Origin of the sequence: Streptomyces sp. GESEQ-35, assembly GCF_017948485.1 — a bacterium.
Classification (GTDB): domain Bacteria; phylum Actinomycetota; class Actinomycetes; order Streptomycetales; family Streptomycetaceae; genus Streptomyces.
In genome coordinates this window covers 340849-396487 of the sequence record NZ_JAFFSX010000001.1, presented here as the reverse complement: position 1 = coordinate 396487, position 55639 = coordinate 340849, and the positions used below count along the sequence as shown (strand labels likewise).

The 55639-nt window shown below is 70.3% G+C and carries 54 protein-coding genes and 2 pseudogenes (2 of these 56 running past the window's edge); 16 read left to right on the top strand and 40 right to left on the bottom strand.

Annotated features, from left to right (window positions below; all coding sequences use genetic code 11):
- Positions 1–845: pseudogene (locus tag KCH87_RS01865) on the top strand (ABC transporter substrate-binding protein) (it extends 143 nt beyond the left edge of the window).
- 46 nt (positions 846–891) lie between these two features.
- Complete coding sequence (locus KCH87_RS01860) at positions 892–1890, top strand: LLM class flavin-dependent oxidoreductase (RefSeq protein WP_210583496.1); 999 nt, start codon at positions 892–894, stop codon at positions 1888–1890.
- Between the two features lie 735 nt (positions 1891–2625).
- Here the strand turns inward: KCH87_RS01860 and KCH87_RS01855 are convergent.
- From KCH87_RS01855 to KCH87_RS01845, 3 genes are all read right to left on the bottom strand, one after another.
- Positions 2626–3345 carry a GDSL-type esterase/lipase family protein gene (locus tag KCH87_RS01855; RefSeq protein WP_210583495.1) on the bottom strand — a complete coding sequence of 240 codons (720 nt, stop codon included), beginning with the start codon at positions 3343–3345 and terminating at the stop codon, positions 2626–2628.
- Complete coding sequence (locus KCH87_RS01850) at positions 3342–3812, bottom strand: cupin domain-containing protein (RefSeq protein WP_210583494.1); 471 nt, start codon at positions 3810–3812, stop codon at positions 3342–3344. The genes KCH87_RS01855 and KCH87_RS01850 overlap by 4 nt, the downstream gene beginning before the upstream one ends.
- 82 nt (positions 3813–3894) lie before the next feature.
- Complete coding sequence (locus KCH87_RS01845) at positions 3895–4731, bottom strand: AraC family transcriptional regulator (protein ID WP_210583493.1); 837 nt, start codon at positions 4729–4731, stop codon at positions 3895–3897.
- Positions 4732–4904: 173 nt separating this feature from the next.
- Here KCH87_RS01845 and KCH87_RS01840 point away from each other — a divergent pair, with 173 nt between their 5' ends.
- On the top strand, positions 4905–5021 hold the full coding sequence (locus tag KCH87_RS01840; protein WP_210583492.1) for a Tn3 family transposase: 117 nt from the start codon (positions 4905–4907) through the stop codon (positions 5019–5021).
- Positions 5022–5300: 279 nt separating this feature from the next.
- Here KCH87_RS01840 and KCH87_RS01835 read toward each other — a convergent pair whose 3' ends face one another.
- Positions 5301–5879 (bottom strand): AMP-binding protein, encoded by a 579-nt coding sequence (locus KCH87_RS01835; RefSeq protein WP_210583491.1) that lies wholly within the window; start codon positions 5877–5879, stop codon positions 5301–5303.
- 176 nt (positions 5880–6055) lie between these two features.
- Here KCH87_RS01835 and KCH87_RS01830 point away from each other — a divergent pair, with 176 nt between their 5' ends.
- Entirely contained in the window at positions 6056–6682 is a 627-nt protein-coding gene (locus KCH87_RS01830; protein WP_210583490.1) for a GntR family transcriptional regulator, read from the top strand.
- A gap of 144 nt (positions 6683–6826) precedes the next feature.
- Here KCH87_RS01830 and KCH87_RS01825 read toward each other — a convergent pair whose 3' ends face one another.
- From KCH87_RS01825 to KCH87_RS01815, 3 genes are read right to left on the bottom strand one after another with little or no spacing between them, the layout of a single operon-like run.
- Positions 6827–7165: a cupin domain-containing protein gene (locus KCH87_RS01825; protein ID WP_210583489.1), complete on the bottom strand. Its 339-nt coding sequence runs from the start codon at positions 7163–7165 to the stop codon at positions 6827–6829.
- Positions 7162–7953, bottom strand: coding sequence for a carbon-nitrogen hydrolase family protein (locus tag KCH87_RS01820; RefSeq protein WP_210583488.1), 792 nt, complete (start codon positions 7951–7953; stop codon positions 7162–7164). The genes KCH87_RS01825 and KCH87_RS01820 overlap by 4 nt, the downstream gene beginning before the upstream one ends.
- 44 nt (positions 7954–7997) lie before the next feature.
- Positions 7998–9359 (bottom strand): MFS transporter, encoded by a 1362-nt coding sequence (locus KCH87_RS01815; RefSeq protein ID WP_210583487.1) that lies wholly within the window; start codon positions 9357–9359, stop codon positions 7998–8000.
- 161 nt (positions 9360–9520) lie between these two features.
- Here KCH87_RS01815 and KCH87_RS01810 point away from each other — a divergent pair, with 161 nt between their 5' ends.
- On the top strand, positions 9521–10207 hold the full coding sequence (locus tag KCH87_RS01810) for a DUF2848 domain-containing protein (RefSeq protein ID WP_210583486.1): 687 nt from the start codon (positions 9521–9523) through the stop codon (positions 10205–10207).
- Positions 10208–10264: 57 nt separating this feature from the next.
- On the opposite strand, the gene KCH87_RS01805 is transcribed toward KCH87_RS01810, so the two are convergent.
- Positions 10265–12322 (bottom strand): discoidin domain-containing protein, encoded by a 2058-nt coding sequence (locus tag KCH87_RS01805; RefSeq protein WP_210583485.1) that lies wholly within the window; start codon positions 12320–12322, stop codon positions 10265–10267.
- A gap of 519 nt (positions 12323–12841) precedes the next feature.
- Between KCH87_RS01805 and KCH87_RS01800 the strand changes: the two genes are divergently transcribed.
- The gene (locus KCH87_RS01800) at positions 12842–13579 is read left to right on the top strand and encodes a hypothetical protein (protein ID WP_210583484.1); all 738 of its coding nucleotides are present in this window, start codon (positions 12842–12844) and stop codon (positions 13577–13579) included.
- A gap of 211 nt (positions 13580–13790) precedes the next feature.
- Here the strand turns inward: KCH87_RS01800 and KCH87_RS01795 are convergent, their stop codons facing one another.
- Complete coding sequence (locus tag KCH87_RS01795) at positions 13791–14525, bottom strand: neutral zinc metallopeptidase (protein ID WP_247195630.1); 735 nt, start codon at positions 14523–14525, stop codon at positions 13791–13793.
- Positions 14526–15136: 611 nt separating this feature from the next.
- On the opposite strand from KCH87_RS01795, the gene KCH87_RS01790 reads away from it, so the two are divergent.
- The 4 genes from KCH87_RS01790 to KCH87_RS01775 all read left to right on the top strand — a co-directional run bounded on the left by KCH87_RS01790 (position 15137) and on the right by KCH87_RS01775 (position 20157).
- Positions 15137–15952: an SAM-dependent methyltransferase gene (locus tag KCH87_RS01790; protein ID WP_210583482.1), complete on the top strand. Its 816-nt coding sequence runs from the start codon at positions 15137–15139 to the stop codon at positions 15950–15952.
- Positions 15953–16329: 377 nt separating this feature from the next.
- Positions 16330–17859 (top strand): UxaA family hydrolase, encoded by a 1530-nt coding sequence (locus KCH87_RS01785; RefSeq protein WP_247195547.1) that lies wholly within the window; start codon positions 16330–16332, stop codon positions 17857–17859.
- A gap of 137 nt (positions 17860–17996) precedes the next feature.
- Positions 17997–18758 (top strand): SDR family NAD(P)-dependent oxidoreductase, encoded by a 762-nt coding sequence (locus KCH87_RS01780; RefSeq protein WP_210583481.1) that lies wholly within the window; start codon positions 17997–17999, stop codon positions 18756–18758.
- Positions 18759–19122: 364 nt separating this feature from the next.
- Complete coding sequence (locus KCH87_RS01775; RefSeq protein WP_210583479.1) at positions 19123–20157, top strand: LysR family transcriptional regulator; 1035 nt, start codon at positions 19123–19125, stop codon at positions 20155–20157.
- 339 nt (positions 20158–20496) lie between these two features.
- On the opposite strand, the gene KCH87_RS01770 is transcribed toward KCH87_RS01775, so the two are convergent.
- Positions 20497–20934 carry a VOC family protein gene (locus KCH87_RS01770; RefSeq protein ID WP_210583477.1) on the bottom strand — a complete coding sequence of 146 codons (438 nt, stop codon included), beginning with the start codon at positions 20932–20934 and terminating at the stop codon, positions 20497–20499.
- A gap of 550 nt (positions 20935–21484) precedes the next feature.
- On the opposite strand from KCH87_RS01770, the gene KCH87_RS01765 reads away from it, so the two are divergent.
- Positions 21485–21838, top strand: a complete 354-nt coding sequence (locus tag KCH87_RS01765; RefSeq protein WP_210583475.1) for an antibiotic biosynthesis monooxygenase — start codon at positions 21485–21487, stop codon at positions 21836–21838.
- Between the two features lie 76 nt (positions 21839–21914).
- Here the strand turns inward: KCH87_RS01765 and KCH87_RS01760 are convergent, their stop codons facing one another.
- From KCH87_RS01760 to KCH87_RS01715, 10 genes are all read right to left on the bottom strand, one after another.
- Positions 21915–22697 carry a DUF1963 domain-containing protein gene (locus KCH87_RS01760; protein WP_210583473.1) on the bottom strand — a complete coding sequence of 261 codons (783 nt, stop codon included), beginning with the start codon at positions 22695–22697 and terminating at the stop codon, positions 21915–21917.
- Positions 22698–22889: 192 nt separating this feature from the next.
- Positions 22890–24311 (bottom strand): dihydropyrimidinase, encoded by a 1422-nt coding sequence (gene hydA / locus KCH87_RS01755; protein WP_210583472.1) that lies wholly within the window; start codon positions 24309–24311, stop codon positions 22890–22892.
- A 42-nt stretch (positions 24312–24353) separates the two neighbouring features.
- The gene (locus KCH87_RS01750; protein ID WP_247195546.1) at positions 24354–24737 is read right to left on the bottom strand and encodes a gamma-glutamylcyclotransferase; all 384 of its coding nucleotides are present in this window, start codon (positions 24735–24737) and stop codon (positions 24354–24356) included.
- Positions 24738–24750: 13 nt separating this feature from the next.
- Positions 24751–25941 carry an FAD-dependent oxidoreductase gene (locus KCH87_RS01745; protein WP_308298723.1) on the bottom strand — a complete coding sequence of 397 codons (1191 nt, stop codon included), beginning with the start codon at positions 25939–25941 and terminating at the stop codon, positions 24751–24753.
- The gene (locus tag KCH87_RS01740) at positions 25938–27353 is read right to left on the bottom strand and encodes an FAD-dependent oxidoreductase (RefSeq protein WP_210583471.1); all 1416 of its coding nucleotides are present in this window, start codon (positions 27351–27353) and stop codon (positions 25938–25940) included. Before KCH87_RS01740 ends, KCH87_RS01745 begins: the two co-directional genes overlap by 4 nt.
- On the bottom strand, positions 27346–27639 hold the full coding sequence (locus tag KCH87_RS01735) for a (2Fe-2S)-binding protein (protein ID WP_247195545.1): 294 nt from the start codon (positions 27637–27639) through the stop codon (positions 27346–27348). The genes KCH87_RS01740 and KCH87_RS01735 overlap by 8 nt, the downstream gene beginning before the upstream one ends.
- 26 nt (positions 27640–27665) lie before the next feature.
- Entirely contained in the window at positions 27666–28421 is a 756-nt protein-coding gene (locus tag KCH87_RS01730; RefSeq protein WP_247195544.1) for an amino acid ABC transporter ATP-binding protein, read from the bottom strand.
- Positions 28418–29137 (bottom strand): amino acid ABC transporter permease, encoded by a 720-nt coding sequence (locus tag KCH87_RS01725; RefSeq protein WP_210583470.1) that lies wholly within the window; start codon positions 29135–29137, stop codon positions 28418–28420. Before KCH87_RS01725 ends, KCH87_RS01730 begins: the two co-directional genes overlap by 4 nt.
- A 39-nt stretch (positions 29138–29176) precedes the next feature.
- Positions 29177–30046: an ABC transporter substrate-binding protein gene (locus KCH87_RS01720; RefSeq protein WP_210583469.1), complete on the bottom strand. Its 870-nt coding sequence runs from the start codon at positions 30044–30046 to the stop codon at positions 29177–29179.
- A gap of 7 nt (positions 30047–30053) precedes the next feature.
- On the bottom strand, positions 30054–31004 hold the full coding sequence (locus KCH87_RS01715; protein ID WP_210583468.1) for a dihydrodipicolinate synthase family protein: 951 nt from the start codon (positions 31002–31004) through the stop codon (positions 30054–30056).
- A 212-nt stretch (positions 31005–31216) separates the two neighbouring features.
- On the opposite strand from KCH87_RS01715, the gene KCH87_RS01710 reads away from it, so the two are divergent.
- A complete protein-coding gene (locus KCH87_RS01710) occupies positions 31217–32257 on the top strand; it encodes a LacI family DNA-binding transcriptional regulator (RefSeq protein ID WP_210583467.1) in 1041 nt (346 codons plus the stop codon).
- Positions 32258–32370: 113 nt separating this feature from the next.
- Here KCH87_RS01710 and KCH87_RS01705 read toward each other — a convergent pair whose 3' ends face one another.
- From KCH87_RS01705 to KCH87_RS01695, 3 genes are read right to left on the bottom strand one after another with little or no spacing between them, the layout of a single operon-like run.
- Entirely contained in the window at positions 32371–32793 is a 423-nt protein-coding gene (locus tag KCH87_RS01705; RefSeq protein ID WP_210583466.1) for an arsenate reductase ArsC, read from the bottom strand.
- A gap of 27 nt (positions 32794–32820) precedes the next feature.
- A complete protein-coding gene (locus KCH87_RS01700) occupies positions 32821–33564 on the bottom strand; it encodes an MIP/aquaporin family protein (protein WP_210583465.1) in 744 nt (247 codons plus the stop codon).
- Positions 33561–33935, bottom strand: a complete 375-nt coding sequence (locus tag KCH87_RS01695) for a helix-turn-helix transcriptional regulator (protein WP_210583463.1) — start codon at positions 33933–33935, stop codon at positions 33561–33563. The genes KCH87_RS01700 and KCH87_RS01695 overlap by 4 nt, the downstream gene beginning before the upstream one ends.
- Positions 33936–34040: 105 nt before the next feature.
- Between KCH87_RS01695 and arsM the strand changes: the two genes are divergently transcribed.
- On the top strand, positions 34041–34850 hold the full coding sequence (gene arsM / locus KCH87_RS01690; protein ID WP_210583461.1) for an arsenite methyltransferase: 810 nt from the start codon (positions 34041–34043) through the stop codon (positions 34848–34850).
- Positions 34851–34888: 38 nt separating this feature from the next.
- Here arsM and KCH87_RS01685 read toward each other — a convergent pair whose 3' ends face one another.
- The 4 genes from KCH87_RS01685 to KCH87_RS01670 all read right to left on the bottom strand — a co-directional run bounded on the left by KCH87_RS01685 (position 34889) and on the right by KCH87_RS01670 (position 40130).
- A complete protein-coding gene (locus KCH87_RS01685) occupies positions 34889–35698 on the bottom strand; it encodes an N-acyl homoserine lactonase family protein (RefSeq protein ID WP_210583459.1) in 810 nt (269 codons plus the stop codon).
- Between the two features lie 165 nt (positions 35699–35863).
- Entirely contained in the window at positions 35864–37819 is a 1956-nt protein-coding gene (locus KCH87_RS01680; protein ID WP_210583457.1) for a primary-amine oxidase, read from the bottom strand.
- On the bottom strand, positions 37816–39480 hold the full coding sequence (locus KCH87_RS01675; protein WP_308298722.1) for a gamma-glutamyltransferase: 1665 nt from the start codon (positions 39478–39480) through the stop codon (positions 37816–37818). The genes KCH87_RS01680 and KCH87_RS01675 overlap by 4 nt, the downstream gene beginning before the upstream one ends.
- Entirely contained in the window at positions 39477–40130 is a 654-nt protein-coding gene (locus KCH87_RS01670) for a cyclase family protein (RefSeq protein WP_210583455.1), read from the bottom strand. The genes KCH87_RS01675 and KCH87_RS01670 overlap by 4 nt, the downstream gene beginning before the upstream one ends.
- 134 nt (positions 40131–40264) lie before the next feature.
- Between KCH87_RS01670 and KCH87_RS01665 the strand changes: the two genes are divergently transcribed.
- Entirely contained in the window at positions 40265–40963 is a 699-nt protein-coding gene (locus tag KCH87_RS01665; RefSeq protein WP_210583453.1) for a GntR family transcriptional regulator, read from the top strand.
- Positions 40964–40992: 29 nt separating this feature from the next.
- Here the strand turns inward: KCH87_RS01665 and solA are convergent, their stop codons facing one another.
- From solA to KCH87_RS01610, 11 genes are all read right to left on the bottom strand, one after another.
- Positions 40993–43398, bottom strand: coding sequence for an N-methyl-L-tryptophan oxidase (gene solA / locus KCH87_RS50375; RefSeq protein ID WP_210583452.1), 2406 nt, complete (start codon positions 43396–43398; stop codon positions 40993–40995).
- Positions 43395–44852: an aldehyde dehydrogenase gene (locus KCH87_RS01655; protein ID WP_247195543.1), complete on the bottom strand. Its 1458-nt coding sequence runs from the start codon at positions 44850–44852 to the stop codon at positions 43395–43397. Before KCH87_RS01655 ends, solA begins: the two co-directional genes overlap by 4 nt.
- A 124-nt stretch (positions 44853–44976) precedes the next feature.
- Positions 44977–45825 carry a creatininase family protein gene (locus KCH87_RS01650; RefSeq protein ID WP_210583451.1) on the bottom strand — a complete coding sequence of 283 codons (849 nt, stop codon included), beginning with the start codon at positions 45823–45825 and terminating at the stop codon, positions 44977–44979.
- A gap of 40 nt (positions 45826–45865) precedes the next feature.
- On the bottom strand, positions 45866–46312 hold the full coding sequence (locus KCH87_RS01645) for a cytidine deaminase (protein ID WP_210583450.1): 447 nt from the start codon (positions 46310–46312) through the stop codon (positions 45866–45868).
- The gene (locus KCH87_RS01640) at positions 46309–47073 is read right to left on the bottom strand and encodes an amidohydrolase family protein (protein WP_210583449.1); all 765 of its coding nucleotides are present in this window, start codon (positions 47071–47073) and stop codon (positions 46309–46311) included. The genes KCH87_RS01645 and KCH87_RS01640 overlap by 4 nt, the downstream gene beginning before the upstream one ends.
- Complete coding sequence (locus KCH87_RS01635; RefSeq protein ID WP_210583448.1) at positions 47070–48044, bottom strand: ABC transporter ATP-binding protein; 975 nt, start codon at positions 48042–48044, stop codon at positions 47070–47072. Before KCH87_RS01635 ends, KCH87_RS01640 begins: the two co-directional genes overlap by 4 nt.
- Positions 48041–49057 carry an ABC transporter ATP-binding protein gene (locus KCH87_RS01630; RefSeq protein WP_210583447.1) on the bottom strand — a complete coding sequence of 339 codons (1017 nt, stop codon included), beginning with the start codon at positions 49055–49057 and terminating at the stop codon, positions 48041–48043. Before KCH87_RS01630 ends, KCH87_RS01635 begins: the two co-directional genes overlap by 4 nt.
- On the bottom strand, positions 49054–49743 hold the full coding sequence (locus KCH87_RS01625; protein ID WP_210583445.1) for an alpha/beta hydrolase: 690 nt from the start codon (positions 49741–49743) through the stop codon (positions 49054–49056). Before KCH87_RS01625 ends, KCH87_RS01630 begins: the two co-directional genes overlap by 4 nt.
- Before the next feature lie 5 nt (positions 49744–49748).
- Positions 49749–50837, bottom strand: a complete 1089-nt coding sequence (locus KCH87_RS01620) for an ABC transporter permease (protein ID WP_210583442.1) — start codon at positions 50835–50837, stop codon at positions 49749–49751.
- Positions 50834–51769, bottom strand: a complete 936-nt coding sequence (locus KCH87_RS01615; protein ID WP_308298721.1) for an ABC transporter permease — start codon at positions 51767–51769, stop codon at positions 50834–50836. Before KCH87_RS01615 ends, KCH87_RS01620 begins: the two co-directional genes overlap by 4 nt.
- Positions 51762–53441 (bottom strand): ABC transporter substrate-binding protein, encoded by a 1680-nt coding sequence (locus KCH87_RS01610; RefSeq protein ID WP_210583439.1) that lies wholly within the window; start codon positions 53439–53441, stop codon positions 51762–51764. The genes KCH87_RS01615 and KCH87_RS01610 overlap by 8 nt, the downstream gene beginning before the upstream one ends.
- A 435-nt stretch (positions 53442–53876) precedes the next feature.
- Between KCH87_RS01610 and KCH87_RS01605 the strand changes: the two genes are divergently transcribed.
- Entirely contained in the window at positions 53877–54290 is a 414-nt protein-coding gene (locus tag KCH87_RS01605; RefSeq protein WP_210583438.1) for a hypothetical protein, read from the top strand.
- Positions 54291–54478: 188 nt separating this feature from the next.
- Here the strand turns inward: KCH87_RS01605 and KCH87_RS50670 are convergent.
- Both KCH87_RS50670 and KCH87_RS01595 read right to left on the bottom strand, forming a co-directional pair.
- A pseudogene (locus KCH87_RS50670) lies at positions 54479–54607 on the bottom strand (Tn3 family transposase); the annotation flags it as partial.
- 55 nt (positions 54608–54662) lie between these two features.
- Positions 54663–55178: a helix-turn-helix domain-containing protein gene (locus KCH87_RS01595; protein WP_210583436.1), complete on the bottom strand. Its 516-nt coding sequence runs from the start codon at positions 55176–55178 to the stop codon at positions 54663–54665.
- Between the two features lie 101 nt (positions 55179–55279).
- Between KCH87_RS01595 and KCH87_RS01590 the strand changes: the two genes are divergently transcribed.
- Positions 55280–55639, top strand: partial view of an SDR family oxidoreductase gene (locus tag KCH87_RS01590; protein ID WP_210583434.1) — the 5' portion only. Its footprint extends 426 nt past the window's final position; the window shows 360 of its 786 coding nt (coding positions 1–360); it begins with the start codon at positions 55280–55282; its stop codon lies off the right edge, out of view.

Genomic DNA, 55639 nt, shown 5'->3' with positions numbered 1-55639 from the left:
ACCTCAGCCCCGACCAGGACCGCATCACCACCGACAAGGTCGATTCCATAGCCGCCGAGGTCCCGGAGGAGATCCGCAAGAGAGGCACCCTGGAACTCGTCGCCTCGTCCGGCTCCGCCGCGCCGCTGACCTTCTACGCCACGGACAACAAGACCGTCATCGGCGTCGAGCCCGACCTGGCTCACCTGGTCGCCGACGTTCTCGGTCTGAAGCCGGACATCAACACGGTGTCCTGGGAGAACATCTTCGTCGGCCTCGACAGCGCCAAGTACGACGCCGGCTTCAGCAACATCACCGTCACCGAAGAGCGCAAGGAGAAGTACGACTTCGCGACCTACCGCGAGGACAACCTGGGCTTCGAGGCGAAGAAGGGCAGCGGACTGAAGGTCAGCGGGCCTGAGGACGTGGCGGGCAAGACGGTCGCCGTGGGCAGCGGCACCAACCAGGAGAAGCTGCTGATCGAGCGGAGCAGGGAGAACGAGAAGGCCGGCCGGAAGCCGGTGGACATCAAGTACTACCAGAACGACAGCGACACCTACCTCGCGCTCCAGTCCAAGCGGATCGACCTCTACCTCGGCCCCAACCCGACCGCCGCCTACCACGCGGCCACGAACGGCAAGACCGAGGTCGTCGGCACCTACTCCGGCGCCGGCGCCACCCTCCAGGGCCTCATCGCGGCCACCACCAAGAAGGACAGCGGCCTGGCCAAGCCGCTCGCCGACGCCCTCAACCATGTCATTGAGAACGGGACGTACGCGAAGGTGCTTCAGCGCTGGGGCCTGCCCGACGAGGCCGTGACCAAGTCGGAGATCAACCCGCCCGGGCTGCCCAAGACCAACAAGTAGCCGTACCGGACACGTCGTACATTGACGTCGTACAGGACACGAGGCCATGCCCCGCAAACTCCACCTCTCCGTCGAACTGGCCGGCACTGGCCACCCCTCCGCCGCGCCCTTGGCCGCCGCCCACTGGGCGGACCTGATCGGCCTCGCCGAACAGGGCGCCCTGGACTTCGTCACCGTCGCTGCCCCCCTCTCGCCACTGCCCGGCGACAGCGCCGGCCGGCTCGACGCGGTGGCCGTACTCGCCCGCGTTGCGCCCATGACCAGCAGGATCGGCCTGGTTCCGACGGTGCCTACCCCTCACACCGGGCCCTTCCCCCTCTCCACCGCCCTGGCCACCCTCGACTTCGTCAGCGAGGGCCGGACCGGCCGGCTGGTCGACGTCTCCAGCACCGAGGCCGAGGCGGCCGACACGACAGAAGTCGCCGCCCCGCTGTGGGACAGCTGGGGTGACGACGCGGAGATACAGGACGCCACTACCGGCCGTTTCATCGACCGCGAGCGGCCGCACCACATCGATTTCGAGGGCCCGCAGCAGTCCGTCCGCGGCCCGTCCATCGTCACCCGCTCACCGCAGGGGCGGCCGCCCCTCGTCGTCGCCCTCGACGTGCATGACTCGGACGGGCAGTGGGAACTGGCCGCGAGTCACGCCGATGTCGTCCTGCTCGACGCCGAGCAGCCGACCGTTGCCCGGCTCGCCCGCGCGGCGCTGCTCAGCCGGGTGGCTGAGGCCGGACGCGACCCGGACGCGCTGCGGGTGCTGGTACGCGTCGCCGTCGATTTGAGGAACGGCACCGGTCCCGGGGGCCTCCCATTCCCGCCCGCCGAACTGCGCTTCACCGGCGCCGCCGCAGAACTCGCCGGACTGCTCGCCGACTGGCACGCGGCCACCGGTGTCGACGGCTTCCATCTCCTTCCGGCCTCGGCCCGCGCCGATCTGCCCGTGCTGGTCCACAACCTCCTACCGCAGCTGCGCCAGCGCGGACTCTTCCGCACCGCCTACACCGGCGTCACCCTCCGTGACCATCTCGGCCTGAGCGCCTGGTGATCGACACCGCGTGCCGGCGCCCTTACGCCGGCGAGTATCCATCCCCACGTCGTGAGGGAGATCCGGTAGATCCGCGTGGAGGACTTCGCGATACCCGCGCCGGTGAGGTACCGCTCGACCGCCGTGTCGTAAGACGCGCGCGGGGCAGACAGAGGTACGACCCGAGCGCGCGGCAACCGAAGTGCGTCCCCGCTCCCGAGTTCGGTCACCGGTTCGATCGTCACGCCGTCCCGCCCTTCCGGCACTGTCGCAGTAAATCCGGCATTTACTGCGGCATCTCTCACCTCAGCCCTGAGCGTTACGCAGTGGTACACGCCACCTGGCCGTAGTTATACGAGAACAGGGCCAGAACGGAAGGTGCCTGCCGGTGCTCGGCAACGGCGGGACGGGGGCCGCACCCTTCGCCCGTAGCCAGCGCTTTTGTCCCGGGCCTCGGACGAGCGGCACACGGCGTCTTACCGATCGGCACCGAGCTGCTGCCCGAAGCCATCGACATCCAGCACGGGCAGTGCCTCCCGAACTGCCCGAGAAACGCTGCTCCTCGTCATCGGCAGAGCCACCGGCTCGCCGAATGGGGTCGCGGTCGACGACAGCAGCCGCCACGGGACCGTGACCCAGGTGCCCTAGCGGTGGTCACGCAGCCAGACGAGCCGGATGGCGTAGGCGTTGACCGCCTGGATCGGATGCCACCTCCGCGCGGTAGATGGCATCCGACTGGCCGGGCGCCGGAACCAGCTACGCGCTCTGGGTCAGCAGACCGGCGTCGATGACCTCAGCGATAAGGGTGGCGCCGCGGCTGTTCTGGTGGATGTGGTCGGTCGTGAGCACGAGACCTCGCCGCCGCGAGATCGTGTCGAGGCTGCGGCGCAGCACTGCGTGCTGGACGAGGACGCCGACGGCCCCTGCGGGCGTCACCTCCCGGTATGAAATCGGCGGCGGGTCCGCCTGGCGCAGTTCCTCGATCTGGCGTTCGTGGAGCGGAAGGTAGGCCACCTCGTTGGTGGCAGCGGCCTCGGCGATCATCCTGCTGTACGCCTGCGATGCCTGTGCCGCTGCTCCGTCGAGTTGTTGGCCGAGTACCGGTAGCGACAGCAGACCGATCGTCGCGTCGGTCTCCGCTCGCAGCCGTGCGACGACGGCTCCCAGGCACTGTTGGAACCAGCCTGCCGACGGGCGCTCGGGGAGCTGTTTGCGCTTCATGGCCTGCTCGACGGGGTAGCCGGCAAGGCTCGCTCGGGCGTCGTTGGTCCCGATCAACAGGGTGATCACATCGGGTGGGTTCGTGACGACAGCATCGAGGCGCTGCAAGAGGTTGTAGGCGAAGTCGCCGTTGGCGCCGAAACGGGCAAGCTGCACGTCACCGGGAGGGCGGCGTCGTCCGAGAAGATCCAGGTAGTCGACGCTGAACTGCGCGCGGGTGAGGCTGTCGCCGAGGCACGCGATGCGTGTCCTCACGGCGCTTCCTCCGGGCTGGGCGTGCCGACGCGTTCGGTCGGGCGGGTGTCGGTCCGAGGACGGTGGTCGGTGCCGAGGGTCGCAGTGATGGCCAGGATGGACGTCGGCCCCTCCATGTCGACCACGTGCCATACCCCGGCCGGGTTGATGGTGGCCTCGCCCGGCCCGAGCAGAACGCGGTCGGGCAGCCCGTCCAAGTCGCGGGTGACCGTCACGGACCCGGTGAGGCAAACGACCAGTTCGTCGCCTGCAGGGTGGCTCTCCCAATGGTCGCCGAGCCCGTCGCCGTCGAAGATCATCACCATCCGGCCCTCGGCGCCGTCTGCCGCGACCGCGGCGCTGTAGGCCTGGAGCACCGCCGGGTCCCAGGTGAAGCCCTCGACGGGTTTCGCTCTCGATCCCAGTCCGAGGTGCACGGGGGTGGTCCGCAGGTCCATGGCATTGCGTTCGTGGTTGACGAGTCTCATGCCGACGATCGTCCACGCCAGCGATCGGGCAGTCTTGAAGAAAAGGGAAGAGAAGCCGACGCGACGGGCAGACGGTTGGCGGCTACCCGGCTCCGAGGAGGACTTCGCTGCGACGCCAGGCCGTCGGCGATCGGCCGGTGAACTCGCGCCAGTCCCGAACGAGATGGGCCTGGTCGGCGTAGCCGGAGACGGTTGCCACATCGCCCCACGGGAGCGGGTCCTGCGCCGCCGCCAGTTCGTGCGCGTGCTCGAAGCGCAAGACTCGGGCGAAGGTCTTCGGCGACAGGCCCACCTCACCGCGGAATCGCTCGGTGAGGTACCGACGGCTCCAGCCGAGTTCCGCGGCGACCGCACCAACCTGGACGCAACCCCGCGCGGCGACGAGGCGGCGCCACGCCTCGGCTACCTCGGGGCGCGCCCAGCGCACATGGTCGCCGCAGGCGCCACGGCCGACAGCTCGGAGGAGCAATTCGTCCAGCGCGGTGAACCGCGCCGCCCATGTTGTCGCCAATCGGAGCCGGTCGACCAATTCGACGGCAAGCGCTCCGAGAAGATCGTCAAGTGGGACCAGTCGGTGGGCGAGTTCGGCGGCGGGCATGCCGTAGATGGCCCGGGCCCCGAGCGGTGTCAGCGATACCTGAACACCTTGCTGGCGTCCGTCGTGGTGAATCGCGACGGACCGGCACATCAGACCGCCGGCCACGCTGCCGAATCGGGTGACCGGTGACCCGTCGTCAACGCCCGCCGCCACCTCCAAAGGATCTGACAGGCTGATCACCGCAGTGAGCGCGCGGCTCGGCGGGCCGCAGTGCACCCCCGTCGGGAACCCGCGGAGGTCGAAGCCGACATACGAGTCGACGTACTCCCGCAAGACGGGTGCCGGACATGCACCGATCCCGGTGGCCGTGTGGTCCTCCATTTTCGTCAGTGTACGAGCCGCCCAGCCCAGGAAGATCACCATCCAAGGACTGATCACCGCCGTTTGCTGCCGGTGACGATCCTGCTGGCTTATTCCCGTGCCTGGAGGGTCTGGCGGCTCGTTGGTCGGGGCAGCAGCGGCCGTCTTGGCGTTCCGGTCGCGGGTGGGGGGCGATGCTCGAAGTCGGCCGCGCGCAGAAGACCATCTTCGTCTCCCGCTACGTGCGCGACCGCGACCTCCAGCACGAGATCCAGGAGGCGCTCGTCTTCGTGAACACCTTGATGACCTAAGACACGCTCGCCGATCCGGAGTGGGCAAACCTCCTCACCGACGAGGACAAACGCGCCCTGACCCCGCTGTTCTGGATGCACATCCAGCCCTACGGAGAAGTACGGCTGAACATGGGCCGCCGTCTTCAGCTCGCCCAGCCCGTATCGCAGGAGCCGGACCCCGAGCCGGCCGCCGCGTAGCCCGACCCCAGAACCTCAGAGGACCCCGGCCGTGGCCGGGGTCCTCTGACATGCGCATACGAGGTGCCTTCGATCCGAAAGCTACTGGTGTGTTACTTGTCACCTGGTTCGCCGCTCGTTAACGGCACGTTGGCCGCCGTACAGCAATGACCCCCACAGCTCCCGGACACTGAAGTCGAAGCTCAGCGAGTGGAACAGCGTCCACACGTCCCGCGGGCCGGTGCCGAGCAGCGGAACCGCCGCGTCCATCAGAGCCGGCACCTGGGAGTGGCCGACCATGCACCCCTTGGGGGAGCCGGCAGAGCAGGAGGTGTAGATGACGTAAGCGGTGTCGTCGGGCAGGGGCAGACGCGCCGGTGTGTCCTCGCGGGTGCGGGCCGCGGCGCAGCAGAGAACCGTCACCATGAGCGTCGAAAACCCTTCGTTGCAGCGTTCCGAGACGGCCTCTCCCCACCAGCCGGGTGAGCACTCCGCACCGCAGCGCGGGCAGGAGATCTTCTCCAGGTTGGCGCCGCAGAGCACCATCTCGACGCTGTCGTGCCACTTGGCCTCCAGGCCACGGCGGGCGTCGTCGTCGGGAAGCATCCCGGACAGCAGGGCCACAGCACGATCCGCCGCATCCTTACCCGGCCGCCAGTACGGATCAGTCGGACTCACCGTCAGGTAGTTGTCACTCATCGCCCGCCTCCCTGCCCCCAAGGGGGCCGTAACTCCTGGTCCTTCCCGTCCTGGGCCCCGTTGCAGGCCCCCTCTGGGCCCGAGAGTCCCCCCCACCACGTTCGCGACCCGGCCCTCCGAGGGAAAGCGCGTGGTAGCGTCTGTATACAAACTGTATGCGATGTCTGGGGGTTGCCGTGGCGTCCGGTCGGGAGAAGGCCTACGCGTATCTCAAGGACACGGTGCTGACGGACCCCGAGATGCAGGGGGCCTTCCTGTCGGAGCAGGAGCTCGCCGATCGTATCGGTGTCTCCCGCACCCCCATCCGGGAGGCGCTGCTGCTGCTCGCCGCCGAGGACCTGGTCGAACTCGTGCCCAAGCGCGGTGCCCGGGTGGCACCCCTGACTGGGCGGGAGGTCCGGGAGCTGATGGAACTGCGTGGCGTCGTCGAGCGGTACGCGGCCGAGCGGCTCGTCGCGGCCGAGCGGGTGCCCCTGGAGGAGCTGCGCTCCCTGCTGGAACGGCAGCGTGCGCTCACCGGCGCCGAGGAGACCCGGGAGTTCATCGACGTGGATCACCGGTTCCACGCGTCCCTGGTGTCGGCCGTCGGCAACACCCTTCTGGACCGGCACTACGACGGTCTGCGCAGCCGTCAGGTCCGCGCCGGGGTGGTCGCCGTCTTCAACCAGCAGGGACGGCAGAAGGCGGTGCTCGACGAGCACGAGGCCATCGTGGACGCCCTCGCCGCCGGTGACGCGCCGGCCGCGTGCGCGGCCATCGACCACCACCTGGAGTCGACCCTCAAGGTGCTCCTGGACGGCTGAGCCCCCGCCGCCGGGGGACGCCCTCGCCGCCGGTGACGCGCCGGCCGCGTGCGCGGCCATCGACCACCACCTGGAGTCGACCCTCAAGGTGCTCCTGGACGGCTGAGCCCCCGCCGCCGGGGGACGCTCCCGTGCCCGCAGGGATCAGGGGTAGGTGATCACGAGCATCGTCACGCCGTCCGGCGAGGTCCAAGGTCCGTGCGGCATGCCCGGGGGACGGCAGGCGTACATGCCCGCGGTGAAGGTCCGGTCCAGTGTCCGGTCGTACAGCGCTCCCTCGACCAGATAGACCTCCTCCCATACGTCGTGCCGGGACACGCCCGCGGGCGAGGTGTCGGTGCCCGGCGCCCAGCGGACGAGCGCGGTGCGTCGGCCGCTCTCGGGGTCCTCGGCCAGGACGCACTCCTCGACGCCGGGTCCGGCGCCGGCCGGGGCGCGCCAAGGCCCGTCGGGCCGGTGGAACTCCAGCTCGGGCCCGCTCACCGCCACACCTCCGGCCGCCGGTTCGCCAGTACGGACGTCTTCTCGCGGACCGCGCCGACCTCCTCGACGTCCAGGTCCGTCACCAGCAGCTCCGGCTCGGCGCCGAGCGAGGCCCGCACGGTCCCGTCGGGGCCGACCACCAGGCTGTGCCCGATGCCGGTCGGCGCGGGCCCCGGAGGGGTGCCGGGATCGGCCTGGCCGACGGCGGCGACCCAGACGGTGGCGTCCAGCGCGCGGGCCCGCACCAGCAGCTCCCACTGGTCGAGCTTGCCGGGGCCGGCTCCCCAGGAGGCCGCCAGCAGCGTTCCCACCGCCCCGGCGTCGGCGTGCGCCCGGAACAGCTCAGGGAAGCGGACGTCATAGCAGGTGGCCAGGCCCAGCCGGACGCCGTCCACGTCGATCACGGCGGGGCGGGAGCCCGGGGCGACGGTCTCGGACTCGCGGAAGCCGAAGGCGTCGTAGAGGTGGATCTTGTCGTACGACTCCTCGACACCGGGTCCGGTGGCCAGCAGGGTGTTGGCCACTCGTCCGCCGTCGGCCGGGGTGAACATGCCGGCCACGACGACGGTGCCGGTCGCCCGGGCGATCTCGCGGACCCCGTCGGCCCATGGCCCGTCGAGGGGCTCGGCGAGCGGGGCCAGCGGTGTGCCGAAGCAGGCCATCGACGCCTCAGGGAAGAGGACGACACGGGCTCCGGCGTCCGCGGCGCGACGCGTCCACTCCTCGACGAGGCGCAGGTTCTTGTCGGGGTCGGGACCGGTGGTGAGCTGGCTCAGGGCGATCCGCACGGCGCGGTGCCTCCTTTGTCTGGGGCGGGAGTGTGTGGCCGACGTCAGCGGGGGAGGGGAAGGTCCGCGGCTTGGGGCTCCGGTCCGGCGAGCTCCGCGTCCTCGTCGACGGCGGCCTCGGGGTTGCGGCCCAGGAGGACGCCCACCACGGAGACCGAGCAGGCGAGGGCGATGTAGAGGGCCAGCGGTACCCAGCTGTCGTAGGCGCTCAGCAGGGTGGTGAACAGCAGTGGGGCGATGGCGCCGCCGATGATCCCGGCCAGGGTGTAGGCCAGCGAGGAGCCGGTGTAGCGCAGCCGGGGCGAGAACTGCTCGGCGATGAACGCGGCCTGCGGTCCGTAGAGGCAGCAGTGGATCACCAGGGCGACGAGGACTCCGGCGGCGAGCGGCAGCCAGGAACCGCCAGCGGCCATCGGGAAGAACACGAACGGCCACACCGCGGCGGCCACCGCGGCGACGCCGTACAGCAGGCGCCGGTTGACGCGGTCGGAGAGCGCGCCGGCCAGCGGCATCAGGAAGACCTGGACCGAGGAGCCGATGAGGACGGCCGCGAGGGCGGAGCCGCGCGACATGTCGAGTTCCTGGGTGGCGTAGGTCAGCACGAAGACGGTGAACATGGCGTACAGCACGTCGGGGCCGACCCGGCACAGGATGGCGGCGGTCAGGGCGCGGGGCTGGGTGGTGAAGACCTCGCGGATGGGGGCCTCGGGCCGGGACTTCTCGGCTTCCATCGCCTTGAAGACCGGGGTCTCCTCCAGCTTGGCCCGGATCCACAGCCCGAAGGCGACCAGTACGCCGGAGAGCAGGAACGCCACACGCCAGCCCCACGACTCGAACTGCGCCTCGGTGAGCAGTGCGCCGAGGGCGGCGAGCACACCGTTGGCGAGCAGGTTGCCCGCGGGCGGGCCGACCTGTGCGGCGGAGGCGTAGAAGCCCCGGCGACGCGGGTCGCCGAACTCGCTGGACAGCAGCACGGCGCCGCCCCACTCGCCGCCGACGCCGACGCCCTGGGCGAAGCGCAGCACGACCAGGGCGATCGGCGCGGCCACGCCGATCGTTCCGTAGGCGGGCAGCAGACCGATCAGGAAGGTGGCCACGCCGATCAGGACGAGTGTGGCGATCAGCACCTTCTTGCGGCCGATCACGTCGCCGAGCCGGCCGAAGACGAATCCGCCGAGGGGACGGGAGACGTAGCCGACCGCGTAGGTGGAGAACGCCAGGAGCGTGCCGGTGAGCGGGTCCTCCGACGGGAAGAACAGATCACCGAAGACCAGGGCGGCCGCGGCGGAGTAGACGGCGAAGTCGTACCACTCAAGGGCCGTGCCGGTGAGGCTCGCGACGAAGGCGCGGCGGACGCCGGAGCGCTTCTCCGCGGCCCCGGCGTCGCTCTTGGGGGTGTCGTGCATGGTGCCCATCCTTGCTCGGGGACATCGACCTTCCGGCATACTTCTTGTATACAGGTCGTATGCGCAAGCCCTGCGCCGGAAGTTAACCGCGGAGAAATCAGGATCCGCGGACCCCCTTCCCGATCCCTGTTTCCTGTTCCCCGATCCCTGGGAGGGCCCTCATGGCCGTGCTGACCTTCGAACTGCCCGACGGATCGACGCGCGAGGTCGATGTCGTCCAGGTCCTCAACGCCGGGTACGCCGGGCGCCGCCAGGACGACGTTGCCGCACACGTCGCGGAGCTCGCCGAGCTGGGCGTGCCGGGCCCGTCCGTGACGCCGGCCCTGTACCCCGTCTCCCCGTACCTCGCCCAGCAGACCGGGCGCGTCGCGGTCCAGCACGGCCGTACCTCCGGCGAGGCGGAGTGGGCGCTGGTCGTCGCGGAGGGCGGGGAACTGCTCCTCACCGCCGCCTGCGACCACACCGACCGCGACCTGGAAGTGCACGGAGTGGCGTGGAGCAAGAACGCCGGCCCCGACGTCCTCGCCCGCCGCGCCTGGCGCCTGGCCGACGTGGAATCCCGCCTCGACGAACTCACCCTGCGCGCCTGGGTCAGCCACGACGGCACCGAGACCGAGATCCAGGCCGGGACGCTCGCGGAACTCCTCACCCCGGCCTACTGGGTCGACGTCCTGCGTTCCCGCGGCGACCTGACGCCCGGGACCGTCCTGATCTCCGGCACCATCCCCATGGCCCCCGGCGTCGACCAGTTCGCCGACGGCTGGCGCGTCGAACTGGGCGACCCGGCGGGCGGGGACGTCATCAGCCTTGCCTACGACGTCCGGCCCATGCCGGAGCCCATCGGCTGACGCGCCTGACAGGCCGTTCCGGAGGCCTGGCGCCAGCTTCCGGAAGGGCTGCGTCCGTCAGCTGCTGTGGACGCCCACCTCGGAGAGCGAGTAGCCCCAGTCGGTGCCGCGGTCCAGGCCCAGGACCCGGACGTAGCGGGCGGGCGTGCCGGTGAAGCGGGCGGTGTCCAGGCCGCCGTCGCCGGACGTGGTGGACCAAGCGGTCTGCCAGCTCGCGCCGTCGGTCGACAGCTCGATGCGGTACGACTTTCCGTACGCACGTTCCCAGTCGAGCGTGACCCGCGAGACCAGGTTCGTGGAGCCCAGATCGATCCGCAGCCACTGGTCGTCGTTCCAGTCGCTGGCCCAGCGGGTGCCGTCGTCACCGTCCACCGCACGGTCCGGCGCGTAGCTCGTGAACGGGTTCGACTCCGCCGAACTCGCCGTGGCCGCAGCGTCCTCGGCCAGGTTCACCCCGGCCCGGTGCTGCTCGGAGGCGCCCCAGGTGTCGAGGTAGGACTCCGCGCCGCGCAGGAGGTCGTCCACCACGCCCTGCCCGCCGACGAGCCGGATGTCCTCGATCCAGTCCGGGATCATGCCGACGTGGGCGGCGCCGTCGGTGTTGTAGTCCCAGGTGCGTTCGCCGGTGGTCTGCCGGTCGACGAGGGAGCCGCCGTCGGCGCTCTTGAAGGGGTACGTGACCGGGTTCGAGGTGTCCGCGCCGCGCGGGGCGGGATGGTCGCCGATGCCATTGAAGTCGGTGCCGTAGCCGTAGCCCACGTCGTACTTCTCGCGCAGCGCGTCGGTGCGCTCGGCCTCTTCGCCGAACGCCTCGGAGCCGTGCATGTACTGGGCGACGAACCCGCCGAGGGAGTAGACGCGTTCGGTCCAGTTCAGGTCCATCCAGCTGTGCGACGAGAGCACGCCGGGGTAGGACGTGGCCTCGAAGATGTCGAGTACGCGGCCGGTGGCCTTGACGCTCATGTGGTCGATCTCGAGCATCATTTTGCGCTTCATCATGCCGCGTACGGCGTACTCGCCGAGGTCGGTGAGCCCGCGGACGTTGCACTGCGCGTCCTCGTCGTACGCGGGGACCTCGGTGCCCGCCGGCAGGTCCGCCTCTGCCTCGGACGCGGCCGTGCCGATGGGGTTGTCGTGCTGCGGGCCGGTGCACTTCTCGGTCTGCCAGAAGGTACCGGTCGACAGGAACTGGCCGACGTTGATGGCCGTTCCGAGGCCGCCCTCGTCGAAGCGGACGCCGCACAGCGCGTTGTCGAACTTGTGGCACAGGAACATGCTGCGCACGCCCAGCGCGTACAGCTCGTCGAGCCCGGCGTCGATGTCGGCCTTGCTGCACTGGGCGATGTCCAGGATCTGCTTGCAGCCGAACGGCTCGGAGGTCTCTACCCCCAGGATGACCGCCAGCTTGCCCTGTTCGATGACCTGTCGGGCCTGCGCGCTGTCGGTGACGATCCGGAACCAGCCCTTGCCGGTGCCGCCGTACATCGTGTCGATGTACGCCTGGAGGTCGTACGTCAGCTTCGCCTGTAGCCGGATCGAGGTCATCTCGTCACAACTGCGGTCCTTGAAGGGGTAGATGGAGCAGATCATGCCGTTGGTGACGAGGTCGTTGACCAGGACGCGCTGCCCGCCGCGCCAGGCGCGCTCCACCCAGGCGTAGTAGTTGGCCTGATGGGTCATCGAGTCGTAGGCCGGCCAGTCCTTGAACGTCGGCCAGCCGACCGGGTCGTGCCTCCCGTCACCACCGTGCGTGATGTAGTCGAAGATCGCGAGTGTGCCGTCGGGGTAGTGCTCGGGACAGTCTTTGAGCGCGTCGGCGATGCCGGCCTCGGAGAACGTCTTACCGCAGATGAGCCGCCCGCCGAAGGCCTCGTTGGACATCAGGTGGTTGTGCGCGTCGACGAACCCGCGTACCTCGCCGGCGGAGTTGGTGCCGGTGAAAGGCTCACCGGTGACGTTGATCTGCGAGTCCGGCGCAGGCCGTGCGGTGGGGACCCACCAGTCGGTGCCCGCCGCCGAACTCGGCGTGGGGCCAAGGGCCATGGCCAGCACGAGAAGGAGCAGCGACACGACGGTGACGTCCTTGCGTCCGCGGTGCGGGCGTCGTCCGGTCATGGTCACTGCCCACGTCCCTCGGTCGGCTCGATCGCGCGGTCGAGGAGCCAGACCATCCGGACCCGAAGGTGGATTGTCATGACCAGCGCAAGACATGGGATGAGGATCGTGACTGACGGATCAAGAGTCAAGAGTGCGGTGCGACTGACGTGGTGCAACGGTGGGATCCGTCGGCCGTCGGCTCTCGCAGCGCGCGTTCAACTCCGGCCGCGTTGCGCTCTTGGCGGACCTGGCAGTTCAGTCGATTGCACCGTTGCCGTCCGACAAGGCCGCCGTTCGAGTCACGGTCATCAATGAGTGGCTGTTACCAGGGTTTCGGGGCCGTAGGACTGGCCTCCGTATGTGTCGTGTCCGAGGCGGCCGAAGGTGAGACCGTTCGACCGGCCGGGAGGTAGAGTCCCCGCGTGCGTTGATTTTCCGGGCGGCGGCCAAGCGCCGCCGCAGACGGTGCGGGCGACCCCGATGAGTTTGGGGTTGCCCGGCTGGCATACCCGTCATCACCACACCGGAGATCACGCAATGACTGCTCGGCAGCCTCTCACCTACGACGCTTTTGTCGAACTCGCCGCCGCTGATTCAGCTGTCGTCGGCCTTGTCCTCAAGGGTTCACGGGTCCACGAGGGCATGACCACCGACCACTCCGACCACGACCTGTACGTCGTCCTCGCCGACGGCGCGACGACGGCCATCACCCGGTTCACGGGGCACCGCACCCCACAACTCGACCTCGTCATCCTCTCCCTCGACGAGTTCCGTGCCGCCGGACAGCCCGGCTTCGAGCGGTACGCCCTCGCCCGCGCCCGGATCGTGCTCGACCGGCTCGACGGAGGCATCGCCCAGATCCTGGCCCGCAAGGCACGGCTCGACGCCGATGAAGCCTTCCACGAGGCGGGCGCGTGGCTCGATGCCTACGTCAACTCCCTCTACCGCTCGGTGAAGAACGACCGCGACGGGCATCCGCTCGCTGCCCGTCTCGACGCCGCCGACAGCATCCGGTTTCTGCTGGAGCTGCTGTTCGCTCTCGACCGGCGTCCCCGCCCCTACAACAAGTACCTGGAATGGGAGCTGGCCCGATTCCCCCTACCCGGCTGGGACACCGGCTTCCTGCTCGACGCCGCGGACCGCATCTCCGAAACGGGCGACGTGTCCACACAGCGTCGTCTCTTCGCCCAGGTCGAGGCAGTTGTCCGGCGGGCCGGGCACGGCGCGGTGCTGGACGCATGGGGCGAGGACTTGGACCTGATGCGACCGCAGTAGCAGCGCACCTCAGGGCTCCCGCACCGCCACATCGGCCGTTTGACGGCTCCACGAAGTCCTGCTTGCCGAGCTCGATACGGTTCTGCTGACTGGGGGCAATCGCAAGCTGGACTCTACGATCATGACGTCTACCGCGATCAGGTCCGCGCTCGCGGCATCTTGCCCGCAATCGCCCGCCCGCGGCGCGGCTTCCCCTTCTCCGCGTGCACTATCAGGAACGCCAGAACTCACTGATGCAGTTCTGGGGATCGTAACCCGCATTGTTCGGTCCAAAGTAGCCGAGCTTCCAGGCGTTGGCCCGCTCTTGGGGGGTGCCATGATGGTCCGGATCGGTGAAGTTCACGTCACCAGCCTTCTCCCTGCTCTCGACTGCTGCGTCGAAGTCTGCGGCGGTCAGGGTGCCGTCGGTGTACTTGGTTGCTGCCCATACGCCGGAGAAGCAGTCCGCCATCAATTCCTGGTGCTTCCCAGGTTCTAGCGGAAGCTGGGCCTTCTGGTAGATCAGAACGTCTTGCACCCAGTGACCCATCTCATGCGTCACAGTCGTCGCGACCGTGAATTTCCCTGCCCTTTCTGAATATTGGCCATTCACTTCTCCCAGTTGCATCTCAAGCATGGTCTCGATGGGAAAGACCAGTACCCCCTCGTACGTCACGTCACCCTGCTGCACGTCCTCCGGGCAGTAGAAGGCACTGGGCACGTCGGAGCTACTGATGTTTCCGTCGCATGCATCCGTGTACGTTTCACCCCTCTGGATGATCTCGTACAAAGGGGCAGCCTGCTGGAGCTTTTGGTTCTTCAGCCAGTTGTTCCAGTACGCGTACCCATCGTCCACGGTCTCCTCGATGTACGCCGTGACCGATGCTTTTATCCTGCGGCCGCTATTCTTGTGCGCTTCATCAATGATCTCCTCTCTCTGTAGAAAAGAAACCGGACAGAATGCCATGCTCAAAAGCGGTACCGTGAGGCGCCTGAGAAGGGGCCGGTTCCCGTGAGCGATCCGAAACCGAGGGCCGCGGGATCTGTTTCTGCCGACCTCGATGATCCCGATATACTCAGGCTACGCCCGAGCGCCCGTGGTGTCCGCTCGACGGGCGCGGCTTGTATCGCGCTGAACGCGACTCAACGAACTCGTGCATGGTTGGCCGCGGCCCGTCCGCCGGTCTGCGTGCCCATGTCTTGATAGCCGGCGTCCGGCCCTCGGTGTCAGTGAGGACGATGGACTTCACGGCGTTCTGCTTGCTCTTGCCGGACACGACCTGGACGCACGGGCAAGTCCGTGGAGGTGAGCCGCGTTCCGCCGTGGAATGCGGCTCCGGCAAGCTCGCGATCCGGTTCAGAGGGGCCAACTCGGGCTCGGCGTCGGTGAAGTTCACGATCACTTCCAACCACTGACGTGGCGACGGGCCGTGGAGCTCGGCAGCGGCGGCTGACCTCGCCTGGCGCGCGTGGACCCCGCGCTTCGACGAGTGCTCGAACTGATGGGTGAGTGGCGGCTGTTGGGACGTAGATTGTGCCGTGAATGATCCCGCCTCGGCTGAAAGACGGACACGACTTATGACCGACCCTGCGACGGCGCCCGAACCATCGATAAGCCAGAGAATCGACACGTCGGTTCCGCATTCCGCCCGCATCTGGAACTACTGGCTCGGCGGCAAGGACAACTACCCCGTCGACGAGGAGGCCGGCGACGCGTACACCGCCGTCTTCCCCGGCATCGTCACCATCGCCCGCAGCAGCCGCGCCTTCCTGCGCCGCAACATTCAGTATCTGGTCTCCGAGGCGGGCATCCGGCAGTTCCTGGACGTCGGCACCGGTCTTCCGACCGCCCAGAACACCCACGAGGTCGCCCAGGGCATCGCCCCCGAGACCCGGATCGTCTATGTCGACAACGACCCCATGGTCCTGGCCCACGCCCGCGCCCTGCTCCACTCCTCCCACGAGGGCGCGACGGCCTACATCGACGCGAACGTCACGGACCCGGACCGGATCCTCGCGGCCGCCGCCGAGACACTGGACTTCAGCCGCCCCACCGCGCTCATCCTCAGCAACATCCTGGGACACGTCGGCGACCACGATCAGGCCCGCTCCATCGCCACCCGGCTGATGGCGGCCCTGCCGCCGGGCAGTTACCTCTCCATCAACGACGGCTCGCGCGGCATCGACCCGGTCTTCGAGCAGGCCCAGGACGCCTACAACAGCAGTGGCGCCGTCCCGTACATCCTGCGCACCGTCGACGAGATCACCAGCTTCTTCGATGGCTTGGAACTCATCGAGCCCGGCGTCGTCTCGGTCCCGCAGTGGCGTCCGGAGCCCGGTTCGCCCACTCCGGAGGTCATCGCCGAGCACGGCGGACTCGCCCGGAAGCCGTAGCCGGGGAAACAGGCCGACCGACACTGCTCGACTCACGCAGTGTCGGGACGCACCTCGTCGTACGTCGTCCTGTCTTTCGGCGCCACGCCCCGATGGACCTGCCGGTCGACCGGTGGGCCGGGGCGGGGCACAACGCAACGCGGTCGCACAGGAACCGCCAGGCCAGGCCAGGAACGGCGACGGCAGGAAGCCGGCCCGCGTGCCGCCGTTGGTCCGGCCGGTCCCGATCGACCGTTCGCCCGCTGCCATCCGCATTCCGGATGAGGCCGTCCTGTTACTCGCGCTTCGCCGTGCGCCGCCCGCCGTTCTACGTTTGGCCGTATGGCGACACCACTTCAGGTCCCTGCGTCCGGACTCGAACAATTCCAGGACCCTGCATGACCGAACCGAAACCGGCCGAAGTGGTCGTGCCGCTGGTTCCGAAGGACGGGGTGGACGACGTCGGCCTCGTCCGCAGCGATGTCGGGCGCGGAACGCTCGTCCGGCTCTCCGGCGGTGCGGTCGCCGCGCTCGACGACATCCCGGCGGGGCACAAGATCGCCGTGCGGGCCGTCGCCAAGAACGAGCCGGTGCACAAGTACGGTGAGGTGATCGGCGTGGCGCTTCGGGACATCCCGCCCGGCTCCCACGTACACCTGCACAACCTCGGTGTCGGGCCGCACAGCATCGGTACCGCGTCACTTGCCGGCGAGACGCCGATGTGGACACCCTCGGCCCTCCCGACGCGTGACCACTTCCTCGGTTATCGCCGAGCCGACGGCCGGGCCGCAACCCGCAACCACATCGCGGTCCTTCCGACCGTCAACTGCTCGGCGACGGTCGCCCGCATGATCGCGCAGGCTGCCAACGCCCGTATCCAATCGCCGAGTCTGGACGGAGTCATCGCGCTCACCCACGAACTCGGCTGCGGCATGGCCGAAGGCACCGCCGGTGACGACATCCTGCGCCGGACCCTGCGCGGCTACGCCCGGCACGCGAACGTCGCCGGGGTCCTGCTGGTCAGCCTGGGCTGCGAGGTCAACCAGCCCGAGAACATCTTCGGCGAGGCCCTTGCGGTCGAGACGCTCGCCATCCAGGACCTGGGCGGGACGGCCGCCACCATCAACGCGGCGCTGGACCGCATCGCGGCGATGGCGTCGCAGATCACAGGGCTCGTGCGGGAGCCCATACCGGTCGCGGAGCTGACGTTGGGGCTGCAGTGCGGCGGAAGCGATGCCTACTCGGGCCTGACCGCCAACCCGACCCTCGGAGTGGCGGCCGATCTGCTGGTCGCCGCCGGTGGCCGGGTCATCCTCGGTGAGACTCCCGAGATCTACGGCGCCGAGCATCTGCTGCGCAGGCGGGCCGCCACGCCTCCGGTCGGCGACCGGATCGACGGACTGATCACGTGGTGGCAGGCGTACACGGCACGCAACGGCGCGGAGCTGGACAACAATCCGTCCAAAGGCAATCGTGCCGGCGGCATCACGACCATCTGGGAGAAGTCGCTGGGCGCGGTCCTCAAGGGCGGCACCAGCCCGCTCAACGACGTGGTCGCGTACGCCGAGCCGGTCACGGCCCCGGGGCTGACCTTCATGGACACTCCCGGATACGACCCGGTGTCGGCGACCGGGATGGTCGCGGGCGGCGCGAACCTGCTGGCGTTCACGACCGGAAGGGGTTCGGTGTTCGGGGCACGGCCCACGCCGTGCCTCAAGATCAGCACGACAACCCGCCTGTACCAACAGATGCGCGGTGACATCGACTTCGACGCAGGACCGGCGATGTCGCGTGACGATCAGATCCGTTACGGAACGCGGCTGTTCGAGGCCTTGGTGGACATGGCGTCGGGGACACCCAGCAAGTCCGAGGCGCTCGGGTTCGGAACCGAGGAGATCGTGCCCTGGCGGATGGGGGCCGTGGTGTGACATCGGTGCCGTGCAGCGGGCGGGCCACCCTCGACGGGGCGGCCCCTGCCGCAGGCCGGTTCCCCTTGCTCGACGGCAGTGGCGCCCACACCCCGGCCGCCATCGACCGTCTTTCACTCAGTACGAGAGGTGCGGGCATGAGATTCAGCAGGAAGGTCGCCGTGGTGACCGGCGCCGCCTCCGGCATCGGTCGCGCCACCGCCGTACGTCTCGCGCAAGAAGGCTACGAAGTCGCGATGATGGACCTGGATGTCGCCGGGCTGGCCGGGACGCAGGTGCAGATCCAGGAGACCGGCCGACGGGCGCACCCTTTCACCGTGGACCTGTGTGACCCGCTGGACGTCGGCGCGGTGACCCGGGAGATCGCGGTGACGGTCGGCGCTCCAGAGGTGCTCGTCAACGTGGCCGGCATCGGCGTGGCCGCGACCGTGCTGGAGACGAGCGACGAGGACTGGAACCATGTCCTGGCGGTGAACCTCACCGGGCCCTTCCTCACCACACGGGCGACACTGCCGCTGATGCTCGACCGCCGCAGCGGGGTGATCGTCAACATCGCCTCAGTGGGCGGCCAGGTCGGACTGGCCCGCCGCGCGGCGTACTGCGCTTCCAAGGCCGGGCTCGTCGGACTCACCCGCGCGGTCGCCGTGGACCACGCCCGCGAAGGAATCCGTTGCGTGGCGATCTGCCCGGGCACCGTCGAGACCGAGTGGATCGCGAAAATCCTGGCGAACGCGCCGGACCCGGTCGCCGCACGCGAGGCGATGGCGGAACGACAACTCGACGGCAGGATGGGATCGCCGGAGGAGGTCGCGGCGATGGTCGCCTTCGTCGCCGGTCCGGACGGCCGATTCGTCAACGGAGCCGCTCTCGTCCTCGACGGCGGGATGACGGCGGTGTGACAGCCGTCGGATGCCGACCGCCACACCGGCAGAAGCCGCGCCGGCCCTACTGCCCCGGTGGTGTGGCCAGAACGCCGCCCCACCCCAGGTCTTGGGCACCGACGACCCGGCCGACGGACTCGCTGACACAGCCTTCACGTTGAGTGGACTCTCATAGCAAGATGGCGGAAACCCGGGGCTGCCTCAGCCATCGGCCGGCATCGCAGACCCGCGAAGGGGGCCTCTACATGAAGGAGCCCGGGACGCAAGGCCTGGACGACATATCGAACCCGGCGCGAACGTCGTACGTTCACCGGTGCCGCTCCCGGACAGGGATCGTGCAGCCGGTTCGGCTCGTCGCCGTGGCGCAGAGACCGGCCGGCCGATGAGCGGGGCGCGGTTCATCGCCGAGCGCGGACTGCTCGTGCCGGAGGCGTACGGCGACGACCGCGACCCGGTCGATGTGCCGCCGCGCGATCCCCGGGATGCCATGTCACTGCAGACCGCCTGGTTGCGCAGCTTTCTCGCGGTGGCCGACAAAGGCGGCTTCGGTGCTGCCACGCTTGTGCTTCACCTGTCGCAGTCGAGGGTCAGCGCCCATATAGCCGCCCTAGAACACGCCCTCGGGGTGACGCTCTTCGACCGCAAGGCCCGCCCCGTCTGTATGACCAGGGCGGGGGAGCTGTTCCGCGGGCATGCGATGACGGCTTTGCTGGAGTTGCAGCGCGGCGTCGACGCGGCACGCAGCACGCTCGACAACTTCGTCGGGCATGTGAGCATCGGCAGCTACCCGAGCGTCAGCTCGACCTACCTCCCCTCCGTGCTACAGGAGTTGAAGGCGAAGTACCAAGGCATGACAGTCGAACTGTTCGAGGGGAACGCCTCGACGCTGGAGGAGATGGCCGTCAGCGGAACGGTCGATCTCGCCTTCCGGCCGCTGCTGCCGAAGATGCACGAGACGACGCTCTGCCATCGCACGATCTGGCGCGAGGACATCGTCGCCGTGATGCGCGAGCACGACCCTCTCGCTGCACAGACCTCGGTCAGCGTCGCGGACATCCTGGAGCGGCCGCTCATCGGCAATCCGGCCGGCAGCGAGGAGGACGGCGGCGGGTTCGACCTGCGCCACACCCTTGGCGAAGCGTCCGGGCGGGCGGACATCGCGTACCTCACCGACCAGCCGACCACCCTGGTCGCGCTGGTCCGCTCCGCCTTCGGCATCGGCGTCATCAATCGCCTCGCCCTGCGGACCACCAGCACCGAAGGCCTGGCCATCCGCACCATCGACTCTCCCACCGCCTTCCGGGAGGTCGCGCTCTTCTGGACGCGACGGCGCGCGGACACCGCCGGCGTCAAGGCGTTTCTCGATGTCCAGGAAAGAGCGCAGTTGCCGCTCGGCGTACAAGAGATGTCGAACTGACCGGCACCGGCCCGGTGCCTCGTGGCCGCGGACCCTGTCGTCGCGGGCGGAGGGGGAACCGCAGTTCAAGGGGCCAGCCGGCCTTGTATCCGGAGCGGCCCAGGTATGCGTCTCCAAATGGGGCGGCCCGACTCATGTCGCTAGGAGGTGGTCCGGCTGTCGAGTCGGGTGGGCGCCGGGTTCCACTGCCTGGGGCGGGGTGGTGCTGCCGACGGGACGGGAGGTCTGCTGGTCAGCCCATCAGGCGGGAGACCGCCGGGTCGGAGGCGACCGGGCCGAAGACGCCGGCTCGCACCGCAGCATCGCGGCATCCGCGAGGCTATTTGACCCGATCGGCCGTCAGTTCTTCTTCAGCTCCTCGGCGAGCATCACAAGGATGCCGCTGGGACCGCGGACGTACGTGAGCTTGTAGACGTCCTCATAGGTCGCCACACCGCGAAGCGGATGGCATCCGTGCTTGGCGGCTGTCTCAAGGGCATTGTCGATGTCGTCGACTGAGAAGGCGACGCGATGCATGCCAATCTCGTTGGGACGAGTGGGCTCCGACTCGATCGCTTCGGGGTGGATGTACTCGAAAAGCTCAAGGCGACCTTGACCGTCTGGCGTCTGGAGCATCGCGATGTTGGCGTGATTGCCATCAAGGCCGACGGCGGTGTCGGTCCACTCACCACTGACGGTGTCACGGCCGACGACCGTGAGTCCGAGGTCGGTGAAAAAGGAGATCGTTGCTTCGAGATCGCGAACGGCGATGCCGACGTTCTCAAGTTTGATGGCCATGCGTTGCATGCTAGCGAGCCGGGCCGATCGGGTGCTTCCGGCCAGGACACAGCCGAGTGCCAGGTCACCGTCGAGGTCGACCGTGACCTGTCCACCGGAGTCCGGAGCGTGTTTGCCCGGCGGTAAGGACGTCGATCAGGCGGGAGACCGTCGGGCCGAAGTCGACCGGCTCGCACCGCAGCATCGCGGCATGGCCGGGCGCGGCGTGGCGGCGGCCGGCGAGGGGCCCGTCACCCGCCGTCGCCTGTTGGACCCGGGGGCGGGTTGAAGGGTTGTGCCCGGCAGGGGAGTCGCGGTCGGCCGCGTTGCTACGTGCTCAAGGTTCGGCGGCAGGGGCAGTCTGGTTCGATTTGGGTGCGTTGCAGAGCGTTGGTGGGGAGCCAGTCCGTACTCGGGATGCCTCGCAGCTGCCGCAGGGCAGATCGGCCCCTTGCTGCGGGCGGCCGGAGAACGTCGGCTCAGACAGCTTTGGTCAAGAGCAGGATCCCCTACGTATCCCGTTCCGGAAAGACGCCGGATCGTCGGGCGCACCCTGCCTTACAGTGCCGCCATGAGCGATCACTCGGAAGCGCCTGTCGCGCCCGTCGAGGCCTATGAACCCCCCTACTACGTGGCTGTCTTCACTACGGTGCGCACTCAGGACCAGAGCGGCTACAGCGAGACCAACGCACGCATGGAAGACCTGGTGAAGGACGTCCCTGGGTTCCTGGGGATGGACCACGCGCAGACTCCCGGCGGGCTGTCCATCACCGTCGGGTACTTCCGCGACGCCGACGCCCTCACGGAATGGCGGAGCAATGCCGAGCATCGCGCGGCGCAAAAGCGCGGGCGAGCCGAGTGGTACCAGAGCTACACGCTGCATGTGGCGAAAGTGGAGCGGAGCCACGGGTTCATACGAGCGTAGATCCCGCAGAGCCCGTCCGGGGGCGGCGGTTTGAGAGGGACGGAGGGGGGAGTCGTCGGAGCCGCCACGACGATCACTAGGCCTGGGAGCGAAGTCGTGAACGCCCTGCGTAGGTGTCACATATATGCCTGGGTGTAGAGCAGCGCGTTTGCGAAGTTTCCTTCGGCCAGGTCCCGGGGTGGATCAGCCAGGATGCGGCGCAGCTCTGGGGAGTGTCCACGAACGTGTAGTGCGCGTGGGCCAGCATGATGAACGCTTCGTCGTCGGTGACGGGCCAGGGGGCCGGGTCGTTGTGAATCACGGGTGAGTATCCGCCCAGGGTGAGTTCACCGACCATGGTCTCGTCAGAGTAGTCCAGCACGTACGGGTGGATGAGGCGTACGGTTTCATGGTCGGCGATGTCGTTGTTGGTATCCGGCATGAACCAGTCGAGCCGGCCCCGCAGGGGGTACGCCTCGCACGTGTAGGCCGTGTCTTCTTCAGAGGGGACCCGTTCCGTCGTCGCCGTTCCGGCCGGGACGTACACCACCCGGCCTTCCTTTGTGGGCCCGGGGGTATAGCTCGGCTCGCTGTTGTTGGCGAAGAACAGCAGATGCCCGTCCTCCGGCAGCTGTATGTCCAGCTCACCGACCGGAACCGCGGCACAGTCGACCGAGGCGATGAAGGCCGGAAAGCCGGACCATTCGATATCCGGGGGAAGCTGGGGATGGCCTCCGTACTGCCCGACGACGGGCGCATCAGAGTCCTCCATCGACCGCAGCCCTATGCGCGGGCGGGCAAGCCGCAGCGCCCTGTCGAGTAGGTCCTCGGGCACGCCTCGCCCGCGAGCCGCCGCGGCGTATTCGGCACGTGCGTTCATGGCCGACAGTCTGTCTCAGCGGTCTGACACACCCCGCTTGTCTCTCCGGACCCTCCGGAGCAAAGGCAGACCAACAATGCCCAGTTGCAGGCAAGTTGTCGTAGGCGCGTCCGGTGTGGACTGCCTCCCACGTACGGCGTACTCCAGCACGTGCCGGGGCGACCGAAGGACCGTGTGCCGGTGGAGTCGCGGTCAGCAGACCAGGGACCTGCTCAGGGGACCCGAGCGCAGGTGTCGGCCGCGGGGTTCGCTGTCCAGGAGGCGGCCCGCCTCCACGACGGGCCGACCGGCCACTACGACGGTCTCCGGCCAGCCGGTGACGGGTATGCCTTCGTAAGGGGTGTAGTCCGTGGCCATGTGCAGTCCGGTGCTGCGGACGACCCGGGTGGCGGTGGGGTCCCAGACGACCAGGTCGGCGTCCGAGCCGGGGGCGATGACTCCCTTGCGGGGGTAGAGGCCGTTGAGCCGGGCCGGGTTGGCGCACATGACCTCGACGAAGCGGCCGGCCGGCAGGCCGCCCTTGACCACCAGTTCGCTGAAGATGACCGGCATACGGGTCTCCACCCCGGGCAGGCCGTTGGGCATCGCCCGTACGTCGTGGCTCACCGACTCCTTCTGGGCGGTGTCGTAGCAGCAGTGGTCGCTGCCGATCGTCGCCACCTGGCCCATCAGAACGCGTGAGCGCAGTCCTGCGACCGTGTCGGCGCCCCGCAACGGCGGGCAGCACACGAAGCGTTCGGGGTGTGAGCCGTCGTACGCCGTGTCGTCCAGGACAAGGTGATGGGCGACGGTCTCCGTGAAAGCGCGCACGCCCCTGCCCCGGGCCCGCGCCACCAGATCGACGGCCTCGGGGGTGGACTGGTGGACGAAGTACACCGGGGCCGACACCGATTCGGCGATGGCGAGGATCTCGGCGACCGAGGCGTTCTCGGCCAACTCCGGCCGGGTACCGGCGTGGTGGCAGGCGCTGATCGCGCCGGCCGCCTCACCGCGTTCCTGCGTGTCGGCGATGATGTGGTCGGCCTCGCAGTGGATGACGACCATGCCGCCGAGATCCCGCAGCGTGGTCATGACGTTGAGGATGGTCTTCTCGTCGGCCATGGTCTCGCCGCGGTAGGTGGTGAACATCTTGACCGTGACGATGCCGTCGGAGGCCAGGGACCGCAGCTGTTCCGGCACTGTGTCGTCCCACTCGACCACGCACCCGTGCAGCGCGCTGTCGCACAACCCCTGGTCCGCCTTGGCGCGTTGGACCGCGGCGACGTCCGCCGGGTTCTCGCCGGGGCGCGGGATGGCGAAGTCCACGATCGTGGTCGTACCGCCGAAGACGGCTGCCGTGGTCGCCTGCCGGTAGTCGTCGAGGGACGTGAAGTCCCCCGAGGTGAAGCCGACATGGCAGTGGGGGTCGACGCCACCGGGCAGTACGAGGCGTCCTGCGGCGTCGATCTCGGTGACGCCGGGCGGCTGCGCGGAGCGGTAGGAGCCCGGTTCCACCACGCCCAGTACCTTTCCGCCGCCGATCAGTACGTCCGCGGCGCCCTGCCAGTCGGCGTTGACCACGGTGCCCCCTCGGACGACGAGGTCAACGGGTTCCGTCTGTGCGCGGTGGGACATGGTGAGCCTCCAACAGGTCGACCAAGGACGGGAGTTGAGATGTCAGAGCAGCGTGGCGAGATAGGCGTGCCAGCCGCCGTGGGCTGTGATGTCGACGACGCCGGGGGCGGTCAGCGCGGAGGCGCGCATACGCATCGAGAAGGAACCCGAGCCGTCCGCCAGGGCGATGACGCCGAGTTCGAGCTCCGGGGGCTCCTCGGGCAGCAACTTCTCGCGCAGCACTTCGTAACTCACCTCGTACACCTCGCCGTTGATGGTCGCGCCGCCCTCCGTGACCGGGTGCAGGCCGGGGAACTCGTCGCGTACGGAGAAGAAGCGGTACGACGCCGCCGTGCGCGCGGGGCCGAGCAGGCGGGCCTCGCTCAGCGCGTGGCTGAGGGTGCCTCCGGACATCGCCTGGCCGTTGACGAACATCTTCAGGGTCATGAGGGGATGCCTTTCAGGGCGATACGGGAGTGGCGGCGTCGTACAACAGGCGTCCTGGGCCGAGGTCGTCCACCGGGTCGGCCGGGGCCTTCCCGGCGATCTGCCGGGCCAGCGTGTCCCCCCACACCGGCGCGAGGGTGAACGCGTAGGTGCCGCCCGCGACGAAGAACCCGGGGTGGCCGGGGACTTCGCCGACCACCGGCATCTCGTCCGGGGTCGCGGCCAGCGGGCCCGCCCACATGCGCAGCAGCCGCAGACTGCCGAGGAACGGCAGGATCCGCCCGGCCTGGGCGAGGTTGCCGGCCATGCTGGACAGGCTGACGGTGCTGCGGCCCGCCATGTCCAGTGCGGCAGCCGGCCAGCCGCCGCCGATCAGCAGGTTGCCGGCGCTGACCTGTTTGACCGACATGCCCTCGCCGATGTGCTGGACCAGGTGGTGCATGACCGGCGGCACGCGCACCGTCACATGCATCTGGATCGCGACGGGTGACATGCGGACGTGGATGCCGGCCAGCGCGGAGATGTCGGTGATCCACGGCCCGGCGACGTTGACGACCACGGGTGCGGTCCAACTGCGGTCGCCCGAAAGGACCTTGTAGTCGGCGCCCACCCGGCTGATGCCGGTCACGGGGGTGAAGGGGTACAGCCGCGCCCCGTGGCGGCGGGCGGCGGCCAGGTAGGCGGGGGTGATCAGCAGCGGATTGGCGTACCCGTCGAGCTCGCACCAACTGGCGGCGCGTACACGGTCCGACAGCAGCGGCAGCTGGGCACGAGCCTCGTCGCCGGTGAGGATCTCGGTCGGGATGCCTGCCCGGAGCTCCCACCCGTGCTTCTCCCGCAGTTCCTGTTCCTGGGCGGCGGTCTCGGCGATCATGTAGCCGCCCCCGCGCCGGAGTTCCACGTCCGCGTCGAGCCGCTCCTCGATCCGCGACCAGTGCTCGGACGCCCGGCGTTGCAGCGGCAGCAGCCGCGCGCTGTCGACCGGCACCGCCTGGCCGGGCCGCCGGGTGTGGATGGCCTGGATGTGCAGGTTGCCCGCCGTGGTGCCGGACCCTTCCCGGTTGGGCGTGCCGCGCTCCAGGACCACGACCCGGTAACCGCGTTCGGCGAGGTGGAAGGCGGCACTGGCGCCGAGGATGCCGGCGCCGATGACGATGACGTCGGCCACGTCCGCAGAAGGAGAGGTCGAAGTCGATCCGGTCACCGGTCCGTCACCTCCTGCTCTCCGGCCGCGACGGCCATCTGCCCCGCGACCGTGGTGGCCATGGGCAGCGGCCGCAGCGGCATACGGGCTGCGAAGCACTCCGCCTCGCCTCGCCCGGCCAACGCCGCCACGATGTGGCCGCATTCACGTCCCTGACAGGGCCCCATCCCCGCCCGGGTGGCAGCCTTGGTGCCGTGCAGGTCGTTCCAGCCGGTCGCGACGGCCTGCCGGATCTCGCCGGCGCTGACACCCTCGCAACGGCAGACCTCGGTGGCGTCGGAGATATCGGCTACGACGTCGGCGGGGAGCGGGTAGATCCGGTCGGCGAGTGCCGCGAACCGGTCCAGGGCACGGGCCCGGCGGCGCAGTGCCGCCACCCGCGAAGGCCGGCCAGGTGCCAGGCGGCGCAGGATCGCGTGCGCGGCCAACTCCCCTCGTACGCCTGCCGCTTGCACGCCCGCGATGCCGGCGCAGTCCCCGGCGACGTACAGCCCGTCCGCCGAGGTCGCGCCGTCCTCGTCCACGACCGGGAGCTGTTCGGTGCCCGTCCGGTCCGGTTCGGTACGGCAGCCCAGCAGCCGGGGCAGTTCGGTGCTGGGGCGGAAGCCGAAGCCCACGCACAGCGCGTCGGTCTCCAACCGCCGTACGCCGCCGTCCTCGTGGCCGATGTCCACGGCCGCGACCTGGGTGTCCCCGTGCGCCGCCAGCACGCGGGCGCCCTGCTCGACGCGCACGCCGTGGCGGGCGAGGGTCAGCAGATAGCGGGCGGCCTCCGCGAGCCGGGCGGGCTGCCGCAGCGCGCCGCCGATCGCCGAAACCCCGGGCCGGTACGGATGGTTCAGCTCGACCACCGCCTCGATCCCGGCGCCCACCTCCAGCAGGGCGCAGGCGACCGGGAGCAGGAACGGCCCGGTTCCGGCGAGCACGACCCGGCTGCCCACGGGGACCCGGTCCATGGTGGCCAGGTGCAGGGCGAACCCGGGGGTGACCACGCCGGGCAGCGTCCAGCCGGGGAAGGGCAGGGAGCGTTCGTACGCGCCCGTCGCGGCGAGCGTGGCCCGGGCGCGCACCCGGCCGAGGGAGCCTGTGCGCACGTCGGAGGTGAAGAGGGTGCGTCCGGCGTCCTCGGCGCCCCAGACCAGGGTGCCGGTGCGGACGACGACCCCGGCGGCCCGTGCCTCGCGGATCAGTTCGGTGCCGCGCGGGCGGAAGTCGCCGAAGGCGGCGGCGAGTTGGGGGGCCCGGCGCTTGTAGTACTGGCCGCCGAGGGTGTCGGACTCGTCGAGGAGTACGACGTCCAGGCCGCCCTGGGCCAGGACCAGCGCCGCGTGCAGTCCGGCGGGGCCGCCGCCTACCACCGCGACGTCCGTCTCCCACTCCTCCGGCTCCCACTCCTCGGTGGCGTCAGCCATGTGCGGCCGTCGGCAACGGCTCGGTGTGGGTGCGGATGTCCATGCCGTCGGCGACGTGCGCGGTGCAACTGCGGGAGCCGGGGCGGCCGTCGATCGTCACCTCGCACTCCAGGCAGACACCCATTCCGCAGAACGGGCCGCGCAGCCCACCGTTGACCGGGTTGCGGCGCAGCTGCCAGACGCCGGCCGCGACCAGGACGGCGCTCACGGACTGGCCCGCCCAGGCCTGGCCGGGGGTGCCGTCGATGGTCACGGTGACGGTCTGGGGCAGGGGGCGTCTACTCATGGCAGTGCTCACAGGGGTCACAGCGGTCATAGGATCCGGTCCAGGAACTGGCGGGTGCGCTCGTGCTCCGGAGCGGAGAAGAAGACGTCGGGAGACTTGTCCTCCACCACGAGACCATCGCTGATGAACACGACCCGGTCGGCCGCCGCACGGGCGAAACCCATCTCGTGGCTGACGACGATCATGGTCATCCCCTCCTCGCGGAGCCGAACCATCACGTCGAGGACCTCGCCGACCATCTCCGGGTCGAGCGCCGAGGTGGGTTCGTCGAACAGCAGCAGCTGCGGGCGCATGGCCAGGGCCCGGGCGATGGCCACCCGCTGCTGCTGGCCGCCGGAGAGCTGGGCGGGGTAGTTGCCGGTCTTGTCGCTCAGGCCCACCATCGCCAGCAACTCACGTGCCGCGTCCCGGGCTTCGCCCTTGGGTACGCCGCTGACGTGCACCGGGCCGGAGGCCACGTTGTCGAGCGCGGTCATGTTCGGGAACAGGTTGAACTGCTGGAACACCATGCCGGTGCGCCGCCGTTGGACAGCGATCCGGCGCTCGCGCAGGGCGCCCGTCTCGCCGTATCCGATCCGCTCCCCGCAGATGCTGACGGTGCCCGAGTCGGGGGCCTCCAGATGGTTGAGGGTGCGCAGGAAGGTGCTCTTGCCGCCGCCCGACGGACCCAGCACGAGGGCGACTTCGCCCCGCCGGACCGTCAGGTCGATGCCCTTGAGCACCTCGACGCCGCCGTACGACTTGCGGACCTGTTGTGCTTCGACGATCGTCTCGGTGCTCATCGGGTCTCCAGTTCGAGGGCCGCGCTCTTCATACGGCGGCCACCGGTCGGCCCGTTCTCGTGCCCGCGGCCGACACGTACCTCCAGCCACCTCTGCACGAGGCCCCACACGGTGGTCATGGCCAGGTAGTAGAGGGCCGCCGCGGTGAGGCCCTCCAGGACGCGGAAGTTGGTCTGGACGGCGAACTGGGTGCGGCGCAGCAGCTCTTCGACGGAGATCACCGAGACGAGCGTGGTGGTTTTGAGCAGGCCGTTGAAGCTGTTGCCCAGCGGCGGGACCATCACCCGCAGCGCCTGCGGCATGACCACGACCCGGAACACCTTCCAGGGCGGCATGCCGAGCGCGCGGGCGGCCTCGGACTGGCCGCGCGGGACCGACAGGACCCCGGCCCGGACGATCTCCGACAGGTACGCCGCCTCATTGAGGACCAGGCCGGTCAGGGCCGCGCTGATCACGCCGAGCCGCAGGCCCAGCTGGGGCAACCCCGTGTAGATGATGACCAGTTGGACCAGGAGGGGGGTGCCGCGCATCAGCCACACGTAGAAGCCGGTGACGGCCCGTACCGGTGGGATGCGGGACGCTCTGCCGAGTGCCACGAGCACGGCGAGCGGAAGGGCGAGCGCCATGCTGACCGTGGTGAGCCAGATCGTCGTCCAGGCTCCCTGAAGGATGAGGGGGTTGTGGAGGAAGGAGAAGAAGGCTTCCCAGGACCACATGGCTCTCGCCCTTTCCGTCGTGGGTGAGGGGAGGGGCGGTTACTTGGCGCTGATTTCGCCGGTGGTCACCTTGAGGGCGCCGGAGTAGGCCGTGACGCCGTACTTCTTGAACAGCTTGGTCAGGTAGCCGTTCTCACGGAGGGTGGTGAGCGCGTCCGCCACCGCGTCGGCGGGCTTCTGCTTGCCGAAGCCGAGGGCGAGCGGTGCGGGGTTCATGCCCGCGACCGCCGTTTCGAAGGTGCCGCCCTTCTGGTAGTGGCTGGTGACCGACTCGACGATGGCCACTCCATCGACCTGGCCCGCGCTCAGTGCCTGGTAGGCGTCGGCGGTGGTAGTGAAGGTGCGGATGGCGACCTGCGGCTTCCCGGCGGCCTTCAGTTCCTTGTTGAGCGCGGTGAGGGTGTCGAACTCGTAGCCGGGCGCCTCTACGGCGATGGTCTTGCCGGACAGTTCGTTCTCTGAGGTGATCTTCTTCGGGTTGCCCTTGGCGACGGAGACGGAGACACCCTGGATCTCGTAGGGGACGAGCTTGATGGTCTCGGCGCGCTCCGCGGTGTAGAACATGCCCGTGTCGATCATGTCCCAGCGTCCCGACTGCACACCGGGGATCTGTGCGTCGAAGGGGATGTTGACGAACTTGGGGGTGAGACAGAGGAGTTTGGCGATCTCGTTGCCGAGGTCGACCCGCATGCCGATGACCTTGCCGGAGGTGTCCAGGTACTGCATGGGCGGCAGGGTCGCGTTGGTCGACATCGTCAGCGTGCCCGCATCGACCAGGTCCGCCTCACCCACCTTGGGCGTGCAGCCGGTCGGGGACGCGGCGGCGGACGAGTCCTCGCTGCCGCACGCGGTCACTGTCAGCAGGAGGGCGGCGGAAGCCGCGGAGGCCGCGAGGAGAAGTCTGCGCACGGTCGGTTCACCTTTTTCCGGTGGTGGAGGAAGAGGGGTGCAGCCCGGCCTCGTCGAGCGCCGCCGCCAGGGCGAGCAAGGCTGACGGGTCCTGAAGCGGGAGCAGCGGAGGGCGTACGTGCCCCCCGGGCTGCCCGAGCAGCCGCATGGCGGCTTTGAGCTGCGAGGTGGGTGAGGCGAACCGTGAGCTGTAGTCGTCGTTGACGAGCAGGTTCACAAGCCGTTCGTAGCGGGCGGACCATTCCCGGGCCCGGTCGAGGTCACCGGCCCAGTAGGCCTCGTAGAAGGGGACGGCGAACGGCGCGCCGAGGCCGCCGCCGTCGATGTTCCCGGCACCGCCGAACTCGGCCATGACGGCCATGCCCCGGCGGTGGATGAAGCGGCCGAAGACCTGGACCTTCCCGGCCAGGGCCGCGCAGGTGTCCGCGACCTTCAGCTCGTCGCCGGAACTGTCCTTGACGGCCACCACGGTGTCCAGCTCGGCCAGCCTGACCAGGGTGTCGACCGTGATGTCCACGGCGGTTCCGCGCGGCCAGTTGTAGACCATGAGCGGCAGGTCGACCGCGTGGGCGAGGGTGGTGTAGAAGGCGTGGATCTCGTCCTGGCTCGGATGGACGTACGGCGGCGGGGTGGTGAGGATGCCGTCGGCGCCGATGGAGCGGGCGTGTGCTCCGTACCGTATGGACTCCTCCGCGGTGTACGCGCCGCAGCCGATCACCACCGGTATGTGGCCGGAGAGTTCGGCGACCGCGATCTCGGCCACCCGGCGGCGCTCCTCGGGGGTCTGGGAGAACCATTCGCCGGTCGTGCCGTTCACCAGCACACCGTGGACGCCGTGCTCCGCGTACAACCCGAGCAGTGCGCGCCAGGCGTCCTCGTCGAGCGAGCCGTCGGCGGCGAACGGCGTGGGCGCGGCCGGCCAGTAGCCGCGCCAGGAGACGGCAGCCGGGGTGTTCATGGTGGCTCCGATCAAGTGACACCTTGTGGGATCGATTGCACAGCACGGTGACACCCGGTCGAAGGGAGGGTCAACCTCGATCTGGCCTGAAGTTGCTGCTGAAACGCATTGTTTACGCCACTGACTTCACGGTGTCTGACATGATGGCGACTGAATCCCCGACGGTGGGGCGTAGTTGTGGGATCGATTTCATGATCGAGAGGGGTGCGCGGGTGGCAGTCACCCTGGACCAGGTGGCCGACGCGGCAGGGGTCTCCAAGAGCACGGCCTCGCGGGTGCTGAGTGGCTCCAGCCGGGTCAGCGCGCAGACGCGGCGGGCGGTGCAGTCGGCGGCGGAACGCCTCGGCTACCGCCCGAACCGGATCGCCAGCGGGCTGCGCACCCGGCGCAGCAACCTCATAGGGCTGGTGATCACCAACCTGGTCAACGCCTCGTTCCACACCATCACCGGGGTGCTCCAGCAGCGGCTGGACGAATGCGGCTACCAGGTACTGCTGTGCGTCACCGACTCCGACCCGGCGCGCGAACGCCGCTACCTGGACATGCTGTTGGACCACCGCGTCGACGGCCTGATCATCGTCGGCACGGGCGCCAACACCGCCACGGTCCGGGAGGCCGCCGCGGCCGGCATCCCGGTGGTCAACCTGATGCGCTCGCCCGACGACGCCCCCGGCGACTCCGTGATGGCAGGCGACCGGGAAGGCGCCGAGCTGGCCGTCGGGCACCTGCTCGGCCTAGGGCACCGGCGCATCGCGTTCATCGGCGGGCCGCCGGAGGTCGACTCCGGACGGGACCGTTACGCGGGGTTCGCCGCGGCCCTGGCCGCCGCCGGACTCGAACCCGATCCCGCCCTGTGCGAACGGGGCCCGTACACCGTGCCGTTCGGCGCGGAGGCGGTCATGCGGCTGATGGCCTCTGACAGCCCGCCCACCGCGCTGTACAGCGCCAACCACGAGGCGACGTTCGGGACGCTCGGGGCCCTGGTCCAACTCGGCGTCCGGGTACCGGAACAGCTCTCACTCGTATGCCACGAGGAGGCGCCCTGGTTCCCGTACTGGCACCCGCCCGTCACCGTCGTCGACAACAGCGCCCGCGACCTCGGCGAACTCGCCGCCGAGCAACTACTGCGGCGCATCGACAGCCGCCCCGACAACGGCGGACCCGGCCCGGAGAGCGCCGGCCGCCTGATCCGCGTGGGCTCCCGACTGGTGGTACGCGACTCGACCGCGGTCCCGGGCCGACCGCCGGCGTGACGCGCGGGCTCGACCCGCGAGGCCGGCTCGCCACGGGTCAGTGGACCCGGCGCGCCGGCCGTGACGGGAACGCCTGCCTGGTCAGTCGCAGCTGGCCGTGCCCCGCGCAGCGGTCACGCGGAGAGGGGGATTCCCAGCTCGCCGAGCAGGCCGCGCACGCGCTGTTCGACAGCGTCACGGATCGGCCGGACGGCCTCGACGCCCTGGCCGGCCGGGTCGTCCAACTGCCAGTCCAGGTACCGCTTGCCGGGGAAGACGGGACAGGCGTCGCCACACCCCATGGTGATCACCACGTCCGAGGACTGCACAGCCTCCGTGGTGAGAACCTTCGGCGACTCGGCGGAGATGTCGATGCCGACCTCCTTCATCGCCTCCACGACCGCTGGGTTGACGGAGTGGGCGGGCGCGGAGCCGGCCGAGCGAACCTCCACCTGGTCGCCGGCGAAGTGGGTGAGGAAGGCGGCGCCCATCTGGGAGCGGCCGGCATTGTGCACGCAGACGAACAGCACCGACGGGCGCGGGGCGGGAGTGCTCATGGCGGGTGTCTTTTCTCGGGGGTGTGGTCAGGAGGAGGCGGGTTCGGGTTCGGGTTCGCTGCTCGGGGCGCCGATCTCGCGGCGTGCCGGGGCGGCGTTCGGGGCGTAGACCGCGGCCACGATGCCGAGCCCGAGCGCGGCGCCGACCAGTTGGGCGGCGATGAACGGGGCCACGGAGGAGGGCGCGATGCCGGCGAAGGTGTCGGTAAAGGCCCGGCCGATGGTCACCGCGGGGTTCGCGAAAGAAGTGGAGGAGGTGAACCAGTAGGCGGCCCCGATGTAGGAGGCCACCGCCGCCGGGGCGAGTGCGGCGCGGCCGATTCGGGGGAGGCCGAAGATCAGCAGGATCAGTCCGGCCGTGGCGACGATCTCGCCCAGCCACAGGTGCCCGCCGGACCGGTCGTGGGTGGAGAACTTCACCAGCGGCTCGGCGAACATCGCGTCGGCCAGGATCGCTCCGCCGACCGCGCCCGCGATCTGGGCGGGCACATAAGCGGCGACGACTCGCAGGGGGAAGCCGTCGGGATGGCGGCGGCCGGTGAACCAAGCGGCCAGGCTGACGGCCGGGTTGAAGTGTGCGCCGGACACCGGCCCCAGCAGCAGAATGAGGACGCCGAGTCCGAAGACCGTGGCGAGGGAGTTGGCGAGGAGTTGCACGCCGACGTCGTGCGACAGCTCGGTGGCCTGGATACCGGAGCCCACTACCACCGCCACCAGCAGCGCGGTGCCGATCGCCTCGGCGGCGACGCGGCGGCCGAGCGGCGCGGTCACGCGGTGACGCCGGCGGGTTGCGTGGTGGTCAGGAAGGCGGCGAGCTTGTCCAGGACGCCGGGCAGCACCCAGTAGTAGACCCAGGTCCCGCGCCGCTCGCAGTCGATGAGCCCGGCCTGCCGCAGCAGCTTGAGGTGGTGCGAGATCGTCGGCTGGGACAGGTCGAAGGCAGGGGTCAGCTCGCACACGCACACCTCGCCGCCCTCTCCGCGCGAGGCGATCATCGACATCAGGCGCAGCCGGACCGGGTCGCCCAGTGCCTTGAAGACCTTCGCAAGGTCGGCTGCCTGGTCCTCGTCGAGCGGTGCGGCGGACAGGCCGGGGCAGCAGGCGGCGTCCTGGCCGATCACCTCAAGCTCTTGTTTCGACATGCCTCTATGTTGACGTTTTTCGATTCAAGACGCAAGCTTGTATCAATGAACTTCAATACAGGCCGATCCGGGGCCGAGCTGTGGCCCATCACCTGGGAGAGAGACATGAGCGAGCAGACCACCGACCTGCGCGAGACCGTCCGCCAGCGGTACGCGGCGGCGGCCGTGAAGGTCACTGAGGGCGGCACCGCCTGTTGCGGGCCCGAGCCGGTCGAGATCGACGAGAACTTCGGCTCCACCCTGTACACCGTCGACGATCGTCACGCGCTGCCCGCCGAGGCCGTCGCCGCTTCACTCGGCTGCGGCAACCCCACCGCCGTCGCCGAGCTGCGCGAGGGCGAACGCGTTCTTGACCTCGGCTCCGGCGGCGGCATCGACGTCCTCCTGTCGGCCCGCCGCGTCGGGTCGACCGGCAAGGCGTACGGGCTGGACATGACCGACGAGATGCTCGCCCTGGCCCTGGCCAACGCGACGAAGGCGGGCGCGACCAACGTGGAATTCCTCAAGGGCACCATCGAAGCCGTCCCGCTGCCCGCGAACACCATCGACGTGGTGATCTCCAACTGCGTGATCAACCTCTCCACGGACAAGCCCGCCGTGTTCGCCGAGACCTTCCGCGTCCTCAAGCCCGGCGGCCGGATCGGTGTCTCCGACGTCGTCGCCGACGACACCCTCACCACCGGGCAGCGCGCAGAGCGCGGCGACTACGTCGGCTGCATCGCCGGCGCGCTGTCCTTCGCCGAGTACCGGGAGGGCCTGGAAGCCGCAGGCTTCACCGACGTTGAGATCGTCCCGACCCATTCCGTAGCCGACGGGATGCAATCCGCAATCGTCCGCGCCACCAAGCCGATGGCCGCCGATACCCCCACCAAGGTGACCGAGCCGGCCGACACCTGCTGCGGCTGCCAGAACTGAGCCCGTGGGCCCTTGTCACGTAGTCACGAAGAGTGTCATCACTGAGCTCGTCGCGGTCCCGCCGGCCGCCGGATCAACTCCGGCCAGACGACCGGGTCGTGGCCGGGGACCAACTCATACCCCTTCTCCTCCGCGAGACGCTTGAGGCGCCGGATGGGTCCCACTGTTGTCTCCGGGGGCACTCCGATCGACGTGCCGACCGGCCGTTCGTCGGCGATGTTCTCCGTGAGGTCGGCCGCGTCGCAGGCGAACACGAAACCGCCTCCCGCGGCGAGGTCCACCACGAAGCTCTGGTGGCCCGGAGTGTGTCCGGCGGTCAGTACGGCCGTGACGCCCGGCGCGATCTCCCGGTCGCCGTCCGCGAGCCGCCAGTCGATGCGCGGATCGTCGAAGTCCACCCGGAAGATCGTGTTGCGCTCCACCTCGGGCCGTCCCGACAGCCCGTACTCCAGCTCGGCCTGCTGAATGTGCACGGGAACCCGGCCGGCGAAGTGCTTCAGCCCGCCGGCGTGGTCGGCGTGCAGATGGCTGATGGCGACCGCCGAGACGTCGTGCAGGGTGACGCCGACCTTGGCGAGCGCCTCCTCCAGAGGCTCACCAGGACCGGGCAGTTCCGGCTGATAGGAGGGGGACGGGTAGAAGCGCCGCCGCAGGGCGGGGTCCCGCAGCAGGGCCGTGTTGAACCCGGTGTCCAGCAGCAGCCACCCGTCCTCGCACTCCAGCAGGACGCCCGGCACGGGTTCCCGCACGCGTTCTCCAGGAGGAGCACCGTGCACCGACACCGACTTGGGCAGGTCCTCCCAGCCGAGCAGAAGCGGCAGCACACGCAGTACACCGCGCCGGGTCATGATGCTCCTTGGTGAGGGACGGTCGGCAAGAGGCAGTGTCAGAGGTCGGGTTCGAGGACCGGCGAGGCGGCCCGGCCAGTACCGGCGTCTCACAGCTGCCGCAATCGCTCTCCTCGCAGGAGGAGGGCACGTCCGGTACACGTTTCCCCATGTGCCGTGGGTGCGTCATCCGCAGCAGTGGCCGTCGTCCGCCTCCGCCTCGGGAGCCGACGCGTGGCACGTGACCGGAGCGGGCACGTCCAGCGCGGGGTTGCGGTCGAAGAAGCCGTCCGGCTCCAGCCGCAGCCGGGCCCGGGCCACCGGCATCACCGGCCACTCCTCGGGGCGCGGGAAGTGGTGCGAGCCGACCGTCGCCCACAGCACCAGCTCCGTGCCGTCCAGCGAGCGGTCCTCCTCCTGCCAGCGGTGCACGCCGTCCGCGCCGGGCTCCGCCTGGTTCGGGTACTCGCCCGCGACGAACCGCCGCGCCGGGTCGTACTCCGTCGCCCACAGCTGCTTCGCGACGAAGGGCGCCCGCCGCGCGCACACGCTGTCGGGACGCACCGGCAGCACCGCCGTGTTCTCCACATGCACCCGGTACGCGGTCGGCTCGCCCATCCGGTTGCGGGCCTCGGTGCTCTCCACCCGCCAGTGCAGGGCCCGGGAGGGGTCCGTGGACCGCCCGCCCTCGGACTCGTTGAGGATCGGCCTTACGACGGTCCGCGCCGCGTTGCCGTACGGGTCGAGGGCCGGGTCGGGCTCGTGCTCGGCGGTGACCTCGACCAGCCGGTTCGCCGTCCCGTCCACCGCCATGTCCAGCCGTACGGCGAAGAAGTGCTGGTGGTTGGTGACCGCCACTTTGGGGGCCACCCGCCGGGCGTACGGCGTCTCCTCGTCCTCCGTGACACCCGTGGCGGAGAGGATGCCCGTCATCTTGATCTCCAGCATGACCGAGCCGTCCTGGTACAGGGACCAGTAGAAGCCGTAGTCGTAGTTCGCGACCGTCGCGAACGCCGAGATGATCAGCCGGCGGGAGCGGCGCACCTCGGTGCGGCCGGTGCGGCCGTCGTGGTGCTTCCAGAGGATCCCGTCGTCCTCCTCGTGCATGCAGATCGCGTTGGGGATCACCCGGGGCACGCCGTCGCCGCCGAGGACGGCCGCGTCGAAGTAGTGGATGACACCCAGGCAGTCGCAGCCCAGGGCAAGGGAGTTGGTGAGCGGGCCGGCGCCGTACTCGCCCCAGTCGAAGAAGTTCTTGCGGTACTGCGTGGAGGCCGTGTCGAAGTACGGCACGTACATCTCGTTGACCGAGGCGCGGCGGATCACTCGGCGCGGGCCCTTGCCGGCCGCGTCGAACGTCAGGTCGTGCAGCACCAGGCCCTCGCGGTGGGTGAAGCCGACCCGCACCGACCAGCCCTGCCAGTCGACGCGCTGTCCGGTGACGGTGAAGCTCGGCCCCTCGGGCTGGACCACCTCCAAGGGCTTCAGGCCCGACCGCTCGGGCACGCCACCCGCGGCGAACACCCCGGATTCCTGCGACAGCGGCACGATCCCGTGGTCCTCGACGTACAGCACCTCCATCGACTCCATGTCGATGAGCGGCACGACCCCCTGTACGGGCCGGGCGTAGCCGTTGTCGTCCGGGGATTCGCGGTGCCACACGCTGCCCCAGGTCAGTCGGCGGCCCGTGTACTCGGGCGGTTCGAAACCGCCGATCGACTCCGGGTCGACCATCACCAGCGACACGTCGTGGATGCCGCGCAGCGCGAGCGCCTCCCTGAACCGCGGATCGGCCCGGCAGGCGGCGGCGGCCTGCCGGGCTTCCTCCGACGTGCAGCCCGGGCTGCGCACGTCCAGCTCGCGCCAGGCCGTGGCCTGCGGCTTCTCCCCGAGTTCGAGGTCGACCTCGTAGGCGAGGTGCGCCGAGGGGCAGATCGCCACGGCGCGCGCCCGCCGCGCGTCACCGGGCCCGGCCGTGCGCGCGTGGTGCTCGTCGAGGGCCACCCCCCAGAACCGGGCGTCTTCGGTGACCCGAGGATCGGCCTTCAACACCTTGACGGCGAGGGCGAGTTCAGCGGCCGTCAGCGGATCCAGAGGGTGCGGCGCCACGTCGGTGGCGGGCCGGGGGGCGAGGGTGCTCATGGCTGCTGTCCTTCCGGGGTGGTGCGGGTGAGAGCGGGTGCGTGGTCGGCGCGGTCGTGCCGGATGGCGGCCGGGTCGCTCCCGAAGAGGCCCGTACGGCGGCGCCCGCCGCGCGGTGCCGGATCCGGGGCGTGGCGTACGGTGCCGCCGTCGGCGCGCGGGTCGGAGGCGCCGTCCAGTCGGCCGTCCCGGGCCAGACGCGCCACCTGGGTGTGGCCCGCCAGATCGGTGGGCCCGGCCGTGACGACGACCGGAAGTCCCAGGAGCGGCCGGTCCGTTGCCGTGGGCAGGGACGCCGGCTCGGCGAGCAGAGTCTGCTCCTCGAAGCCGATGTCACGGGCGCCGATCACCCAGCGCGGGCCCGCCAGCACGGCCGCGGGATCGGCGTCGGGGTCCGCGAGCCGGGGCAGGGTCTGGGCGAGGATCTGCGGCTGGGCCCGGCCGCCCTGGCAGCCCGCCGCCAGCAGCAGCGTGTCGGATCGTCCGACCACCGGGCACAGCGTGTGCGGCGGGCGCGCGCCCGGGCGCAGCGCGCCGGGATGGCCGGGCACGAGACTGAACGCCGAGCCGCGGTTGTGCAGGACGATCCCGGTGTCCGGGTCGCACAGTCCGGAGCCGAAGGTCTGGTAGACGCTCTGGATCAGCGACACGGCTAGTCCCGAGGAGTCGACGGCCGTCACGGCCACGGTGTCCCCGGAAGGGCGGAAGAGCGGCTTCGGCGCGGCCGCGCCCGCCAGTGGCGCCGGGTCCAGCAGCCCGTCCAGGTCCAGGTGCTGCCCGCGCGGATCGCCGAGCAGCAGGTCCCGGGCGGCCGAGGCGTCCTGGCAGCGGGCGGCGAGCAGCCGGGTGCGCTCCGGTTCGGGCAGGCCCGCCGAGTCGGCCGCCGCCGTCAGCAGCGCGGGCAGGACGGCGCCCTGGCTGGGCGGGGGAGCGGCCCACCAGCGGACACCTGCGGCCTCGACGCGCACCGGCTCGGCGAACTCCGCCCGGTGCGCGCCCAGGTCGGCCGCGGTGAGCGGACTGCCGAGGCGGCGCAGCCCGGCGGCCAGCGTCTCGGCGACAGCGCCCCGGTAGAACGACGAGGGGTCGTCGGCGAGTTCGTCGAGCACCCTCGCCAGTCGCGGCTGCGGGAGTGGGTCGCCCTCGTCCAGCAGGCGGCCGTCGGGCCCGGTCAGCAGCGCGGACAGACCCGGGTCGGCCGCGATCCGCCCGGCGTGCTCGCGGACGGCGCGGGCCAGCCCCGCGGACGCGGTCGCCCCCTCCCGGGCGAGCGCGACGGCGTCCCGCATGGCCTCCCGCAGCGCGCCCCGCGTGCCGTAGGCCTCCGCGAGCGCCGCCCAACCCGCGACCACCCCGGGCACGGTCACGGTCTGCGGGCCCTGCGCGGGCATGCGCGGGTCCGCCGCGCGCAGCGCCTCGACGTCGATGTCCCGTGCCGCCGCACCCACCGAGAGCACGGCCCGCACCGTGCCGTCGGGCGTGTGCACCAGGGCGATCAGATCGCCGCCCAGGGAGCACTGGTGGGGGTAGACCACGGTCAGGGCGGCGGCCGCGGCAAGTGCCGCGTCGACGGCGTTGCCACCGCGCCGGGCCGCCCGCTCGGCCGCGTCGAGCGCCGCCGGGTGCGGCGCCGCCAGGATCAGGCCGGCTACGGGGCTCACGCCTCGTCCCTCGGCAGCAACAGGGTGCGTGAGGGAGCCGCTTCGGCGCCCTGGAGCGGCACGGGCAGCGACAGCATGTCGTAGACGCCGGCCGGGGTGTGCAGCAGATCGACCACTTCGAGGATCAGCACGTCCGCCCCGCACAGCAGCTGGTGTGTCTCCCAGTGTGTGGTGTAGGCGACCGCTTCGATGCTCAGGTAGTCGATGCCGGCCGTGCGCACCCCGGCCTCGATCAGCCGCTCCGCCCCGTCCGGGGCCAGACCGACCCACTGCCGGGCCTTCCACGGACTGCGCAGCACACCTTGCGAGTTGCTGGTGCGCAGCAGCACCCGCTCCTCGGTCCCGAGCCCGGCCGCGTCCAGGTCGGCGGCGCTGATCTGCTCCTTGACGTGGGTGAGGTCGAGCACGCGGGCGGTTCCGTTGAGGGCGGACAGATCGAGTTGGTCGACCGTCCTGCCGCCGTCGACGAAGTGGGCCGGGGCGTCGATATGGGTCCCGGTATGGGCGCCGATGCGCCAGCGGCTGACATTGGACGGGTCGCCCGCCGTGCGCGATTCGACGACCTCCATCTCGGGCCGGCGGCCCCAGTGCAGCATGCCGGGGTGGATGGGCACGGAGACGTCGATCGCCTTGGTGACGTCGAGATTCATGACACGCTCCTATTGGATGCGGTTACTCTGTAAGTGGATCCAATATCGCTGGATGGCCGAGGGCCACGGCGTGGCAGACTGCTCCACCACCGCGCGGCCCCCGTCAGCCCCCGAGAAGGGTGAGACCCACTCCGATGACGCCCCAGACCGACGAAGGCGCCCTCGTCGACGACATCGCTGCCCGTATCCGCACGCGGATCATGAACGGGGAGCTTCCGATCGGGAAACCGCTGCGGCAGGCGGCGTTGGCCGCCGAATACGGCGTCAGCCGCACCCCCGTCCGCGAGGCGCTGCGTCAGTTGCAGCACGGCGGGCTGATCGAGATGCAGCCGCACCGCGGTGCGGTGGTCCGGGTGCCCTCGCCGTGGGAGGTCCGCCAGGCGTACGAGGTGCGCGCGGAGCTGGAAGCCCTGGCCGCCCGGCGTGCCGCCGCACGGATCACCGAGAGTCGGCTCGCCGAACTCCGCCGCCACAACGACGTGCTGCGTGCGGCGGCGGAGGGAGCCGCCACCGGGACCGGGGGCTCGCTCGCCACGACCGAGGCCAACGACTGCTTCCACACGGTGGTCTGCCTGGCCGCCGACAACCCCTGGCTCAGCCGCATGATCGACCGGATCAACGAGAGCTTCCCGCGCAACGTGTCCTCGCTGGCACTGGCCGACGACGAACGGCACCGGCAGCTGAACATCCGTCAGCACGATGCCATCGTGGCCGCGTTGACCGACCGGGACGCCGACCGTGCGCAGGCGGCGATGCGCGAGCACATCATCAGTTCCGGCGAACACCTGACGGCCTGGTACGAGAGACGCTCGCAGACCGTGTTCCGCGGCTGAGGCGCACGGGGGTGTCCCGGTGGCCGCCGTCATCGGACCGCACCGGGCATCAGCCGGGCCGGGGAGAGGAAGTCCAGATCGGGACGCGGCACTTCGCACACGAGGTCGGCCAGGGCCGCGCCGATCACGGGGCCGAACTTGAAGCCGTGCCCCGAACACGCCGAAGCCACCAGCGCCTGCGGCACACCGGGCACCTCACCGACGACGAAACGCCGGTCCGCGGTCATCGTGTAGAGACAGGTCAGGCTCTCGGTCACGGGGCCAGCTCCCGGCACCACCCGCGCCACCGCCCTTGCCAGCAAAGCGAGTTCGTCCTCGGTGGCGGCGGGCCTGGCGGCTTCCGGGTCCCATGCCGGACCCGTGTCGAGGCCCGCCTTGAGACCACGTCCGTCAACCGCCGGAAATCCGTACAGCAGCCCTTCCGGCAGATCGACCGAGAAACTCCCCAGGCCGCGTCGCCCCAGCGGCCCCTGTGGGTCGGCGGCGAAGTAGGCGTTCACGATCCGGGTGACCGTCAGATGCTTTGACAGCGCGGGCACTTGGTACGACGTCCAGGGCCCGGCACACAGCACCAGCCGGCGGGCGCGAACCTCCCCCTCCGATGTGCGGACGACGACCCCGTCACCGTCCGGCTGCCAGCCGGTGACCGGCGTGCGATCGGCGATCCGGGCTCCGGCCCGCTCGGCGAGCCGGAGTTGGGCGCGCAGGGCCTCGTGGGCGTCGATGATCCCGGCGGCGGGGTCGTGGACCGCCGTGAACCCCTCGGGCAGGCGTAGCCCGCGAAAGATCCGGGCCGCCTCCTCGGCGTCCACGGCACGGCAGCCGGGGCCCCGCAGCGGATCGGGCCGGTCCTGAGGCGCGGCGTAGAGGCCGCCGGTCACCTCGACCAGCCGTGTCCTTGCCGCCTCCGCCAGCTCGGCCCAGGCGCGGTAGGCACTGTCGACCAGGCCGTCCCAGTCGGGGTGGGGATAGGCCCGGCGGATCATCCGGGTGGCGCCGTGCGAGGAACCCAGGTCGTGGCCCACCGCGAACTGCTCCAGGCCCAGCACGTCGAGACCGCGCTCGGCCAGCTGCCGCAGCGCCCCGCTGCCGTGCACACCGAGGCCGACGACCACCGCATCGTGACGGGTGGCCGCAGGGTGCCGTGCGGGCCGGGTGCTCGGTGCGTTCGCGGGGGATCCGGCAGTCGGCGGTGTCGTCGGTTCCGTACGGTGTGCGCCGGCCGAGATCTCGGCAACCGCCTCGACCAGTGCGTCCAAGTCGCCCTCGTCGGTGTAGACATGGACCGAGGCCCGCACCACCTTCGCCAGACCGCGCGGGTCCATGTCCCAGCGGCTGTGGTCGGCCGGTACGGCGATCAAGTGCACCCGGCGCAGCGCCAGTTGCCGCTGGACCTCGCTCGCGTCGAGTCCGTCCACCACGAAGGTGACGATGGCGCCGCCCGCAGCCGGCGGGTCCGTGACCCGCACCTTGGGCAGTTCGGCGAGGCGCTCACGCAGTGTCGCCGCCAGAGCGGCCAGGTGCGTGAAGACGTCTCCGGGGCCGAGCGCATGGAGGTCGGCGAGCGCCGAGCCCAGTCCCAGGCGCAGGGCGTGGGCGGCCTCCCACAGCTCGAACCGGCGGGCATCCGGGGCCAGTTCCCACGCTCGTTCGGCGGTCCAGCGGGCCCCTCGCACGTCCGGCGCCTGCGGCGTGAGTGTCTCCAGCAGGGGACGGCGCACGGCCAGCAGACCGGTGCCGCGTGGGGCGCGCAGGAACTTGCGTCCGGTGCCGATCAGCAGATCGCAGCCCAGGGCATCCATGTCGACGGGCAGCTGGCCCAGGGACTGCGTGGCGTCGAGCAGGAACGGCACCCCGTGGGCTCCGGCCAGCGCGCCGATCCCGGCGGCCGGCTCGACCAGGCCGGAGGAGGTCGGCATGTGCGCCGCGGTCACCAGGGCGGCCGGCCCGGTGCGCAGCGCACGCTGAAGGGACTCCAGATCCGTGGCCCCGTCGGGACCGTTGGGCAGCACCTCCACCCGCACGCCGGTGTCGCGCTCGGCGGCCAGCAGGTGCAGGGCGCTGCTCACATAGCTGGAGCGGGAGGCCAGCACCCGGTCCCCGGGCCGCAGCCGCAACGACGAGACGATGCGCTGCCAGCCGGCGGTGGCGCTCTCGACCAGAGCGACCTCGTCCGCGTCGACGCCGAGCAGAGCCGCGGTGCGCGTGTAGACGCCCGCCAGGTCACCGGCGGCGAGCTTGGCCGCTTCGTAACCGCCATGCAGGCTCTCGGCACGCAGCTGGTCGATGACCGCCTGGACCGTGTCGGAAGCAAGGAGGGCGGCACCGGCGGCGTTGAAGTGGTGGCCGGTGGCGCAGCCCGGGGTGCGGGCGCGCTCGGCGGCGACGTCGAGGGTGGTGGGGGGCGGTGAGGTGGCCGTCACGGGGGCGCTCACAGTGCGATCGTGATGCTCTTGAGCTCGGTGAACCCGTCGACCGCCGCGTCGCCGAGATCCCTGCCGAGACCGGACTGCTTGACCCCGCCGAACGCCACGGCGGGGTCGAACTCGTTGTAGGTGTTGACCCACACGGTGCCCGCCTCGAGCGCCGAGGCCGCGCGGTGGGCGCGGGCCAGATCGGTGGTCCACACCCCGGCCGCGAGCCCGTAGTCGCTGTCGTTGGCCAGCGCGATCGCCTCCTCCTCGGTGTCGAAGGGCAGGACGGCGGCGACCGGGCCGAAGATCTCCTCGCGGGCGATCCGCATGTCCGGGGCCACCTCCGTGAACACGGTGGGCCGCACGAACCACCCCGGTCCGGGCAGGGGTTCGCCGCCGACGGCCACCTGCGCGCCCTCGGCGCGGCCGAGTTCCACATAGCCGGTGACCCGGTCGAACTGCTCCTGGGAGACGAGGGGACCGATGTTGACGCCGCCCGACAGACCGGGGCCGATCCGCAGCGCTTCCACGGCCGGCAGCATCCGGTCGAGGAACTCCTTGACCACCGAGCGCTGCACCAGCAGTCTGCTGCCGGCCGTGCACATCTGTCCGGAGTGGCCGAACACGGCCCGTACGGCGGCCGGTACGGCGGCGTCCAGGTCCGCGTCGGCGAACACGATGTTGGCGGACTTGCCGCCCAGCTCCAGGGTGAGCCGTTTGACGGACGGTGCCGCCGCGGCCATGATCAGCCGCCCCACCTCGGTGGATCCCGTGAAGGAGACCTTGGCGATTTCGGGATGCGCGACCAGCTGCGCCCCGGTGCGTCCGTCACCCGTCAGGGCGTTGACGACACCCTCCGGCACACCCGCCTCCAGACACAGAGCGACCAGCCGTAGCGCGGTCAGCGGGGTCTGCTCGGCGGGCTTGACCACCACCGTGCAGCCCGCCGCGAGGGCCGGGGCGAGCTTCCAGGCGGCGATCATGAAGGGGAAGTTCCAGGGGAGCACGGCGGCCACCACGCCGACCGGCTCCCGCACGCTGTACACATGGCGGCCGGGACCGGCCGGGTGCACCGTGCCGTTCATCCTGGTGGGTGTGCCGGCGAAGTGGCGGATGGCCTGGAGGCCCAACTCCACGTCCCCGCGGGCCCGTTCGATCGCCTTGCCGTTGTCCAGGGTGTCCAGGACCGCCAGCGCCTCGGAGTCCCGCTCCACCAGGTCGGCCAGCCGCAGCAGCACGTCCTGGCGCCGCCGTGGCGGCAGGTTCCGCCAGCGGCCGTCACGGTGGGCGGCGGACGCGGCGGACACCGCGGCGTCCACCTCCGCTTCGTCGCCCTGGGCGACCGTGGTCAGCTGACGGCCGGTGGCGGGGTCGAGGACCGGGATCCGTCGCGTCGATGCCCCCGTGGTCCAGTCGCCGCCGATGAGCATGGGCTCGTATTCCGGCAGGTGAGGGAGGGTGATGCTGGGGTCCAAGGTGTTCTCCTTGTCGTTCGTGCGGCCGCCCGGCCTCAGCCGGCGTCTTGCTGCGCCCGGGTGGGGGAGCGGCGGCAGTGGGGCGGGCCGGACGGCCGGGCCGACGGACCGCGCCGGGCCAGGGTCAGGCGGGATCGCCCGGCCGGTGCGCCGCGCTGGGCCAGGGCTCGCGCACGGCCGCCGAGACCGCGCGGGCGGTGGTGAGCACACAGCGGTCGAACTCCGCCTCCCCGTGGCCGGCGTTCGCCTCGGTCACGTCCCTGCCCCACACCCCGGTCTCGCTGACCTGGTCCATGCGGTAGTCCCAGAACGAGTCGACATCGACGTGGGAGGTGGCCCGCTCCATCCGCACCAGCTCGGGCGCCAGATGGAGCATCACCGACGTCTCGAAGTAGTTGGCGTGCATCAGCGCACGGCCGTAGGTGACATGGCCGTCGACCTCCGGGCCCGGGTACATCGTCACGTAGCCCAACGCCCGTACCCGCGCGTCCCGGTGACGGACCCTCAGCTTCTCCGCGGAGACATCGAGGGCGCCGTTGTTCCAGATGTGGCCGTTGAGCAGGACGAACTGCCGTACTCCGCTGTCGTACAGGGAGTCGATCACATCCGCCACGACGGCGATCAGCGTCTCGGGGCGCAGCGCCACCGTCCCCGCGAAGCCGCCGTGCGAGGCGGACACCCCGAAGCTCAGCGGCGGCAGCACCGGCACTCCGGTCAGCGCGGAGACGCCCAGGGCGACCGCCTCGCAGATCCGGGTGTCCACGGCGAGCGGCAGATGCGGCCCGTGCTGCTCGGTGGCGCCCACCGGGATGATGACCGAGTCCCGTCCCGCGACCGTGGCCTCGGCCTCCGGCCAGGTCAGTTCTTCCCACGGCACCGGCGCACCGGTGCCACCGAGTTGTTCCGCGAGCGCGGGCACGTCCAGCCCGGTCGGGACGCGCAGGCCGTTGGGCCCGGTGATGACGGACGACATGTCTCTCCTGTCCTCATGGGGTATGCACGGCCGGGGGCGTTCACCAGCGGCGCCGGCTCTTCTCGGGCAGCAGATCCAGGGCGCGTACCGGAACCGGCCGGTCGTCGTCCACGGTGGTGATCCACACGGCGGCATCCGGGCAGTAGTCGCTGATGAGTTCACGGCACACCCCGCAGGGAGCGATGATGCGGAACTGCCCGGCGGGCTTGATCTGCACGGACACCACCGACGTCACCTCCAGCGGCGCACCGGCCGCGAGCGCCCCGCGCGCGGTGCCCAGGGCGACGCCCTCTGCACAGACCGAACTGCGCCGGCAGGAGCCCTCCACATGGACGCCGGTGTGGATCCGGCCGTCGGCGGAGCGCAGCGCGGTGGCCACCTCGTGCCGGTCCTGGCGCCACACCCGGTCCAGCAACGCCTGGGCCACCGACAGCAGTTCGGCGTCGCTTTCGCTCATCTCCGGCGGCACGGCGACCGGGGCGGTCATACGTCCAGCCCCAGCAGCCGGGCCATGTTGCCGCCCTCGACCAGGGCGCGGTCCTTCTCGTCCTCGACCGCTTTGGCGATCTTCATGCGCTCGAGGTCGAAGTCCGATCCCGGCCACTCGCTGCCCATCAGGATCTGCCGGGGCCCGAGCCGCGCGTAGGCCCGCTTCACGTCGCTCATCAGCGTCGCGGAGGTCTCCAGATAGATGTGCGGCCGCCGTTCGGCCACGATGATCGCCTCGGGCACGTTCCACACGGCACCCATGTGCGCGATGACCGTCGGCACGCCGGGGTGGTCGCGGGCGATCTCCTCGATGGCCAGCGGCGCGCAGAACGCGTCGTCGAGCGCGTTGACGAGAACCATCAGCCCGCGCCTCGCGCAGGCTTCGAACACCGGGTCCAGCAGTCCGTGGTCGGCCACGTGGTAGCCGTGCAGACTCGGGTGCAGCTTCAGTCCCACCAGGCCTGCGTCGGCGATGCGGTCGATCTCCTCGATGGCGTCGTCCGCCTGGGGCAGCACCTGCCCGAACCCGAAGAACCGGTCGGGGTGAGTGGCGACCAGGGAGGCGATGAAGTCGTTCTCGATCCGCTGGGCGAGCGAGCACACCATCGCCATGTCCACCCCGGCCGCGTCCATCCGGTCGAGGATGCGGCGCGGCTCGAACGGCTTGTACGGGGGCGGTGCCTCGCCCTTGCGGGCCCCGGTCAGGTAGTCGGAGCGACCGCGCACGTCCTGCGTGGTGTTGTAGGCGTCGATGATCAAGACAGGTCCTCACTCGCGGGTCCGAGAGGCAGATGGCAGCGCACCCTCCGGCCCGGGGCGATCTCGCGCAGCTCCGGGTGCGTGGTGCGGCACAGGTCGGTGGCGAACGGACAGCGGGTGCGGAACAGACACCCCTGCGGCGGGTTCGCCGGGTCGGGCAACTCGCCCTCCAGCGGCTGCCGTTCGCGCGGCGGGCCGGGCCGCAGTACCGGCACACTGGTCAGCAGGGCACTGCTGTACGGGTGCGCCGGACCGATGAAGAAGTCGTCCCGGGAGGCGATCTCGATGATCTCCCCGAGGTACATCACGGCGACCCGGTCGGCGATATGCCGTACGACGCCGAGATCGTGCGAGATGAACAGCATCGTCAGACCCCGGTCGCGCACCAGGTCCGACAGCAGGTTCAACACCTGCGCCTGGATCGACACGTCCAGCGCGGAGACCGCCTCGTCCGCCACCACGAACCGTGGCGAGGACGCCAGGGCGCGGGCGATGCCGATGCGCTGGCGCTGGCCGCCGGAGAACTCGTGCGGCTTGCGCCCGCCCGCCTCGGCTCCGAGCCCGACCAGTTCGAGCAGCCCCGCCACGGCACGGTCCGCCTCGGCCCGGCTCGCGCCACGGGCGCGCAGCAGCGGCTCGGCGACGATGTCGGCGACCCGGCGACGGGGGTTGAGCGAGCCGAAGGGGTCCTGGAAGACCATCTGGAGCTCGGCCCTGGTCTGCCTCAGCCGCCTGCCGCGCAACCTCGTCAGATCGGCGCCGAGGAAGTCGATGCGGCCCGCTGACGGCTCCACGACCCGCAGCAGCGCGCGCCCGAGCGTCGACTTGCCGCAGCCCGACTCACCGACCAGGCCCAGCGTCTCACCCTGCGCGATGTCGAGGTCGATGTCCCTCAGCGCCCGCACCCGGCCGCCGGCCCGCCCCGGATACTCGACCCGCAGCCCGCGCGCGCTCAGCAGTACGTCGTTCATGCGTCGGCTCCTGCCGCGCGGGCTCGCAGCCGGGTCTTCTCCGACAGCACGCAGGCGTCCAGGTGGTCCGTACCGCCGTACCGCCGCCGCAGCACGGGGCGCTCCAGACAGCCGTCGTGGGCGAACGCGCACCGGGGCCGGAAACCGCAGCCGGACGGCCGCTCGACGCCACTCGGCGGACTGCCCGGGATCGTCGGCAGCCGCTCGGGCACCGGCCCGTCCAGTGGAGGCACCGAGCCGAGCAGGCCCATCGTGTACGGGTGTTGGGGATCGAAGAGCACCTCGTCGCGCGTGCCCTGTTCCACGATCCGGCCCGCGTACATCACCGCCACCCGGTCCGCGACCTCGGCGACCACACCCAGGTCGTGAGTGATCAGCAGGACGGACGTGCCGTGCTCGCGCTGCACTCGCTTCAACAGCGTCAGGACCTGGGCCTGGATCGTCACGTCGAGCGCGGTGGTCGGCTCGTCGGCGATGAGTACGGCAGGGTCGTTGGCCAGTCCCATCGCGATCATCACGCGCTGGCGCATGCCGCCGGAGAGCTGGTGCGGATAGGCGCGCGCGGCCCGGGTGGGACCCGCGATGCCGACTTCCGCGAGCAGCTCGACGGCACGGTTCGCGGCCATGGTGCGCGGGACGTCGGTGTGGGCGCGGATCGTCTCCGCGACCTGCGCGCCGGCCCGGTGCAGCGGGTTGAGCGCGGCGAGCGCGTCCTGGAAGACGACGGTCACGTCCTTGCCGCGCACCTTGCGCAGCTCGCGCTCGGATGCGCCCACCAGCTCCCGGCCCCGGAAGTACGCCGAGCCGCTGATATGGGTACGGGGTCCCCGGTTGAGGCCCACCAGGCTCATCGCGAGCGCCGACTTGCCCGACCCGGACTCGCCGACCAGCGCGAGGATCTCACCTTTGCGCAGCGTCAGGTCCACCCCGTCCACGGCGGGCAGCCGCCCCGTCGGCACGTCGAACTGCACGCTCAGGTCCCGGACTTCGAGCACCGCTTCCGGCGGGGTCATAGCGCGCCGCCCACGGCCAGCGCGGCCCGGTGGATCAGATCGGCGACCCGCTCCGGCCACACCAGGGTGGTGTAGTGGCTGCCCGGCACATGCTCCACGGTCGCCTTCATCCGCTCCGCCATGAAGTTCTGGATCTCCGGGCGCAGGGTCCGGTCGTCGTCGGCGACCAGGTACCAACTGGGGAGCTGCCGCCAGGCCGGAACGCCGGTGGCCTGGGTGAAGACGAGGTTCTCGGCCCGCCGCCCCTCGGCCTCGACCACCGCCCGCTGCTCGGCCGACAGATCCGGGCCGATCTCCGCCCAGAACTCCGGGCTCGGCTCGGACTTCCAGTCGCCGTTCGGACCGCGCCGCATGTACTTGGAGATCTCCGCCGGCTCGTAGCGCTCCACGATCCCGTTGACCGTCTCGCCCTCGTCGGGCCCGAACGCGGCGATGTAGACCAGCCCCTTGACGCGCGCGTCGCGTCCAACGTCGGTGATGACGGCGCCGCCGTACGAGTGGCCCACGAGCAGGACCGGGCCGCTCGTTCCCGCCAGTGCGGCCGAGGTCTCGGCGATGTCGTCCGCCAGGGAGGTCATGGGGTTGGTGACCGTGAACAGTCGGTGGCCGCGCGCGGCGAGCAGTGGCTGTACCGCCGACCACGTGGTGGGCCGTCCGCCCGCACCGTGGACGAGCACGATGTCCATTCGGATCATCCTTTGCGTAGGCGTGGGTCGAGGACCGTGCAGAGCAGGTCGACCGCGTGGTTGACGAGGGTGAACAGCAGGGCGATCGCAAGCGCCGCACCCTGTACGACCGGGTAGTCGCGCTGGAGCACGCCCTGCACGAGCAGGCGTCCGACGCCCGGATACGAGAAGACCGTCTCGGTGACGACCGACCCGCCCAGCAGGGACCCGAACTGGAGCCCCAGGACGGTGACGATGGGCAGCCACGCGTTGCGCAGGACATGCCGGCGTACCACTGCGCTCTCGCCGATGCCCTTCATCCGGGCGGTGCGCACGAAGTCGTCGCCGAGCACCTCCAGGACGGAGGCGCGCACGATCCGGGTGATGAACCCGGCCATCGACAGCGCGAGCGTGACCGCGGGCAGGATCAGGTGCTGGATCCACGGCCAGACCAGTTCGGGCCGGTTCTGGAGGATGGCGTCCAGCAGCACGAAGCCGGTGGTGGACTGGTAGTCGAGAGTGCTGGGGAGCCGCCCCAGCACCGGCAGCCAGCGCAGCCACACGCCGAACACGACGATGGCCAGCACCCCGAGGGCGAACCAGGGCAGCGAGAAGCTGACGGTCGCCACGGCCCGGGTCGAGGTGTCGATCCAGCTGCCCCTGCGCAGCGCCGCGACCACCCCGGTGATGACCCCGAGGAGCACGGCGACCGTCATGGCGACGAGGGTCAGCTCCACGGTCGCGGGCAGCGCGTCACCGAGCAGGCCGAGGACGCTGTTGGAGCCGTAGAAGGACGTGCCCAGCCGCAGATGGACGAGGTCGTCGAGGAAGTGCCCGTACTGCGTCAGCAGCGGCTGGTCCAGTCCGAGCGCCTTGGTGACCCGCTCCTCGTTGGCGCCGAACTGCTCGGCCGAGGTGGTGTTGCCGCCCGCCGCGAGGGAGGTCGCCGGGGAGCCCGGCAGCAGCCGTATCGCCACGAAGACCAGGGAGGCCAGCGCGAACAGCACGACGGGGATCACGGCCAGCCGGCGCAGGAAGACCCCGGTGGCGCCCGACAGCCACGCGGGCCGGGGCAGCCGTGGCAGACGCGGCCGTACGAGGGTGCCCGCGCTCATGCCGTTCCCCTCGGGTCGAGGGCGTCACGCAGGTCGTCGCCGACGAAGTTGCACGCAACGACGAACAGCAGCGTGAGCGCGGCGGGCAGCACCACGAGCCGGGGAGCCGAGAACAGGAACTCCTGCCCGGCCTGCACCATGTACCCCCAGTCGGCTTGCGGTGGCTGAATGCCCAGGCCGAGGTAGGACAGACCCGCCGCGAACCCGGCCGCGACCGACAGCGTCATCACGACCTGGGCGAGCAGCGGACCGCCGATGTTGGGCAGGACCTCGCGGACGAGGATGCGCGGCGTGCCCGTGCTGCCGAGCCGGCAGGCGACGACGTAGTCCTTGGCGGCCTCTCGGGCGGTGAGGGTGCGGGCCAGCCGGGCGAGTCCCGGTGCGAGGGAGATGCCGATGCCGAGGACCAGACTGACCGTGCCCGGTCCGGCCGCGGCCACCAGCAGGATCACCAGCAGGATGGACGGGAATGCCAGCGCCAGGTCGACCAGCCGCATCAGCGCCTGCTCCACGACGCCGCCCGCGTACCCGGCGACCAGCCCGACCAGTGTGCCGATGCCCGCTGCCAGTGCCGTCGCCGCGAAGGACACCAGCAGCAACGGCCGGGCGCCGTGCACCAGGCGGGCCAGCTCGTCGCGCCCCAGGTCGTCGGTGCCCAGGGGATGTCCGGGCGATCCGGGTGCCAGCAGTGCCGAGGAGGTCTGCCGGAGCGGGTCGGTCTGGACGAGGAGCGGCCCGAGCAGACCGGCCAGCACCAGGCCGGCCAGCAGCAGCCAGGCCAGCAGCGCGGGCCAGGACCGGGCCACCTTGCGGCGGCGCAGCGCCCTGAGGAGCCGACGGTGGGCTTCGCCGGACGGCGGGGATGAGGCCGCGGAGGCGGGTTTCGCGGCCTCCACCGGTACGGCGTCCACCGCGGCGCCGGTGTCAGACACTGGCCTTCTCCATGTAGCAGCGGTGGTTGGCCAGCGCGTCGGTGTTCATGCCCTTCACGTCCGAGCCGCTGACGACCAGGTTGCTGAAGCAGGCCAGCATGGACAGGACCATGTACTCCTCGGCCCATCTGCGCTGGATCCTCGTGTAGGCGGCGGTGCGCTTCTTCGTGTCGGTGAGGTTCTTCGCCGTGTACAGGTCGTCGGCGAGGGAGGCGGTGCCGTCCAGGGTGTCCATGCCGGAGATCTTGGAGCCGTAGATGCTGCTGGGGCTCGCCATCGCGCCGACCATGTCGTCGGGGTCGGGCACGTAGGTGTTGCGCTCCCAGATCATCAGGTCGTGATAGTCGTCGTCCGCGTCGAGGAGCCGGCTGAAGTAGGTCGCCGGGTCCACGGAGGTGGTGGCGACCTTGAAGCCGACGTCGGTGAGGTTCTGGGCGATGATCTGGGCCGCTTTGGGGTGCCAGGAGTCGCTGGCCGCCATGAGCCGTATGGTGCGGCCCGTCGCGCCGGCCTCCTCGACGAGCCGCTTCGCCTGAGCGGCGTCCTGGGCGCTGAGGTCGGCCAGGGCGGTGTCGTAGCCGCTCTGGGCGGGCGGGATGGCGTAACCCTCGGGTTCGGCGCCGATGCCGTAGAACGCCTGCTGGAGGATCGCCTTGCGGTTGACGGCCAGGTTGATGGCCTTGCGTACCTTCAGCTCGGGGACCCGGCGGGCGTCGATCATCATGATCGCGTCGGCGTTGTGCGGGGTGTCGTACACCTTCACCGAGCTGTCCTTGCGGAGCTGGGCGACCGCCGAGTAGGGGGCGAACTGCGTCGCGGACACCTCGCCGCTGAGCAGGGAGCTGACGATGGCCGAGGGGTCCTGGACCTGGCGGAGCACCAGCCGGTCGATGGGCGGCTTGCCCAGCCGGAAGCCGTCGAACGCCGTGAGCGTGACGGACTGCCCGGAGGTGGCGGAGGAGAAGGCGAACGGGCCGGTGCCCACGAGGTGCTTGCCGATGTCCGCGCCGTGCTTGTCCAGTGCGGCCTTGGAGATGACCCGGCCGCCGATGTCGGAGAGCTTGCCGAGGACGGTCCGGTCGGGTTGCTTCAGGACCATCTTCACGGTCATGTCGTCGGGCGCGGTGAGCGAGGCGACGTTGACACCCAGCCTCGCGAGCGGCCGGGTGGCACCCTTGGGCAGCGTCTTGTCCTCGGGGTCGAACTGGCGGCCGAGGCTGGCGAGCACGTCGGCGGAGGTCAGCGTGGTGCCGTCGTGGAACTTCACGCCCTCGCGCAGGGTGAAGGTGTAGGTCAGCTTGTCATCGGAAACAGTCCAGCTCTTCGCCAGGTCCGGGGCGGGCTCGTTGGTCTCGAAGGAGATGAACGTCAGGCCGCGGCAAATGCAGTCGACGGCCATCCAGTCGCCCAAAGAGGTGTAGAAGGCGGGGTCGTTGACGGCGCTGGTGGCGTCGATGGCCAGTGTGAGCGTCCCGCCCTCACCGCTGCCGCCCGCATCCTCCGCGGCGGCGCCGCAGGCGCTGAGGAGGGCGGGCAGCCCGAACCCCACGCCGACCCCAAGCAGGCCGGCGCCCCGGAGCAAGGTCCGGCGCGAGACGTCCTGCGAGGCGATTGCCGACGCCGCCGACGAGGTGGAGGCGGTCGTGGGCGATCCAGGTGTGCGGTCCGGCATGGGGCCTCCTCGGGCACCGATCCTGAAAATGGATTAAATCTGCACTGGATTGGATCCAAAAACATACTCAGTGGCTCCCGATTCCCTCTCGTGTCCCGTGAGTTAAAGGCGTGTGAAACGGGCCCGGGCCATGGTGGGCCACGCGGGCGGGACGGCGGTGGCGCATCAGCCGTCCGAAGCCCCGCTCGACTGCCTGGCGCCGGGAGAGGACCTGAGGTCTCCCGCCGGCTTCCGCTATCCGGCGTGGCGCAGGTTGTTCATGGTGGGGGAGCTGGTTTCTGAACAACTGGGCGGGCGCTGGAATCGGTGTGGCGGGGCACCGGCCGGCGGGTTCGGATCCGGGCATGCCAGAACGTCTGGGCTCCGGCGGCGTAGGAACTGCCCGGCGTCCGGCTGCCCCAGCGCATCGGTCTGACCCATCGGAAGGAAGCGATCGTGGCACGAATTCTGCGAAGGCTCATCCCTGTCACAGCTGTGCTCGGCGTAGCCGTCCTCGGCATGCCGGGCACTGCCTCGGCGGCCGAAACGGCCTACAACATCAAGGTCCAGTACCTTGAGGCCCGCCCGAGCGGTGGCCAGCAGTCCTGCGTCCAACGCCGCATCAGCCTGGCGTCCGGCTACTACGACTGGAGCCAACAGGTGGGGCAGGGGGAGCGCCTGAACGTCTACCTCGGCAAGGGCGACTACACCTGGACGGACTGTCTGCGCCCGGTCTGGGGCTACTACTCCCATACGACGACGCTGGAGCCCGACAACCCTGACTGGTCGCAGATCAACCTCCTCGACGACGTGACCTTGGACGCCTCCGACGACTACGCGTGGGGCTCCAAGCTCGACCCGAGGTTCTGACCGGCCACCGCACGGCGGCGCCGGGGCCGACCTGCCGTCCCGGCGCCACCTCGGTGTCTTCGCCACGGTCCGTACCGACTGCTCCGGTGGCCTCCAACGCGGCTGCGCCGCCGCCCACTCCAACCGCAGGTCGGCCAGCTTGCCGGGCCAGGTGGTGGCGGCCTCGGTGACGTCGGGCAGGGCGCGGATCATCCGCCGGTGCCCCGGCGTACGTCGGAGATGTCGGCGATCCTCGGCGAGAACTGGTAGCCGCAGATGGCGAACAGGCCGAAGGTGACGTCGGAGTACGACGCGGTGTCCGTGATGGGCCTGTGCGTCCTGGCCCTGCTCGAGGTCGTTCGGCGCTTGTTTCGGCGCTTGGGCGGGGCAGTTTTATGCCTGTGCGGGGGTTGCCGGTCGTGTCGTGTAGCGGTGGCGCATGGCGTCGCTGGCTGCGGGGCCTGCGGTGAAGACGTAGGTGTTGCTGTCGTCGAGCCGGCGGCCGGTTCTGGCGTCGACGACGACGGGTTCGACTTCCTCGCCGTTGTGCGCGTCGATGAGGATCATGCTGCGTTCGGCCGGTGAGAGACGGGAGTTGCCCCAGGCGGCCAGGGCGACGATCACCGGTCGCAGGGAGCGCCCCAGTTCGGTGAGGACGTACTCGTGGCGTACGGGGTTGGTCTGGTAGGGGCGGCGCTCCAGCAGGCCGTCCGCGACGAGGGTCTTCAGCCGGGTGGTGAGCATGCTGGAGGAGATGCCCAGGCTCTCCTGGAACTGGTCGAAGCGCGTGTAGCCGTCAAAGGCGTCGTGGAGGATCAGCAGCGTCCACCACTCGCCGACGTGTTCCACCGTCGTGGACAGCGGGCACTCCCGGTCCTCCAGTCTGATCCTGCTTGCCACGGCGACCATCCCCTCAGTTACTGCTAAAGTCGAAGTTAGTAGGTTCTATTTTAGCAGTAACGGCGGGAGTGGTGTGCCTTCTGCGCCCGCACCCAGGATCGGAGCGCACCGTGGCCACGTCCATCAGCGAATCCCTCGAAGGCCGGCGTGCTCTGGTCACCGGCGGCACCAAGGGCACCGGAGCCGCCATCGCCCGACGTCTCGCCCAGGCCGGCGCAACCGTACTGGTCACCGCACGCAGCCGCCCCGACGACGTCGAGGAGAAGGCGTTCATCTCCGCCGACCTGTCCACCGCCCAGGGTGCCGGCCACGTCGCCGCCGAGGTGGACGCCCGTGTGGGAGGCGTCGACATCCTGGTCAACACCCTCGGCGGGTCCGAGGCGCCGGCCGGAGGGTTCGCGGCGCTCGGCGAGGACGACTGGGCCAGGGAACTGAACACCAACCTGCTGGCCGCCGTCCGTCTGGACCGC

Bases quoted from the DNA above. Each gene is read 5' to 3' on its own strand.
- KCH87_RS01860 (WP_210583496.1), top strand. From the start codon at position 892: ATGCCCCGCAAACTCCACCTCTCCGTCGAACTGGCCGGCACTGGCCAC.
- KCH87_RS01850 (WP_210583494.1), bottom strand. From the start codon at position 3,812: ATGAGACTCGTCAACCACGAACGCAATGCCATGGACCTGCGGACCACC.
- KCH87_RS01845 (WP_210583493.1), bottom strand. From the start codon at position 4,731: ATGGAGGACCACACGGCCACCGGGATCGGTGCATGTCCGGCACCCGTC.
- KCH87_RS01840 (WP_210583492.1), top strand. From the start codon at position 4,905: ATGCTCGAAGTCGGCCGCGCGCAGAAGACCATCTTCGTCTCCCGCTAC.
- KCH87_RS01835 (WP_210583491.1), bottom strand. From the start codon at position 5,879: ATGAGTGACAACTACCTGACGGTGAGTCCGACTGATCCGTACTGGCGG.
- KCH87_RS01815 (WP_210583487.1), bottom strand. From the start codon at position 9,359: ATGCACGACACCCCCAAGAGCGACGCCGGGGCCGCGGAGAAGCGCTCC.
- KCH87_RS01810 (WP_210583486.1), top strand. From the start codon at position 9,521: ATGGCCGTGCTGACCTTCGAACTGCCCGACGGATCGACGCGCGAGGTC.
- KCH87_RS01805 (WP_210583485.1), bottom strand. From the start codon at position 12,322: ATGACCGGACGACGCCCGCACCGCGGACGCAAGGACGTCACCGTCGTG.
- KCH87_RS01800 (WP_210583484.1), top strand. From the start codon at position 12,842: ATGACTGCTCGGCAGCCTCTCACCTACGACGCTTTTGTCGAACTCGCC.
- KCH87_RS01795 (WP_247195630.1), bottom strand. From the start codon at position 14,525: ATGGCATTCTGTCCGGTTTCTTTTCTACAGAGAGAGGAGATCATTGAT.
- KCH87_RS01790 (WP_210583482.1), top strand. From the start codon at position 15,137: ATGACCGACCCTGCGACGGCGCCCGAACCATCGATAAGCCAGAGAATC.
- KCH87_RS01785 (WP_247195547.1), top strand. From the start codon at position 16,330: ATGACCGAACCGAAACCGGCCGAAGTGGTCGTGCCGCTGGTTCCGAAG.
- KCH87_RS01780 (WP_210583481.1), top strand. From the start codon at position 17,997: ATGAGATTCAGCAGGAAGGTCGCCGTGGTGACCGGCGCCGCCTCCGGC.
- KCH87_RS01775 (WP_210583479.1), top strand. From the start codon at position 19,123: ATGAGCGGGGCGCGGTTCATCGCCGAGCGCGGACTGCTCGTGCCGGAG.
- KCH87_RS01770 (WP_210583477.1), bottom strand. From the start codon at position 20,934: ATGGCCATCAAACTTGAGAACGTCGGCATCGCCGTTCGCGATCTCGAA.
- KCH87_RS01765 (WP_210583475.1), top strand. From the start codon at position 21,485: ATGAGCGATCACTCGGAAGCGCCTGTCGCGCCCGTCGAGGCCTATGAA.
- KCH87_RS01760 (WP_210583473.1), bottom strand. From the start codon at position 22,697: ATGAACGCACGTGCCGAATACGCCGCGGCGGCTCGCGGGCGAGGCGTG.
- hydA (WP_210583472.1), bottom strand. From the start codon at position 24,311: ATGTCCCACCGCGCACAGACGGAACCCGTTGACCTCGTCGTCCGAGGG.
- KCH87_RS01750 (WP_247195546.1), bottom strand. From the start codon at position 24,737: ATGACCCTGAAGATGTTCGTCAACGGCCAGGCGATGTCCGGAGGCACC.
- KCH87_RS01740 (WP_210583471.1), bottom strand. From the start codon at position 27,353: ATGGCTGACGCCACCGAGGAGTGGGAGCCGGAGGAGTGGGAGACGGAC.
- KCH87_RS01735 (WP_247195545.1), bottom strand. From the start codon at position 27,639: ATGAGTAGACGCCCCCTGCCCCAGACCGTCACCGTGACCATCGACGGC.
- KCH87_RS01730 (WP_247195544.1), bottom strand. From the start codon at position 28,421: ATGAGCACCGAGACGATCGTCGAAGCACAACAGGTCCGCAAGTCGTAC.
- KCH87_RS01725 (WP_210583470.1), bottom strand. From the start codon at position 29,137: ATGTGGTCCTGGGAAGCCTTCTTCTCCTTCCTCCACAACCCCCTCATC.
- KCH87_RS01715 (WP_210583468.1), bottom strand. From the start codon at position 31,004: ATGAACACCCCGGCTGCCGTCTCCTGGCGCGGCTACTGGCCGGCCGCG.
- KCH87_RS01705 (WP_210583466.1), bottom strand. From the start codon at position 32,793: ATGAGCACTCCCGCCCCGCGCCCGTCGGTGCTGTTCGTCTGCGTGCAC.
- KCH87_RS01695 (WP_210583463.1), bottom strand. From the start codon at position 33,935: ATGTCGAAACAAGAGCTTGAGGTGATCGGCCAGGACGCCGCCTGCTGC.
- arsM (WP_210583461.1), top strand. From the start codon at position 34,041: ATGAGCGAGCAGACCACCGACCTGCGCGAGACCGTCCGCCAGCGGTAC.
- KCH87_RS01685 (WP_210583459.1), bottom strand. From the start codon at position 35,698: ATGACCCGGCGCGGTGTACTGCGTGTGCTGCCGCTTCTGCTCGGCTGG.
- KCH87_RS01680 (WP_210583457.1), bottom strand. From the start codon at position 37,819: ATGAGCACCCTCGCCCCCCGGCCCGCCACCGACGTGGCGCCGCACCCT.
- KCH87_RS01670 (WP_210583455.1), bottom strand. From the start codon at position 40,130: ATGAATCTCGACGTCACCAAGGCGATCGACGTCTCCGTGCCCATCCAC.
- KCH87_RS01665 (WP_210583453.1), top strand. From the start codon at position 40,265: ATGACGCCCCAGACCGACGAAGGCGCCCTCGTCGACGACATCGCTGCC.
- KCH87_RS01650 (WP_210583451.1), bottom strand. From the start codon at position 45,825: ATGTCGTCCGTCATCACCGGGCCCAACGGCCTGCGCGTCCCGACCGGG.
- KCH87_RS01645 (WP_210583450.1), bottom strand. From the start codon at position 46,312: ATGACCGCCCCGGTCGCCGTGCCGCCGGAGATGAGCGAAAGCGACGCC.
- KCH87_RS01635 (WP_210583448.1), bottom strand. From the start codon at position 48,044: ATGAACGACGTACTGCTGAGCGCGCGCGGGCTGCGGGTCGAGTATCCG.
- KCH87_RS01630 (WP_210583447.1), bottom strand. From the start codon at position 49,057: ATGACCCCGCCGGAAGCGGTGCTCGAAGTCCGGGACCTGAGCGTGCAG.
- KCH87_RS01625 (WP_210583445.1), bottom strand. From the start codon at position 49,743: ATGGACATCGTGCTCGTCCACGGTGCGGGCGGACGGCCCACCACGTGG.
- KCH87_RS01620 (WP_210583442.1), bottom strand. From the start codon at position 50,837: ATGAGCGCGGGCACCCTCGTACGGCCGCGTCTGCCACGGCTGCCCCGG.
- KCH87_RS01610 (WP_210583439.1), bottom strand. From the start codon at position 53,441: ATGCCGGACCGCACACCTGGATCGCCCACGACCGCCTCCACCTCGTCG.
- KCH87_RS01595 (WP_210583436.1), bottom strand. From the start codon at position 55,178: ATGGTCGCCGTGGCAAGCAGGATCAGACTGGAGGACCGGGAGTGCCCG.